We start from the raw sequence: 55,718 nt of genomic DNA on the forward strand, positions 1-55,718 counted from the left end.
CTCGACCAGCTCGTGCGTCACGCACATCATCAGCGGCGAGCGCGTGGCCATCACCTGCAGCGTCTTTTGCGCGAAGGCGCTGTCGTCCGTCTTCAGCGAGGCGACGATGGCCGGCACCGAGCCGGCGCCGAAGTGGCGGTCGATGGCGGCGCGTTCGGCGGCCAGCTTGCTGTCGCCCGCCGCGTCCTTGAACGGCGCCGCGAAGGCGGCGATGGCGGCCCGCAAGCCGGTGCCCGGCGTCGCGTCAAGCAGGGCCGACAGCGCCGCCATCTCACTGCCCGGTACGAAGTGGTCGGCCAAGCCGGCGTGCAGCGCGTCGGCCGCGCCGATGGTCACGCCGGTCACGCCCAGGTAGCAGCCCAGCTTGCCCGGCGCGCGCGACAGGAAGTAGCTGCCGCCCACGTCAGGGAACAGGCCGATGTTCACCTCCGGCATGGCCATCTTCGTGCGCTCGGTGACGATGCGCACGCGGCAGCCGGGACCGCCCTGCGCCACGCCCATGCCGCCGCCCATGACCACGCCGTCCATCAGCGCGATGTAGGGCTTGGGATAAAAATGGATCAGGTGGTTGAGCGCGTACTCCTCGGTGAAGAAGTCCTCCACCAGCGCGCTGCCGCCCTGCGGCGTGGCGCGGCCGGCGTCGTAAAAGAAGCGGATGTCGCCGCCGGCGCAGAAGGCCTTCTCGCTGCTGCTGCGGATGACGACTGCGGCGATGGCGCTGTCGTCGCGCCATGCCAGCAGCGCCTGCGTGATCGCGCGCACCATCGCCAGCGATAAAGAGTTCAAGGCCTTGGGCCGGTCCAGCGTGATGAAGCCGGTTCCGTTGCTGACGCTGGTGTGGACGTATTCGCTCATGAGGTCGCAGGATAGTGGTGAAAACCCTATTCTATGCGGGCGCAAAAAAGGGCGCCAGTGCGCCCTTAGTTTGATGGTGCCGAGGCCGTTGTTATAGGGCGGCGGCAGCGGGTTCGTAGCTATCCGGGAGATGCTTGATCGCATCGTGGCCGTGCTCTTGGACCTTGGCTTTGTACTTCATGACCTGCCGATCCAGCTTGTCGACCAAGGTGTCGATGGCGGCGTACAGGTCCTGCGACAGGCTTTCCACGTAGACGGTCTTGCCCGACATGCGCAGGTTGATTTCAGCCTTCTGGCGTTTCTCTTTCTCTTTAAGGTTATCTACGGTCAGGATGACAGCAATATCAATCACTTGATCAAAGTGGCGGGTGACGCGTTCCAGCTTGCTCTGCACGTATTCACGGATGGCAGAGGTCACTTCGAGATGATGTCCACTGATGGTGAGATTCATACACACTCCTAAAGATAATGTCGCTTCTTACGGTTAGTGCGGGGCCCATTGCCACCGGGCGCGCAGGAACCAAGTAACTACAAAGACTTGCGGAGACTGACTGGCGGGATCTTTAAAGCTTCGCGATATTTGGCAACAGTTCGTCGCGCAATCACCATGCCTTGTTCTCCCAGCATGTCCGCAATCTTACTGTCGGATAAAGGATTTTTCGGGTCTTCTGCTCCTGTCAATTGCACGATGAGTGCGCGTATCGCCGTCGAACTTGCTTCCCCCCCCGCTTCGGTGGCGACATGGCTACCAAAGAAATATTTCAACTCAAACATGCCATGCGGGGTCAGCATATATTTTTGAGTTGTTACACGAGAAATAGTGCTCTCGTGTAGACCCAGTGTATCAGCAATTTCGCGAAGCACAAGGGGGCGCATGGCAACCGCGCCATGGGAGAAAAAGTTCTTTTGTCGTTCTACTATCGCTTGTGCGACGCGCAAAATCGTGTCGAAACGCTGGCGCATATTCTTGATCAGCCACTTCGCTTCCTGCAGCTGCGCGCCCATCGCGCCCTCGCCTTTTCCCTGCTTGAGCAGGTTGGCGTACATGGCGTTCACGCGCAGGCGCGGCATGACGTCGTTGTTGAGGCTCACTTGCCAGCCGTTGCGCGCTTTTTTGACGATCACGTCCGGCACCACGTAGTCCGACACGTCCGACGCGAACGCCGAGCCCGGATGTGGATTGCACTGGCGGATGACGGTTTGTGCTTCGCGCAAATCCTCGTCGTCGCACACCAGCGCCTTCTTCAATTTGTTGAAGTCGCGCTGGGCGAACCAGGTCAGATGATTTTCCACGATGGCCAGCGCCATGCGCCGCGTCACCATCGGTATGCCCGGCAGGCGCTTGATCTGCAGCGCCAAACATTCGGACGCGTTGCGCGCGCCCACGCCCATCGGGTCGAAGCTTTGCAGCAGCGACAAGGCGGTGCGCAGCTCGTCGATGTCCACCTCCAGCTCCTCCGGCAGGCGGGCGTGGATCTCGTCCAGCGATTCCTCGAGGTAGCCGTTCTCGTCCAGCGCGTCGATGATCAGCTCGACCAGCGCGCGGTCGCGCATCTCCAGCACCGTCACGCGCATCTGCTCCATCAGGTGCTCGCGCAGCGTGCAGTGGCTGGCCTCGAGCTGCGGGCGCGAATCCTCGTCGTCGGGCGCCTTGCTGCGGCCGGCGTCGCTCCAGTCGACGTCGGCGTCGCTGCTGGTGCTCTCGGTGTCGGCGGCCGGGCCGTCGTAGTTGTCGGCGTCGGCGGCAGGCGCTTCCTGGGCGTTGGGCGGGCCTTCGGGCGGCGCGTCGCCGACCGGGGCTTGTTGGCTGATGGCGCCGTCCGACAGCAGCCGCAGCGAGCGGTCCAGCGGGTCGTCGAGGCGCTCCAGCAGCGGATTATCGGTCAGCAGCTGTTCCAGTTCCTGATGCAGCTCCAGCGTCGACAGTTGCAGCAGCCGGATCGACTGCTGCAGCTGAGGCGTCAGCGCGAGGTGCTGCGACGTGCGCAGTTGCAAAGACTGTTTCATGGGTTTTACATACGGAAGTGTTCACCCAGATACACGCGACGCACCGATTCGTTGGCGATGATGTCGTCTGGCCGGCCTGAAGCCAATACCGTGCCCTGGTTGATGATATATGCGCGGTCGCAGATGCCCAGCGTCTCGCGCACATTGTGATCGGTAATGAGGACGCCGATGCCGCGTTCCTTGAGGAAGCGCACGATGCGCTGGATCTCAATGACGGCGATCGGGTCGACCCCGGCGAATGGTTCGTCGAGCAGCACGAAGCGCGGGTTGGTCGCCAGTGCGCGCGCGATCTCCACGCGGCGGCGCTCGCCGCCCGAGAGCGACAGCGCCTGGTTCTCGCGCAGCTTTTCGATCTGCAAATCGGCCAGCAGGGTATTGAGCCGTTCATCAATGGCAGCCTTGGATAAAGGCTTGCCGTCCACTTTCTGAATTTCGAGGACGGCGCGGATATTTTCTTCCACCGTCAGCTTGCGGAACACCGACGCTTCCTGCGGCAGGTAGGACAAGCCGAGCGAGGCGCGGCGGTGGATGGGCAGCGAGGAGATGTCGGTGCCGCTGATGTCGATGCTGCCGGCGTCCGACGGCACCAGGCCGACGATCATGTAGAACGAGGTGGTCTTGCCGGCGCCGTTGGGGCCGAGCAGGCCCACCACTTCGCCGCATTCGACCTGCAGGGAGACGTCATGCACGACCTGGCGCTTGCCGTAGGTCTTTTGCAGGCCGCGTACGATCAGGGTGCTACCGCAGGATGGTTCCATGCTCACTTCTCCGTGGCCGGCGGCGTCGACGCGGCCGGCGTGGTTGCTGGCGCGGTGGCCGGCGCGGCCGGGCGGATGGTCGGCTGGATCACCATGGTGCCGCGGCCGGCGCCCGGCTTGCTCTCGCCGGTGACGGTGTTCTTCACGGCGAACTGTTCCTTGCGGCTGTCGTAGGAGATGAACTCGCCGTTGACCTCGTCGCTGAGGCGGCCCGCTTCGAGGCGACGCACCTTGGCCTTGGAGAACAGCTTGACCAGGTCGGTCTTGTTGCTGTATTCGATGCGCTCGGCCTCGCCCTCGACCCACTGGTCGCCGGCGCCGTCGCGCTTCTGGCGGAAGGTGGCCGGCGTGCCGGGCGTGCTGGTGAGCACGACGAAGTCGTAGCCTTCGGGGTCGGTGGTCATCACCGCCTTGGGCGACTTCAGCAGCAAGGTGCCGCGCGTCAGGATCACGTTGCCGATCAGCGTCTTGACCTGCTTGACGTCGTCGATCTGCAGGTCGTCGTACTGGATCGTGGTCGGCTTGGTGGAGTCGGCCTTTTCCGCGTGGGCGGCACAGGCCGCCATCAGCAGCACGGCGGCCGAAAACATCAGTTTTTTCATCGTCATTCCATTCTTCATCGTTGGTTCTTCAATGGCCGGGGCGCGGCGGCAGCACCAGCTGCCCGCGTCCGCCCAGCTGCACTTCGCGGGTGGCGTTGTTGGCCTTCATGCCGACGCCGTTGGCGGTGGCGTTGCCGATTTCCAGCGCCACCGGCGCCGTGGTTTCCATCCGTTCCTCGTCCGGGTACACCGTCAGGGTCGAGGTCGTCATGCGCAGCGCCTGCGCCTTCGGCGTGGCCGGGCGCACCACGTCCACATTACCACTGAGCTTGACGCGCGTATTGCCCTGGTCGACATGGGCGGTGTCGGCATGCATATTCATCGGCGGCTGGTCGCCGGACAGGCTGTGCACGTACGGCTTGTCGATGTCGGAGGCGTCGCCGACCGGCCGGTGGGTCAGCTTCTCGCCGGAGATGATGTAGGCCGGCTGGCCGGTCTTGTTCATGCGGACCATGCTGAAGCGGTCGATGATGTAGTCCGGCTCGTCGCGGTGCTGGTCGGCCTGCGCCTGCTGGCCGGCCTGGTTGACCACCTGCACCAGCCAGAAGCTACCGACGGCGACCAACACACCGACCACCATCACGATGGTCAGCTGCCAGCGGTGGGCTGTTCTCTTATGCATGCTCGGTCCTCGTCAAACCAGGAACTGCGCCATCACGCGCTCGTACGTGCCCTGCGCGTGCAGCAGCAGTTCGCACACTTCGCGCACGGCGCCGCGGCCGCCGGCGGCGACCGTGGTGTGGTGGGCGCGCTCCAGCACCTCGGCGCGGCCGTTCGGCACGGCCACCGCGAAGCCGACGCGCGTGAGGATGGGCAGGTCGACCACGTCGTCGCCGATGAAGCCGACCTGCTCGGCGGTGAGGCCGGTCTTTTCCAGCAGCGCCTTGAACGGCGTGAGCTTGTCGTGGCCGCCCTGGTGCAGGAAGCCGATGCCGAGGTCGGCCGCGCGCTTGATCACCTGCGGCGACGTGCGCGCGCTGATGATGGCGGTCTGCACGCCGGACTCCTGCAGCAGCTTGATGCCCAGGCCGTCATGCACATTAAAGGTCTTGAGCGCCTCTCCCTCGGCGCCGTAGTGCAGGCTGCCGTCGGTCAGCACGCCGTCGACGTCGAAGATCATCAGCTTGACGCGCGCGGCGCGTTCCACATAGGTCGGTTCGGTCATCAGATCACCTTGGCGCGGGTCAGGTCGTGGATGTGCAATGCGCCGACCAGCTTGCCGTCGGCGTCGGTCACCAGCATCTGGTTGATGCGGAACTGCTCCATCACGGCGACGGCGTCGACCGCCAGCTTTTCCGGCGAGATGCTGCGCGGGTTGGCGTGCATGACGTCGCGGATCACGACCTTGGTGAAGTCCTGGACCTTCTCGATCATGCGGCGCAGGTCGCCGTCGGTGAACACGCCGATCGGCTTGTTGTCGGCGTCGACCACGGCGGTCATGCCCATGCCCTTCTGCGTGATCTCCAGCAGCGCGTCGGTCAGCTTGACGTCGGCGGTGACCTTGGGCACGGCGTCGCCGCTGCGCATGACGTCGCGCACATGGGTCAGCAGGCGGCGGCCCAGCGCGCCGCCCGGATGCGAGCGGGCGAAGTCCTCCTCCTTGAAGCCGCGCAGGTCCAGCAGCGCGACGGCGATGGCGTCGCCCAGCGCCAGCGTGACGGTGGTGGAGGTGGTCGGCGCCAGGTTCATCGGGCAGGCTTCCTTGGCCACGGCCACGTTCAGGTGGACGTCGGCGATGCCGGCCAGGCTGGAGCCGGGCTTGCCGGTCATGGCGATGACCTTGCTGCCCATGCGCTTGACCACCGGCAGGATGGTCATCAGCTCGGCGCTCTCGCCGGAGTAGGAAATGGCGATGAAGGCGTCGTCGGCGGTGACCATGCCGAGGTCGCCGTGGGCGGCTTCGGCCGGATGCACGAACAGCGCCGGCGTGCCGGTCGAGGCCAGCGTGGCGGCGATCTTGCGGCCGATGTGGCCGGACTTGCCGATGCCGGACACGACCACGCGGCCCTTGCAGTTCAGCAACAGTTCGATGGCCTGCACCACGCTGTCGTCGGCGTCCAGGCGGGCGTTCAGGGCGGCGATGGCCTCGGCCTCGTTCTGCAGGGTGTCGCGGGCAAGGCGCAACGCATGCGCGGCCATATTTGCGTCAAAAGCTTTCAGCATTGTTTTTTCATGGGTTACACTCATGCCCAAGTATAGCCGAATTGAGAAAGCAAAAAACTTGCCAGTAACAACATAAGGGCCCCTACAGCCCACAAACAACGAAATAATATTTTCTGGCCAGGTTGATATGACGTTTACACCTTTGGAATTGACCTTGTTGTTGCTGGGCAGCGCGGTGCTGGGCGTGGTCGCCTTCCGCATGCTGCAACTGCCGCCGATGCTGGGCTACCTGGCGGTCGGCATCCTGATCGGCCCCCACGCGCTGGGCCTGGCCGAGTCGAGCGAGGCCTTCCACTCGCTGGCCGAGTTCGGCGTGGTGTTCCTGATGTTCTCCATCGGGCTGGAATTCTCCCTGCCCAAACTCATGGCCATGCGCCGCATCGTGTTCGGGCTGGGCATGGCGCAGGTGGTGCTGACCATCGCCGCCACCATGGTGTTCGGCTGGGCCATCGCCACCCAGCTGCCGCCGGCCATCCACATCGGCTGGCAGGCCTCGTTCGCGCTGGGCGGCGCGCTGGCCATGTCGTCCACCGCCATCGTCTCCAAGATGCTGACCGAGCGGCTGGAGCTGGAAAGCGCGCACGGCCGCAAGATCATCGGCATCCTGCTGTTCCAGGATCTGGCCGTGGTGCCGCTGCTGATCCTGATCCCGTCGCTGGGCCAGCGGCCGGACGCGCTGGCCGAGACGCTGGCCTGGGCCGGCGTCAAGGCCGTGATCGTGCTGGCGCTGTTGCTGTTCTTCGGCCAGAAGCTGGTGCGCGGCTGGTTCACGGTGGTGGTCAAGCGGCGCTCGCAGGAACTGTTCATGCTCAACCTGCTGCTGATCACGCTGGGCGCGGCCTGGATCACCGAGCGCGCCGGCCTGTCGCTCGCGCTGGGCGCCTTCGTGGCCGGCATGCTGATCTCCGAGACCGAGTACAAGCACCAGGTGGAGGAGGACATCAAGCCCTTCCGCGACGTGCTGCTGGGACTGTTCTTCATCACCATCGGCATGCTGCTCAACGTGCGGCTGGTGATGACGCACTGGTGGCTGGTGCTGGTGCTGCTGGCGGGGCCGGTGCTGCTCAAGTTCGCGCTGATCGCCGGGCTGGCCAAGTTGTTCGGCGCCTCGGACGGCGTGTCGATGCGTACCGGCCTGGCGCTGGCGCAGGCCGGCGAGTTCGGCTTCGTGCTGCTGAACCTGGCCGGCGGCAGCCATCTGATGGACCCGCTCATCATCCAGGTGGTGCTGGCGTCGATGGTGCTGTCGATGCTGGTGGCGCCGTTCATCATCGCCAAGTCGGACCAGATCGTGATGAAGGTCTCCAGCAACGAATGGATGATGCAATCGCTGGCGCTGACCAAGATCGCCAGCCGCACCATGTCCACCAACAAGCACGTGATCGTGTGCGGCTTCGGCCGCAGCGGGCAGAGCCTGGCGACCCTGCTGGCCGAGGAAAATATCGACTACCACGCGCTGGACCTGGATCCGGAGCGGGTGCAGGAGGCGCAGACGGCCGGGCGCAACGTGTCCTACGGCGACGCCGCGCGGCGCGAAAGCCTGGTGGCGGCCGGCATCTACCGCGCCAGCGCGGTGGTGATCACCTACGCCAGCACGCCGTCGGCGCTGAAGGTGCTGCACCTGGTGCACGAGCTGGCGCCGACCTTGCCGGTGATCGTGCGCTCGTACGACGATACCGACCTCGACCGCTTGAAGGCGGCCGGCGCTGCGGAGGTGGTGCCGGAGCTGATGGAGGGCAGCCTGATGCTGGCCTCGCACGCGCTGGTGATGCTGGGCGTGCCGCTGCGGCGGGTGGTGCATAGGGTGCAGACGGCGCGCGAGGAACGCTACGCCTCGCTGCGCGGCTACTTCCACGGCGCCAGCGACGCCGGCGAGGAGGCGGATATGGAACGCCTGCATTCGGTGACGCTGAGCGACAGCGCGGCCGGCGTGGGCAAGTCGCTGGGCGAGATCGACATGGCCGGCGCGGGCGCCGAGGTGAGCGGCATCCGGCGCGGCAAGGGCAGGCTGGACGTGACGCCGGAGTTGGTGCTGGAAGCGGGCGACGTGGTGGTCTTGCGCGGCACGGCCGAAGCCGTCAACCGCGCCGAGCAGCGCCTGCTGCGCTAAAACACAGTGGGGTCAAGTCTGACATTCGGACACGGACTCTGCCGTTGGCTGGGGGTCAAGTCTGACATTCGGACACGAGCTCAACCGTAGGCGCCTACGGTTGAGCTCGTATCCGAATGTCGACTTGCCCCCGTGTTGCGCAACAGGTTCGGCGCGGCTCACTACGCGGTTGCGGCCGGTTTCCTTGGCGACGTACAGCAGCGTGTCGGCCTGCGCCACCCAGGCGCGTGCGATGGCTGCCGGGTCGCCTTCGGCTTCGCCGGGATTGAGGCAGGCCACGCCGATCGATACCGTGACCGACAACTGCAATTCCTGCGACAGCGCGATCATGCTGCCGGCCACGCTGGCGCGGATGCGCTCGGCCACGAAGGCCGCGCTTTCCAGATTGGCGTCGATCAGCAACACGACGAATTCCTCGCCGCCGAAACGCGCCAGCGCGTCCGACGTGCGCAGCTCGTTCTTGATGCGGGTGGCCACTTCGCGCAGCACGTCGTCGCCGCCGCCGTGGCCGACCGTGTCGTTGACCCGCTTGAAGTGGTCGATGTCGATGTACATGAACGAGATCGGATATTTCTGGCGCCGCGCACGCGCGATCTCTTCCAGCAGGCGCCGGTCGATGTAGCGCCGGTTGTAGACCCCGGTCAGCGAATCGGTCAGCCCGATGTACTTCAACATCTCGTTGCTGATGACGTTTTCCAGGCAGATGGCGATGATCGACGCCATGTGCTCGATGAAGTCCGTGCCCAGGCTGGGCGTGAAGCGGGTCGGGTCGCAGCTGCCCAGGTTGAGGCTGCCGATGATGCGCTTGTTGCGCAGCAGCGGCACCAGCGCCACGCTCTGCAGCCCGGCCGGCGGCCGCGGGAACGGCGTCGCGTGGCGCTGCGCGTCGTACATCCCCAGCAGCGGCTTGGGCGTCGGCGTGTAGACGTTGCGCTGGCCCAGGTCGAAGCCCAGCCCGTCCAGCGATTCCACAAAGATCAGCTCGGGGAAATCCTCGAACACCACGTCCAGCTTGAGCATGACGGTGCGGATGTCGGCGTCCTCGTCGACCAGGGTCAGGGTCACGCTGTCGAGCTCGGAGATCACCGGCAGCACGCGGAAGATGGTGCCGATCAGTTCGGGGAAATTGGCGGCGCTGACGATGTCCAGGTCGAACGCCTGGTGGCGGGTCATGATGGAGTGGTTGCGCTCGGCCTGCTCCAGCAGGTAAGCCATGCGCGCCCGCAGGGCCTGGTTTTCGGCCGCCAGATCCACCGCGCGCGCGGCGTGGTCAGTCTGCGGCGATAACTTGCCTGTTGCAGTTTGCGTCATATTTGCCCTTACTCATCAGCTGGTTTCATTCCCCTTGCCACATTACGCCAACTTTTGCCGATTGGGAATGCCTGAGCGCGTTAAAACGCCAGCGTGACGACGATTTCCTGCCCCACCCGCACCTGCTGGCCCTCGCCGGCGACCAGGATGGCGTTCATGCCGAAGCACAGGGCGCCATCCAGCTCGGCCTTGGCGCGATAGCTTTGCATGATGTCCAGCGGGTCGGGGCCGAACTGGCCGGTGGCCTGGTCGACCGACGGCATGGGGCAGCGCGAGCATGGCTTGACCGGCTTGAGCAAGGCGTCGCCCAGCTGGAACGATTCGACGTAGTCCTCCTCGAACGCCTCGATGCCGGACACGACCAGGTTGGGACGGAAGCGGTTCATCGGGATGGCCTCGCGGCCGGCACGGCGCAGCTTGTCGTTCAGGTCGTCCAGCGAAGCGGCCCCGGCCACGAGCATCGGATAGCCGTCCGAGAACATGGTGGTGGCGGCCACGCCGTTGGTCCACTTCTCGCTGACGGCGCGCTCGGCGTTGGCGTGGAAGCGCGCCAGCCGGCACGGCACGCCGATCGCCTGGGTGAACCATGCGGCGGTCAGGTCGTCGCAGTCGTAGGCCAGCACGGTGTCGTCCCAGACCTGGGTGGTGAGGGTGGGCGCCAGATAGGGATCGGGCAGGTCGAGCGGAATTTCCAGCCGCAGCATGCCGGGCGCGCGCAGCTCCAAGGTGCTGCCCTTGAGGCTGGGCGTGATCAGCGCCATGCGCGGATGGTCGCGCTGGGTCAGGCAGACGCCGGCGCCGTCGACCACCATCCATTCGCGGTCGTAGATCTGTCCGGACATCAGGCCGGTGACGGTCAGCGTGGCTTCCTGCAGCGGGATGCCGCCGCAGGACTTGATCGGATACAGCGTGATTTCGGAGAGGATGGGCATGTTCGGCACCGTTGTTAGGCAGATGAAAACATTGCCATTATACGATCAGCCGAGTCGGCCCGCCCTCCCCGTCCGGGATTACTCCTCGGCTTTGGCGGCGGCGGCCTTGGGCGCACGCGGTGCGCGTGGCGCCGCCGGCTTGCGCGGCTTGGCGGCGGCCTTGGCCTTGGCCGGCTTGGCGGCCGGCGCGGCTTCGGCCTCGGCCTCGGCCGGCGCCGCCGGGGCCGGCGCTTCGACCGGCGCAGGCGCAGGCGTTGCAGCCGGCTGTTCGCCGCTCACCGCTGCCGCGCCCTTGCCGCCGCGCGCATTCTTCGCGCCCTTGCCGCCCTTGCCCGATGCGGCGTCCTCGGCCTTCGGCTTGGCGGCCTCTTTCAGTTTGCGTGCGGGCGGTTTCTGGCCGCTTTTCTTCTTGGCCGGCGCGTCGATGGCAAGCACCGGCTCGCTGGCCACCACCGGCAGCTCGACCGCCGCTTCGATGACCACCGGCGCCTCGGCCGCAGCCTCGGCCCGTTCCTGACGCTCACCCTGCTTGCGTCCGCCGCGATTGCCGCGACCACGGCCACGGCCACGATCGGACTCGGCCGCAGGTTCCGCCGCCGCTTCCGGCTGACCAGCAACTTGCTCGGGCTCGACATAGGCCGGCACGTCCTGCTCCGCCTCGTCCTCGGCAGGCTGGGCGACGCGCGCCTGCTGCGCCAGGCGCTCGGCCTGACGCTCGGCGAAACGCTCGGCGGCGGTGCGGCCGCGGCCGCGGCTGCGGCGCGACTCCTGCTTGCCGCCATCCTGCGCCTCGGCCTGCGCGCCGTCCAGCGGCGCCTCGCTCACCTGCAAGCCGGGCGTCGCCACGCCGGTGCCGCGATACACATACGCGCCGGACTTTTCATCGCGGCCGAATTCCAGCAGGCCGCGCGCCTTGCATTCCTCGATCAGGTTGCCGAAGGTGCGGAAGCCATAGTAGGACTCGCTGAAGTCCGGCTTGCGGCGCTTGATCGCCTCCTTCAGCACGGAGGCCCAGATCTTGCCGCTGTCGCCGCGCTCGGAGACCAATGCCTCGAAGGTGTTGGCGGCGATTTCCACCGCCTGGTTGCGGCGCTTGTCCATCTCCTCGCGGCGCATGCGCTCCTCTTCCGGCGAGCGCTTGACGGCCGGCTTGGTCTCGGTGCTGGACTCGCGCTTGGCGCGGCGGCTCTCGCGCACCAGGTCGTCGTAGAAGATGAATTCGTCGCAGTTGGCCACCAGCAGGTCCGAGGTCGACTGCTTGACGCCGACGCCGATCACCTTCTTGGCGTTCTCGCGCAGCTTGGACACCAGCGGCGAGAAATCGGAGTCGCCGGAGATGATGACGAAGGTGTCGACATGCGACTTGGTGTAGCACAGGTCGAGCGCGTCGACCACCATGCGGATGTCGGCCGAGTTCTTGCCGGACTGGCGCACGTGCGGGATTTCGATCAGCTCGAAGTTGGCCTCGTGCATGGGCGCCTTGAAGCCCTTGTAGCGGTCCCAGTCGCAATACGCCTTCTTGACCACGATGCTGCCCTTGAGCAGCAGACGTTCCAGCACCGGCTTGATGTCGAACTTGTCGTAATTGGCGTCGCGCACACCGAGCGCCACGTTTTCAAAATCGCAGAACAGCGCCATGCTGACGTTATCGTTGGAAGATGCCATGAAGAGTATTTTTCTAGTGAGGAGTGAGGCGGGTGCGAAAGGCAGACGCTTGCAATCCGACGATTATACCCAACAAAGCCGCGCGCGCGACTAACGGCACAGCCCGCGCCTATTTTCGCGTGAACATGGCCGCCATCGCGGTGACGTCGCGGCCGACGCCGCGGTAGCCGGCGAAGCGGCCCGTCTCGTCGAACATCGGTTCGCCGCTGACCTGCAGATACTGCAGCGCGCCGCCGATGGTGCGGCTGTAGACGAAGTCCAGGAAGGCCTTGCGCTCGGCGATGTTCGACTCCAGCAGCGCGTGCTCGGCGACGTCCCAGCCGCCGGCGTCGCCGCCGCCGATGCCCACCATGTCGGCCACCGGGCCGGCCCAGTGGGTGAGCACGCCGTCGGCGTCCTGCTCCCAGTACCAGTCGGTCGACAGCTCCGCCAGGCGCTGGAAGCGCGCCTCGCTGGCGCGCAGCTCGGCCGTGCGTTCGAGCACCGTGTATTCGAGCTGCTGGTTGTGGCGGTGCAGCCGGCGATGCAGCAGGCGCACCTCCAGCAGGTTGCGGATGCGCGTCTCCACCTCGACCAGCTCGAACGGCTTGCCGACGAAGTCCTTGGCGCCGGCCTGCAGCGCGCGCAGCTTGTGGCTCGGCTGCGCCGTCACCACCAGCACCGGCACGTAGCCGTCCGGCTCGATGTCCTTGAGCGCCTCCAGCACGGCGAAGCCGTCCATGCCGGGCATCTGCAGGTCCAGCACGATCAGGTCGTAGTGGTGCTGCCGGTGCAGCCCGCACACGGCGACCGGGTCCATGGTGCTGCTCACGCGGGTGTAGCCGGCGTTGGCCAGCATCTGCTCCAGCAGCATGACGTTGGCTTCCTGGTCGTCGACGATCAGGATCTCGGCGCCGAGTATTTCAGAGGGGTCTATCATGATGCGCTTCCGTTGGTGCTGAGGTGGAGGCCGCCGTGCTCGGCGGCGAATGCGAGCGCCAGGTCCAGCGCGCCCATGAACTCGACCACATTGATCGGCTTGGTCAGATAGCGGAAGAAGCCCGCCTCCACGCCTTTTTCTATGTCGCGCGGCATGGCGTTGGCCGACAGCGCCATCACCGGGATGTGCGCCGTCGCGGCGTCGTCCTGCAGGATTTTCAGGCAGCCGTAGCCGCTCACGCCGGGCAGGTTGATGTCCATCAGGATCACGTCCGGCTGGTAGGCGCGCGCCAGCTGGATGCCGCCGTGGCCGTCGATCGCGGTCAGCAGCTTGAGGTCGCTGCGGCGCTGGATCAGCTGCTCCACCAGGTTCAGGTTGGCCGGGTTGTCCTCGATGTAGAGCAGCGTCTTCTGCGTGGCGCGGTCGCGCTCGTCGAGCAGCACCGGCGCGCCGTAGGCGGCGGTCTCCAGCACCGGCTCGTCGCTGGCGGCCAGCTCGATCCAGAACGTGGTGCCGACGCCGACCTCGCTGTCGACACCGATGGCGCCGCCCATCAGCTCGGTCAACTGCCGGGTCACGACCAGGCCGATGCCGGTGCCCTCCTCGGCGCCGTCCTCCTGCCCCAGCCGGTTGAAGGGCTGGAACAGCTGCGCCATCTGTTCGGTGCTCAGGCCGGCGCCGGTGTCGGTGACGTTGATGCGCACCATGCCCTCGCTGCCGGCCGCGCACGCCACCGTCACCATGCCGCCGCGCCGGTTGTACTTGATCGCGTTCGACAGCAGGTTGATCATCACCTGCTTGACGCGCGTGCGGTCCGCGTGCACGAAGAACGGCTCGCTGAGCGCGGCGAAGAACAGGCGGATGCCGCGCTTTTCCGCCTGCGGCCCGATCAGCGCCTGGCAATCCTTGAGCACCTCGGACAGGCCCATCGATTCCTGCGACATGGTCACCTTGCCCGATTCGATCATCGCCAGGTCGAGGATTTCATTGATCAGTTGCAGCAGGTACCAGCCGCCCTTGAGGATCTGGTCCAGCGAGCGCTGCTGCGCGGCGCTGGGCGGCGGCTTGTCCGACGCCAGCAGCTGCGCGAAGCCCAGCACCGCGTTGAGCGGCGTGCGCAGCTCGTGGCTCATGGCCGACAGGAATTCCGACTTGGCGCGGTTGGCCGTCTCGGCCAGCGCGCGCGCCGCCTCCAGCTCCACATTGGTCTCCTGCAGCGCCAGCTGCTGTTCGCGCAGGCGCTGGTCCAGCAGCGCCTGTTCGCGCTCGACCTGCTTGCGGGCCGTGTTGTCGGTGCCCATCAGCAGATAGCCGATGACTTTCTCCTCGGCGTCGCGCAGCGGGCTGACCGAGACGATGGCCGGGAAGCGGCTGCCATCCTTGCGGATGTAGGTCAGCTCGTAGATGTCCTCGATGCCGCGCGAGGCCTTGAACACCAGCGCCTCGAAGCCCGGCCGGATGGTCACGCCGGCCTCGATGCTGAGCGCGGCGGCGCGCGCGATCACTTCCTGCGCGTCGGAGATGCCGGCCGGCGTGATCTGGTTGACCACCTCGGCCGCGCTGTAGCCCAGCATGCGCTCGGCGCCGACGTTGAAGATCTGGATCACGCCCTGGGCGTCGGTGGCGATGCTGGAGAAATTGGCGCTGTTGTGGATCGCCATCTGCAGCGCGTCGGCCTTGAGCAGCGGGCCCTCGGGGCGTTGGGGGGTGGTCATGGCGGATCCTGGCGTTGGCGCACGTCCGACATCAGGCGCGCGAATTCTTTTTTGACGACGTCGTAGCATTCGCAGACGTCGCCTTCGAGGCCGACGCGGTCCAGCACCGAGATATGGCCGCGCCGGTTGCTGATGTAGCCCTTGGCCTGCAGGCGGCCGGACGCCACCGTCACCCCTTCGCGCCGCACGCCCAGCATGGTGGCGATCAGTTCCTGGGTCATGGTCAGCTCGCTGGTGGGCAGGCGGTCCAGCGTCAGCAGCAGCCAGCGGCACAGTTGCTGGTCCAGGCTGTGGTGGCGGTTGCAGATCGCCGTCTGCGACATCTGCGTGATCAGCGCCTGGGTGTAGCGCAGCAGCAGGCGCATCACCGGGCCGGCGCGGTTGAACTCTTCCATCAGGATGTGCGACTTGAGGCGGTAGCCATGGCCGGCGGTCTGCACCACGGCGCGGCTGGGCGTGGTGTTGCCGCCCATGAACAGCGAGATGCCGAGGATGCCCTCGTTGCCGACGCCGGCGATCTCGGACGAGCTGCCGTTCTCCAGCACATAGTGCAGCGAGACGATGGCCGAGGTCGGGAAGTACACGTGGTCGAGCTTGCCGCCGGATTCGTACAGCACATCGCCCAGCCGCATCATGATCGGTTCAAGGTAGGGCGACAGGCGGGCGAACTCGGCATCCAGCAGCGCGGCCAGCAGGTGGTTCTGGTTGGGGTTGTTCAGACGCATGAAACATTCCTTGTTCCAGTCGTCAACTAGGCGGGGGGCGGGGACGGCAAACGAAGGCCGTCACACAGGGTAACACAGTTGGGTGGAAACCCCGGATGGGACGGCGATTCAATAGTGTCCGGCTATGCCGCGCGGCGGGGCCCCCCCCCCCCCCCAGAAACCGGCTGCGGGGCGCGGGCCGCAATCGTGCTAGTCTGGGGCAACCGACCCATCCGAAAAGGCTATATGTCAACTTATCGTCCCGAGGGACTGGAAGCATTCCGCGCCTACGCGGCCGCGGTGGCGGAAGAGCACGCGACGGCGCACGAGCTGGCGCAATGCGCGAAGATCGACGTGTACAACCTGCTGGCGGCCGACCTGTTCGACCGCGTGACGGCGGCGCGCGCTAAAAGCGCGGCCGCGTTCAAGATCGTCGAGGGATTCAAGAGCTGAGGCGCAGGCGCGCCGGCCGAGGGCGCGATGTCCTGTTTCGGCGGCGACGGAGAAAAAAGAAGCCCTGTCAACACAGGGCTTCTTCAAAGTACAGCGGAACGTTAGACGTTGAACAGGAAGTTCAACACGTCGCCATCCTTGACCACATACTCCTTGCCCTCGGCCCGCATCTTGCCCGCTTCCTTGGCGCCGCTCTCGCCCTTGTACTGGATGAAGTCGTCGTAGGCGATGGTTTGCGCGCGGATGAAACCGCGTTCGAAGTCGGTGTGGATCACGCCGGCCGCCTGCGGCGCGGTGTCGCCCACGTGGATGGTCCAGGCGCGCACTTCCTTCACGCCGGCGGTGAAGTAGGTTTGCAGGCCCAGCAGCTTGTAGGCGGCGCGGATCAGGCGGTCCAGGCCCGGCTCTTCCATGCCCATGTCGGCCAGGAAGGCGGTCTTGTCGGCGTCGTCCAGGTCGGCGATCTCCGCTTCGATCGAGGCGCAGATGGCGACGATGGGCGCGTTCTGCGTGGCGGCGTAGGCGGTCAGCTGGTCCAGCAGCGGGTTGTCCTTGAAGCCGGTGTCCGACACGTTGGCCACGTACATGGCCGGCTTGGCGGTGATCAGGCACAGCGGCTTGATCAGGGCCATTTCGTCGGCGTCCAGGCCCATGGCGCGCACCGGCTTGGCTTCGTTCAGGTGCGGCACGATGCGCTCCATGATGGCCAGCAGCTTGGCGGCGTCCTTGTCGCCGGAACGGGCTTTCTTGTTTTCGCGATGGATGGCTTTTTCCACGGTGCCCAGGTCGGCCAGCGCCAGCTCGGTCTGGATCACTTCGATGTCGTCCAGCGGGCTGACCTTGCCGGCCACGTGGATCACGTTGTCGTCCTCGAAGCAGCGCACCACGTTGACGATGGCGTCAGTTTCGCGGATGTGCGACAGGAACTGGTTGCCCAGGCCCTCGCCCTGCGACGCGCCCGCCACCAGGCCGGCGATGTCGACGAACTCGACGATGGCGTTGACCATGCGTTCCGGCTTGACGATCTCGGCCAGGCCAGCCATGCGCGGATCCGGCACTTCGACCACGCCGACGTTAGGCTCGATGGTGCAGAACGGATAGTTCTCGGCCGGGATGCCGGCCTTGGTCAGGGCGTTGAAGAGGGTGGACTTGCCGACGTTGGGCAGGCCGACGATGCCGCATTGGAGACTCATGAAAAACCTTTAATTATCAATTTCGCCGGCAAGCGGCTGGTGAAAAACGGCCAGCAAGGGGCGTTTTCTGGATATTCGTGCTTTTTAAAGCGTTCAAGGGTCAATTGTACCTCCCTCGCACCGACTCCTCCAAAAAACACTGCACAAAGGAATAGTGGACTTATTGCCGCGTAGCACTATCATACAGACAGTGCCACCCGCCGGAGTCCACGCCATGCCCGCTATTGCCGAGACAGCACCGATCTACATGCGCAGCCGGCGATTCGATCGCCTGTTCGTGCTGGGCATTCCCCTGCTCGCGCTGGCCACGGGCGCTGCTGCCCTTGCCCGTGGCGGTATTCGATGATGAGCGCGCGTCCCGGCTCCACCTTCCCGTCGATCGAGGTGTGGAAGCTGCCGGTGCCGTCGTGGCTGGCCCTGGCGACGCTGGCCGCTCTACCCGCCGGCCTGCCTGGCGCTGACCGGCGTGGTGTACCGCGCCATCGACCTGTCCAATGCCTACTTCGTCAACTACACGCTGGTGCCGCTGGTGGTCATAGTCTACCAGGGCATTAATTTTCACCATTACATCGTGGACTCGATCATCTGGAAGCTGCGCAAGCGCGACGTGCAGAGCGCGCTGAAGATCGGCTGACCGATGACCGCCACCGCGCGCATGGCGCCGCGCTGTCCGGTGCTGGACGCGCTGCGCGCCGTGGCGATCCTGCTGGTGCTGGCGCGGCATTGGGCGCTGGCCTCGCAGGCCGCGTTCGGCGTCGTGCCAGGCGGGCCGCTGGCGGTGCTGGCCGCCAATGGCTGGATCGGCGTCGACCTGTTCTTCGTGCTGAACGGCTTCCTGATCGCCGGTCATTTCACCGGGCTGCGCGCGGCGCCGTCCAACCTCGCCGCCGTGCTGGACTTCTACCGCCGTCGCGCTTTCCGCACGCCCGCCGCGTGGCTGCTGCATGTAGCGCTGGAGCGGCCGTTCCTGCTGCTGCGCGACCGCATGGCCACCGCCTGAATCAGACGCCGCCGGACGGCTCCTTGACGAACAAGGAAGTCACCATGCCGATGCCGCACACCGCGATGACGTAATAGGCCGGCGCCAGCGGATTATTCTTCAGCATCAGCGCCACCACCACCGGCGTCAGGCCGCCGAAGATGGCGTACGCCAGGTTGTACGAGAACGACAGCCCCGAGAAGCGCACCTGCGCCGGGAAGGCCTTGACCAGCACGCAAGGCACGGCGCCGACCACGCCGACGTTGAAGCCGACCAGCGCATACAGCGGCAGCAGCAGGTCCGGGCGCGCGTGCAGCGTGGTGTAGAACACGTAGGTGCTGATCGCCAGCAGCAGCGAGCCGCCGAACAACGTGACGCGCGAGCCGATGCGGTCGGCCAGCACGCCGGCCACGATGCAGCCGATCGCCAGGCACAGCGTCGCCAGGGTGTTGGCCACCAGCGAGGTGTGCGGATCGAAGCCGTAGATTTTCTGCAGCAGCGTCGGCGTCATCAGGATGACCACGACGATGCCGGCCGACAGCATCCACGTCAACAGCATCGACACCACGACCGCGCCGCGATGGCTGCGCAGCACGGACTTGAGCGGCATCTCGGCGGCCAGCGCCTTGCGCTGCTGAAGCTCGGCGAACACCGGCGTCTCATGCAGCCAGCGGCGCAGGTACATCGCGCCCAGGCCGAAGATGCCGCCCAACAGGAACGGCAGGCGCCAGGCGCCGTCGGCCACCTGCTCCGGTGTGAAGGCGGTGTTGATGCCGGTCGCGACCACCGAACCGAGCAGGATGCCGAAGGTCAGGCCGGCCGTCAGCGTGCCGCAGGCATAGCCGATGTAGCGCGCCGGCACGTGCTCGGACACGAACACCCACGCGCCCGGCACCTCGCCGCCCACCGCCGCGCCCTGCATCACGCGCAGCAGCAACAGCAGCAAGGGCGCGGCCAGGCCGATGCTGGCGTAGGTCGGCAGCGCGCCCATCAGCAGGGTCGGCACCGCCATCAGCAGGATGGACATGGTGAACATGCGCTTGCGGCCCAGCAGGTCGCCGAAGTGGGCCATGATGATGCCGCCCAGCGGACGCACCACGTAGCCGGCGGCGAAGATGCCGAAGGTTTGCAGCATGCTCAGCCAGCCCGGCATCGAGGGCGGGAAGAACAGCTTGCCGATCACGGCGGTGAAGAACACGAAAATAACGAAGTCATAGAACTCCAGCGCGCCGCCCAGCGCGGCCAGCGACAGGGTCTTGTAGTCCTGCCGGGTGAGCGGGCGGGCCGGTGAGGCGCGGTGATCCATGCCGGGGCTGGGGGCGATGGCTGCTGCATGATCGTTTATCTGCATGTGTGGTCTCGCTTTTGTTGGCGTTTTTATGGGCTGCCGGTTCACGGCATCCATAGAATACGCAATTTTTCCGGCGCTGAGTAAACCGCATCGACAAGTGCTAGACTGCGGGGCGAAATTCCAACTCAACCTTGAGGACACCCATGCCATCTGCCCGCCCGCTCGCCGCGCTGACCACCACCACCCTGATCGCCGCATTGTTGATGGGAGCGCCGCCGGTGCTGGCGGCCGCCAAGCCGGCGTCCACGCAGCAGGCCGGCCAGGCGCAGAAGCAGCTGGCCAGGCTGGCGGCGGCCTTCCACACGGCGCGCTGCAAATACGATCCGCTGCTGTTCGCCACCGCCAACGGCGACGGCCGCTACGACGACCAGCTCGGCATGAGCATCTCGCCCAAGGTGCGCGCGGCGCAGTTCGCGCTGTACCGCCAGATGCAGAAGCAGCTGATGACGGTGCACCGCGACCAGCTCGGCCAGCAGGACCAGCTGACCTACGACCTGCTGTCCTATGAACTGAACAACGCGCTGCAGCTGGAGTCCTTCCCTGAACACCTGCTGCCGCTGAACCAGTTCGACAACGTGCCAAGCACGCTGGCCAACTACGCCGACGGCACCGGCTCGCAGCCGCTGGGCACGGTCAAGCAATACCAGGCCTACCTGAGCCGCCTGAACCAGCTGCCGGCATGGATAGACCAGGCCATCGCCAACATGAAGCAAGGCATGCGCAGCGGCGTGGTGCAGCCGAAGGCGATCACCGTGGCGATGCTGCCGCAGTTCCAGAACCTGCGCGCCGAGACGCCGGAAACCAGCATCTACTACTCGCCGGTGACGCGCTTCCCGGCCGGCTTCTCCGAGGCCGACCAGCGGAAGTTGAAGGCCGCCTACCTGCACGCCGTGGAGGGCGGGATCGCGCCGGCGCTGAACCGCCTGGTCAGCTTCCTGCAGAACGAATACCTGCCGGCCAGCCGCGCCAGCAGCGGCTGGAGCGCGCTGCCGAACGGCGCCGCCTGGTACGCCGCGCGCATCAAGGACAGCACCAACCTGCCGCTGACGCCGGACGCGGTGCACGCGCTGGGCCTGAAGGAAGTGGCGCGCATCCAGCAGCAGCTGGCCGCGCTCGGTCCCAAGCTGGGCTACGACGGTCCCGAAAAACAATTGCCGCAATGGGTGGCGGCGCAGGACAAGTTCAAGATCTTCACCACCGACGAGCAGGTGCTGGACGCCTACCGCGCCATCTACGCCACGGTGCAAACCAAGCTGCCGACCTACTTCAGCCTGGTCCCGAAAGCCAAGCTGGAGCTGCATCTGGAGCCCGAGCTGACGCGCGCCACCGCGTCCGACCACTACACGCCGTCGGCGGCGGACGGCTCGCATCCGGGCGTGTTCTGGCCGGTGGTGAACGATCCGAAGAAATACAGCCGGGTCGACATGGTCAGCCTGTTCCTGCACGAAGGCGTGCCCGGCCACCACCTGCACGCGGCGCTGCTGAAGGAACTGGACTTGCCGGACTTCCGCAAATTCAGCACCGAGAATCCGAACAGCGCGGCCTACACCGAAGGCTGGGCACTGTACTCGGAAACGCTGGGCCGCGAGATGGGCCTGTATGAAGACCCGGTGGCCTACTACGGCCACCTGAACGCGGAGATGCTGCGCGCGGCGCGGCTGGTGGTCGACACCGGCCTGCACGCGAAGGGCTGGAGCCGCGAGCAAGCGATCGCCTACCTGGCCGACACGCTGGGCTGGAGCGAAGCGCGCGCCAGGAACCAGATCGAGCGCTACATGGTGTGGCCGGCACAAGCGCTGAGCTACAAGATCGGTTCGTTGAAGATCCTGGAACTGCGGGCGCGGGCGCAGGCGGCGCTGGGCGACAAGTTCAGCTACCAGAAATTCCACGAAGTGGTCATCGGCGACGGCACACTGCCGCTGCCCATCCTGGAAGCCCGCGTCGACCGCTGGATCGCCAAATAAAATTGAGGCCGTGTCCGAATGTCAGACTTGACCCCAAGTTGCCGTTTCGATTGAGACAATGTTGTGGATGTGATATTTTGCAATATTGTTATCAGCGGGGCGCGCAATGGGATTCCTTTCGTTCATCTTCAGCATTTTTACGCTGAGTATCGCCTGGCGCGCGCGCACCGAGGCGCGGCAGGCGCGCAAGATCGCCACGGAATTACAACGCGAAGTCGATGCGCTGCGCGAGGCGCAAACCACGATGCAGCGCGTCGCCGTATCGCCGCAGGCCGCACCGCAGGCGGCGCAGCCTGCGCGCCCTCCCGCGCCTGCGTCCACCGATGTGCCGACGCCGACCACCATCCTGGCCCCGCCACCGCCTCCGCTGCCGCCACAGGTACTCGTCGCCGCCAAGGCTCCGGCGCCGGTCGCCGCGCCGAAGCCGGAAGCGGCCCCCACGCCCGCCGAGCCACTCGCCGTTCCGCCCGAGCCAGTCCAACCGCCGCCGCCTGCCCCAGCGCCTCAACCTGCGCCGGCGCCCCGGCACGAGCCGACGCCACCGCCGCGCTGGCTGCTGGCCGCCAAGGCCTGGCTGTTCGGCGGCAACCTGGTCGCCAAGCTGGGCCTGCTGATCCTGTTCATCGGCGTCAGCTTCCTGCTCAAGTACGCGGCCGCGCGCGTGACCGTGCCGATCGAGTTCCGCCTGGCCGGCATCGTGCTGGCCGACATCGCACTGCTGGCCTGGGGCTGGCGCATCCGCCTGAGCCGTCCCGCCATCGCCCTGCCGGTGCAGGGCGCCGCGCTGGCCGTGCTGATGCTGGTGACCTTCGGCGCCTTCCGCCTGTACCAGCTGATCCCCGGCTCGCTGGCCTTCGCGCTGCTGTTCGTGCTGACCGTGTTCACCTGCCTGCTGGCCGTGCTGCAGGATGCCATGTGGCTGGCCATCTTCGGCATCGTCGGCGGCTTCGCCGCGCCCATCCTCGCCTCCACCGGCGGCGGCAGCCACATCGGACTGTTCTCGTACTACGCGCTGCTCAACGCCGGCGTGTTCGCGCTGGCCCTGCTGCGCTCGTGGCGCCCGCTGAACCTGCTGGGCTTCGCCTTCACCTTCGCCATCGGCACCGCCTGGGGCGTGCTGCGCTACGCACCGGAGAACTATCTGTCGGTGCAGCTGTTCCTGCTGCTGTTCTTCGCCTTCTACGTGTCGATCCCGCTGGCCTACGCGCGCCGGCAATCGGTCAAGCTGAAGAACTACGTCGACGGCACGCTGGTGTTCGGCACGCCGATGCTGGGCTTCGGCCTCCAGTTCAGCCTGGTGCACGGCTACCCGTTCGGCGTGGCCTACTCGGCGCTGGCCTTGGGATTGTTCTACATCGGCCTGGCCACCGTGCTGCGCCGGCGCGACCAGGTCGCCCTGCTGGCCGACGCCTTCCTCGCGCTGGGCGTCGTGTTCGGCACGCTGGCGATCCCGTTCGCGCTCGACGGCCGCTGGACCTCCGCCGCCTGGGCGCTGGAGGGCGCGGGCATCGTCTGGATCGGGCTGCGCCAGAAACAGAAGCTGGCCTGGATGTTCGGCCTGCTGGTGCAGGCCGGCGCGTGGCTGTCGTTCTTCGGCACCGTCAGCGGCCTGTCGCCGGAGCGGGCGATGGAATCGAACCTGTGGCTGGGCTTCATCCTGCTGTCGCTCACCGCCTTCCTGATGGCGACCCGCTTCCGCGCACAGCAGGACGCGGAATCGAAACTGTTCACCGCGCTGGCCGCGCTATTCCTCACGTTCGCGTCGGTCTGGCTGATCGCCGGCGCCTGGACCGAGATCTTCCTGCGCACCGACGGCGCCAGCCAGGCCAACCTGCTGGTGCTCAGCGCGCTGGTGGCGGCGGCGACGCTGTACTTCATCGCCCGCAAGATGGCGTGGCGGCTGGCCAGCGGCCTGGCCCTGATCGCCCAGGCCGTCGCCGGCGTGATGGTGGCCGTCCTGGCGCTGGGCCAGTGGAACTGGACCAACGCCACCCCCGACCTGTTCGACCGCCCGATACTGGGCGCGGCCATGATCTGCGCCGGCGCGCTGTTCAGCGCCTGGGCGTTGATGCGGCACGACGGCCGCGACCCCGGCACCAACAGCTACGGCCTGTCGCGCCTGGCGATGCTGTGGGCCGGCGGCTGGTGGTTCGCGCTGATCCTGCCCAGCCTGGCCGGCTGGCTGTCGATCCGCTACCAGCTGCTGACCACCGGCGAATGGCGCAGCGACGACATCCTCGGCCCGGGCATCTACGGCATGCTGGTCGCCGCCGGCACGGTCGGCATCGTCGCGCTGGCGCGCCGCCTGCAATGGCGCAGCCTGCGCGCGCTGACCGCGCCGGCCTGGGTGGCGCTGGCCGCCGCCAGCGCGCTCATGCTGGGCAGCCTGTACCTCGGCAACCGCCTGCCCGCCGCGTCCACCTGGCTGGCCTACGCCGCGCTGTGGCTGGCCGGCGAATGGCTGCTGCGCGTCTGGCCCGCCAGCGGCTGGACGCTGCGCACGCTGCCGCTGCAACTGCTGCACATCGTGCGCACCGGCGGCCCGTGGCTGATGATCTGGCCGGTCGCGGCGATATGGATCACGCGCTGGCTGCACGGCGCCGACAGCGCCGAAGCCCAGCTGCTGGCCGACTCGGGCTGGGAGGCCAGCGCCAGCTGGGCGCGCTTCATCCCGGCCTGGCTGATGATGGCCGCCGTCGGCTGGATGATGCAGCGCGGCCGCAGCGGCGGCTGGCCGGTCGCGCCGCTGGCCGCGTGGTACCGGCACCGCCTGATCCCGCTGGCCTGCGGCTGGGCGCTGCTGCTGGTGGCGGTCTGGAACCTGACGCAGAATGGCGCCATGGCGCCGCTGCCCTACGTCCCGCTGCTCAACCCGCTGGACCTGACCACCTGCTTCGCCATGCTGATGGCCTACGGCTGCTACCGCCTGCTGCGCGACATGGACGCAGGCGGCGCGCTGCGCAAGAACCTGCTCACCGCATGGCCGCCGAACTGGGTGGCGCCGCTGCCGCTGCTGGCCGCGCTGGGCGGCTATGGCTGGCTCAACCTGGCGCTGCTGCGCACCGTCTCCAACTACATGCACGTGCCGTATGAATTCGACGCCATGTTCGCCTCGCAGTTCGTGCAAGCCATGCTGTCGCTGGTGTGGAGCGTGACGGCGCTGCTGATGATGCGCTACGCCGCCAGGCGCGTGCTGCGCGCCGTGTGGATAGGCGGCGCGGTGCTGCTGGCGATGGTGGTGGCCAAGCTGTTCCTGGTCGACCTGTCGAACGTGGGCGGCGTCGAACGTATCGTATCCTTCGTCGGCGTGGGCGCGCTGATGGTCGGCATCGGCTACCTGGCGCCCTACCCTTCAGAAACGGAAAGCACATGAAACAACTCCTGATCGCGGCGGCTGCCGCGTCGGCCATCGCCACGGCGGCCGCCAGCGACGCGCCGCAAGACTACACCCACCTGATTCCGCTGACCACCAGCGCCAAACAGGGCGTGCTGCAACTGCGCCTGCCCAAGGACGTCTACCTGCACGCGCGCTCGCCACTGCTGGACGACATACGCGTGTTCGACGCCGGCGGCGCCCCGCAACCGTTCGCGCTGCGCACGCCGGCGCCGTCGACCCGCACCAGCCGGCACGACCTGCCGCTGGCGGTCTTCCCGCTGATGGGCACGGCCACCTCGGCCTCGCAACTGGACCTGGACGTGAGCACCGCCGCCGATGGCCGCCTGCTGTCGGTCAAGGTGCGTCCCGACGGCAGCGGCGAGAAGTCCGTGCAACCGCCGCGCCTGACGGGGCTGGTGCTCGACCTCGGCCAGGATGGCGCGAGCAAGCCGGTCGGCGCGCTGCGCTTCACGCTGCCGTCCGGCCAGCGCGAGTACAGCGCGCAAGTCTGGCTGGAGACCAGCGCCGACATGAAGCACTGGGACACCGTCGGCGCCGCCGAGCTGAACTGGCTGGTCAACCAGGACGCGCAAACGCTGGCCAACGACCGGCTCGAATTCGACGCCCGCAGCTTCCGCTACGCGCGCCTGAGCTGGCGCAGCGGCACGCCGCTCCAGTTCGCCGCCATCACGGCCGAGCAGCTGGTGCGGACGGACGTCCCGCCGCCGGGCGAACAGTTGCTGGTGCAAGCGGTGGCGGGGCGGCAGGCGCAGGACCTGGTCTACGCCGTGCCGCCGGCCGTCGCGCCGGACCAGGCCGGACTGCAATTCGGCGAACCGAATATCGTGTTGTCCGGCACGCTGGGCAGCTATCGCGAACTGCCGGCAAGGCAGGCCACGCAAGGCCCCGCCTGGCGCTTCGATCCGCTGGTCAGCTCGACGTTCTACCGCATCACGCAGGGCGGCCAGGTGCGCAGCTCGGGCGACATCGACGTGCCGCCCGTGCATGCGACGCAATGGGTGCTGCGGACCATGGCGCCAACCACGGCAAGGCCCGCCTTGAGACTGGACTGGCAGCCGGCCACGCTGGTGTTCCTCGCCAGCGGCAACGGTCCCTACACGCTGGCGGTCGGCCGCGAGCACGCGCTGCCGGCCGTGCGCGAGCTGAACCAGGTGGCGCCCGGCTTCTCCGACGCCGAACTGCAGAAACTGGAACAGGTCGGCGCCGGCCCGGCGACGCAGCAGCAAGGCAGCGGCGCCAGCGAAGCGAGCGCCGCCGTGGAAGCGGCCAACGCCGCCCGGCAACGCCTGATCGTGCTGTGGGGCGTGCTGCTGCTGGGCGTGGGCGTGCTGGCGTTTATGGTTTGGCGCCTGCTGCGCCCATCACGTTCATGACGGCCAGCGTCATCGCCTCGGCGGCGGTCTTGATCGACGGCTCCGGCACCGGCGCGTAGTACGGCGAGTGGTTGAAGGCGATCGGCTTGCCGCCCGGCCTGGCCGCCTCGGCCACCGCTTTCGGATCGTACACGCCGGTGAAGAAGAACATGCCCGGCACGCCCTCGTTGACGTAGGCCGAGAAATCCTCGCTGGCCGTCATCGCCGGCATGCGCGCGACGTTGGCGTCGCCGAAGGCTTTTTTCAGCACGCCCTCGGTGCGCTTGACCAGCGCGTCGCTGTTGTCGATGGCGGCGCCGCCGGCGATCAGCGCGACATCGGGCGCCGGCGCGTCGGCCATCGCGGCCGAGGCGTTGGCGACGCGGCGCACGCCGGCCAGCAGTTTCGCCCGTACTTCCGGGCTATATGAGCGTATCGTGCCGCGCACGCGCACCGTGTCGGGAATGATGTTGCCGACCGTGCCGCCGTTGATCGCGCCGATAGTGACCACGCCGAACTCCTTGGGATCCTTCTCGCGGCTGATGACGGTCTGCACATCGACCACGAAGCGGGCGGCGATCGCGATCGGGTCGAGCGCCTTGTCCGGCGCCGAGCCGTGGCCGCCTCGGCCCTTGAAGGTGATCTCGATGGCGTCCGAGTTCGACGACACCGGCCCGCTGTTGTAGCCGATGGTGCCGTAGGCCAGCGGCCAGCTGTGCAGCGCGAACGCGTAGTCCGGCTTGGGGAAGCGCTTGAACAGGCCGTCGTCCAGCATGGCCTTGGCGCCGCTGACGGTCTCCTCGGCCGGCTGGCCGATGAACATCAGCGCGCCCTTCCACTGCGACTTGAGCGCCACCAGCGCGCGCGCCGCGCCCAGCCAGGCGGTCATGTGGACGTCATGGCCGCAGCTGTGGGCCACCATCGTATCCTTGCCGTCCAACAGCGCGTGGGCCTTGCTGGCGTAGGCGTAGCCCGATTTCTCCTCCATCGGCAGGCCGTCCAGCTCGGTGCGCACCAGCACGGTCGGGCCGGCGCCGTTCTTGTAGATCGCCACCACGCCGGTCTTGCCGACCTTCTCCGTCACCTCGAAGCCGATCGCGCGCATCTCGGCGGCCAGCTTGGCGGCCGTGCGTTCTTCCTGGAAGGCGATCTCCGGATGCGCGTGCAGATCCTTGTAGATCGCGTCGAGCTTGGGATACATGCCGTTGATCTGGCTGGAGACGGCGGAGGCATCCTGCGCCTGGGCGGCGTGGACGAGCAACAATGCGGCAAGCGGGAGCAGCTTCATCGGCGGTTTCCTTGGTGGTTGGACTGGGGTCAAGTCTGACATTCGGACACGAGCTCAGCTGCGCCACACGGGGGTCAAGTCTGACATTCGGACACGAACTCAACCGTAGGCGGGACCTAGGGTTGAGTTCGTGTCCGAATGTCAGACTTGACCCCCAGCCCACGGCAGAGGCCGTGTCCGAATGTCAGACTTGACCCCAGAGTCTACACCGGCTCAGGCTGTATGCAACTTCATCGTGGCCGCTTCGAACTTGCCTTCGACGATTTGCGGCATGACCAGCAGCGACTTGTCGATCGCTTGCTCGATCAGCTCCTGGTCTTCGCGCCGTGGACGGTGCAGCACGAAGTCCGCCACCTGCTGCTGCAGGCTCAGCGTGCGCGGGTGGCCGATGCCCAGCCGCAGCCGCCAGTAATCCTGCGTGCCGAGCGCGGCGGTGATGTCCTTCAGGCCGTTGTGCCCGCCCGAGGAGCCGCCTTTCTTCAGGCGCGCCGCGCCGGGCATCAGGTCCAGCTCGTCGTGCACGACCAGTACTTCGTCCGCCTGGATCTTGAAGAAGCGGCACAGCCCGCCCACCGACTGGCCGGAACGGTTCATATACGTCTGCGGTTCCAGCAGATAGACTTCCTGGCCGGCGACCACGCCTTTGGCCATCAGCGCGTTGTACTTGGTCTCGCGCTGCAGGCGCGCGCCGATGTCGTTGGCGAGGTTGTCCACCAGCCAGAAGCCGGCGTTGTGGCGGGTTTGTTCGTATTCGGGGCCCGGATTGCCGAGGCCGACGATGAGACGTATAGGCATGACGTGTGGTCTGAAAAAGGGAAACGTGATTATCGCCGAAAAACAAAAACCCCCGCCGGCATCGAGCACTGGCGGGGGTTTTCTCCTGCTGCCGCCCGAAGGCGGCGTCAGTGATTACTTCTTGGCCTTGGCGGCTGGCTTGGCTTCAGCAGCTGGAGCTTCAGCGGTAGCAGCGGCTTCAGCAGCAACGTGGCCGGCCGGTACCGAAGCGGTAGCGATGGTCAGGTTGGCGCCGTGGGTCACAGCGGTCACGCCGGCTGGCAGAACCAGTTCGTTGATGTGCAGCGAGTGGCCGACGTCGATGTTCGACAGGTCGACGGTGATGAACTCTGGCAGGTCTTTCGGCAGGCACGAAACTTCGATTTCATTGGCGACGTGGCTGATGGTGGCGCCGTGCAGTTTGACTGCCGGGGACACGTCAGCGTTGGCGAAGTGCAGAGCGACTTTCATGTGCACTTTCTTCGAAGCGTCAACGCGCTGGAAGTCAGCGTGCAGAACCAGTTGCTTGTATGCGTGGACTTGGAAGTCGCGCAGCAGCACTTGCTGGGTCTTGCCGTCGATTTCCAGATCCAGGATCGACGAGTGGAAGGCTTCTTTTTTCAGCGCGTGGTACAGCGCGTTGTGGTCCAGCGAGATGGTCACTGGCGCTTCGGTACCGCCGTAGATGATGCCAGGGGTTTGGCCCGAATTGCGCAGGCGGCGGCTCGCTCCGGAACCTTGCAATTCGCGTTTGAATGCAACAACTTTCATGTGTAACTCCAAAAATAACAGGGCTCGCGCCCCGTGTTATGAAGCCCCCGCGACCAGGGTGCTTCGAAAATGAGCTGACTGCGCTCATGAAACCGGGAAGTACAACGGCGCGACAAGCATTTTTCGCTTGTCGCGCCGTTAAAAACTAGCTAAATCGTTTATCTCAGTCGATAAACAGGGAGATCACGGAATCGCCCTTGATGATGCGTTTGAACGTTTCTGCCAGCAGCGGTGCGCAGGTCAGCTGGCGGATCTTGCCGCAAGCCTTGGCCGCGTCGGACAGCGGGATCGTGTCGGTCACGACCAGCTCGTCCAGCGACGAACTGGTGATGCGCTCGATCGCCGGGCCGGACAGCACAGGGTGCGTGCAGTACGCGATGACTTTCTTCGCGCCGCGCTCTTTCAGCACTTCGGCGGCCTTGACCAGCGTGCCCGCGGTGTCGACCATGTCATCCATGATCACGCAGTTGCGGCCTTCGACTTCACCGATGATGTTCATCACTTCCGACACATTGGCCTTCGGACGGCGCTTGTCGATGATGGCCAGGTCGCAGCCCAGGCGTTTAGCCAGGGCGCGTGCGCGCACCACACCGCCGACGTCCGGCGACACCACCAGCAGGTCCTGGTAGTTCTTCTTCTGCAGGTCGCCCAGCAGAATCGGCGAAGCGTAGATATTGTCAACCGGGATATCGAAGAAGCCCTGGATCTGGTCCGCGTGCAGATCCATGATCAGGACGCGCTCGACGCCCGCTTCTTCCAGCATGTTGGCGACCACTTTGGCCGAGATCGCGACGCGCGCCGAACGCGGACGGCGGTCTTGACGGGCATAGCCGAAGTAAGGAATAGCTGCGGTGATACGGCCAGCGGACGCGCGTTTCAGGGCGTCGACCATCAGGATCAACTCCATCAGGCTGTCGTTGGTTGGAGCACAAGTCGATTGCAGAACGAAGACGTCTTTACCGCGGACGTTTTCGTTAATCTCAACCATCACTTCGCCGTCCGAGAATTTCGAAACGTTTGCCTTGCCGAGAGGGATGCCGAGATTTTTAGCGACCCCTTCTGCCAATGCAGGATTAGCGTTGCCGGTAAAAACCATCAGGTTTTCGAAAGCCATTGGGAGTCCCAGAGATAGTCGATGAAAATTTTTGAAAAGTCGCCAGCGGAAGCCGCGCGGCGCTGTACTTGAAACTTAGTTGAATGGCTCGCTCTGGGGCGATGCCATCTTTGCCTTATCCGGCCGGAGACTAACTTCGCCTCGACGGGTCCAGATACAAACGAATGGCAGGGGAACAAGGATTCGAACCTTGGTATGCTGGAATCAAAATCCAGTGCCTTAACCAGCTTGGCGATTCCCCTACGCAACTGACTGCTTGTCGTTACATGGCCGGTATTTTACAGCCATTTTCACGCTAAGCCAAATTTTTTTACTGCCTCACAACTTTGCGATGATCGGGTGGCGATCCAGCGCTTTGGCCTTCCAGGCTTTCCACTTTGTCGGTACTTTCGCAAGCACCGCATCCGCTTCTTCCTCGGTTGCCACCGCACAGAACACGCAAGCACCGGAGCCAGTCATCCTGGCATCGCCGTAAGCACCGAGCCATCCTATCGCCTCTGCCACCGGCGGGAATAACTTCGTTGCTACCTGCTGCAAGTCATTCTTTCCAAACCCTTTAAAACCGTTTTGTTTTTCAAGGTGGCTGGAAAAGTCCGTTATTATGACGACCGGAGTGTCCCTTGTCAAATGTTCCGAGCAAAAAATTGCAGCCGTCGGTACGGCGACGCCCGGTTCGATGACGACATACCAACAATCCGGCGCCCGCACCGGACGCATGGCCTCGCCCACACCCTCGGCAAACGCGGTCTCGCCGAAGATGAAGAACGGGATGTCCGCGCCCAGCGGCAGGCCCAGCGCCATCAACTCTTCCTTACTTAGACCGGCCTGCCACAAATAGTTCAACGCCATCAGCGTGGTGGCCGCGTCGGACGAGCCGCCACCCAGGCCGCCGCCCATCGGCAGCACCTTGTCGATGGCGATGTCGACGCCGCGCGGCAGCGCGCCCTGGCGGCGCAGCACCTCGGCCTGCAGCAGGCGCGCGGCGCGGATGATCAGGTCGCTCTCTTCCGGCACGCCGGGCAGGTCCGTCACGCGGCGGATCCGGTCGTCGTCGCGCAGGTCGAAGTGCAGCGTGTCGCCGTGGTCGATCAGCTGGAACACGGTTTGCAGCAGATGGTAGCCGTCGGCGCGGCGGCCGTTCACGTGCAGGAAAAGGTTGAGCTTGGCCGGAGCCGGGCAATTCTTCAGTGAGTTCATGGTGCGGTTTATTCGGTGCCTGGACGGATGGCGATGCGTATCGTCAAGTCATCCACCTGCCCCGCGCCCAGGCGCGTGAGGTCGATGCGTTTCGGTTGCGGCACGGCGGCGGTGTCGTCTTGCCACGTGGCGTATTCGACCTTCCAGCCGTCGCGCGTGACCACCGTGTCGTTGGCCGGCGAGGCGACGAAGCGCTTGCCGCCGGCGTCGGTGGCGTAGCCTTGCAGCCACTCGCGCAGGCCGGAGACCGGCAGCGTCCAACCCAGCATTTGCGTGGTCAGGCTGTCGAGGTCGGGCGCGGAGCGCGGCTCCTTGCCGCTTTGCTTCAACGTGGCCAGGCCCGGCGTGACGCTGATGACAGCGAGGATCTGGCGGGTCGGCGAGATCAGCGTGACATCGGTGGCGGTCCTGGTCTGGTGCCAGGTGAAGCCGAGGGTCGCCGATTCGCGCTTGCCGTCCTTGACGTAGTTGATGGCGATGCCGCCGCCAAGATCGACGTTGTCCTGGTAGGGCGCGACCGCGGCGGCCGAGCGCGGCGCGGACGTGGTGGCGCAGCCGGCCAGCACGGAAGCCGTCAGCGCGGCGGCCAGCATGGCGGCCGGGGCGCGGCGGCGCAGGTTGAATAAGGTCATCAAGTATCGCTTACAGGCTTTGGTTCAAACGGGCGAGCGTGCTTTTCAGCGCGTCGTTCTTCGGGTCTTTGGTCTGGGCTTCCTGCCACATCTGCCGGGCGCCGGCCTGGTCGCCCTTGGCGAACAGCACCTCGCCCAGGTGCACGGCGATTTCCGGATCGCTGCGCAGCGCGTAGGCGCGGCGCAGCATCGCCTCGGCCTCGCTCAGGTTGCCCATCCGGTACTGCACCCAGCCCATGCTGTCCATGATGAAGGGATCGCCCGGCGCCATCTTCATGGCCTTGTCGATCAGCGAGTACGCCTCGGGCAGGCGCTCGTTGCGCTCGGCCAGCGAGTAGCCCAGCGCGTTGTAGGCGTGCTGGTTGTCGGGCGCGGCGATCATCACCTGGCGCAGCGCCTTTTCCATCAGCTCCAGCTGGCCCATCTTCTCGGCCACCAGCGCGAAGTCGTACAGCAGGTCGGGATTGTCCGGGTAGCGCTTGACCGCGTTTTCCAGCACCGTGTAGGCGGCGCGGTGGTCGCCGGCGTCGCGCAGGATCTGCGCGTCGGCCTGGAAGATCTGCGCCTGGTCGACGGCCTCGGTCGGCTTGAGCTCGGCCAGCTGCTTGCGCGCCTCGTCGACGTTGCCCTTGCGGGCCGTCAGCTGCGCCATCTTCATGCGCGCGGCCAGGTAGATTTTCTCGTCGGCGCCGTCGACCTTGTCCAGCCAGTTGTAGGCCGTGTCCAGGTCGTTGCGCTGCTCGGCGATCTGCGACAAGATCATCAGCACCTTGGACGGGTCGCGCTCGTCGTTCGGATGGTCGGCCAGCACCTTGACGAAGTCGGTGAAGTACTTCTCCGCGTTCGGGATGTCGTTGGCCTGCATCGCCATCACGCCCAGCGCGTACAGCGTGGCCATGTTGTCCGGCTGGTCCTTCAGCAGGATCAGGAACTGCTGGCGGGCGGGCTCGGTCTGCTTGGCGTCGGCCAGGATGCGGGCGTAGGCGGCGCGCACTTCGCGCGACTTGGGGTACTTGTCCAGGAAGGTCGACAGCACCTTGAGCGCGGTGTCGATATCGCCGGACACCTGCGCCGTGGTCAGGATGGCCAGCTCGGAATCGGGCTTGATGCGCAGCGCCTGCTCGGCCTCGGTGCGGGAGCGCTCGTTGTCGCCCAGCGTGAAGGCGCCCTGCGCCAGGATCAGATGGCTTTCCAGCGTGTCGCTGTAGGGCGCCAGCACGCGGTCCTCCAGCGCGAAGGCGGCGGCCTTGTCCTTGGCGCGCAGCAGGAACTGCTGCATCTGGAACATGGCCAGCGGACGCGCCTGCGGCGGCGCGGCCTTCAGCCGTTCGGCGAAGATCTGCTCCGCCTCGCTCAAATCGTCGTTGACGACGGCGAAGCCGAGGAAGTACTGGGTGGCCTCGTCCGAGTTCGGCGCCAGGCCGCGCCACAGGCGGATGGCCGACAGCGCCTCCGGCCCCTGCTTGGCGGTCAGCGCCATCTCGGCGGCGCGGCGCGCCAGGCGCGGATCGCGCGTCTGCTGGGCCAGCGCCAGCATGGTGATGTACGGCCCCTGCCAATTGCCCTGCTTGAATTCCAGCTCGGCCTTGGTGATGCGGAACAGCATGTCGCCGGTGAGGTCGACATTGGGCAGCGCTTCCTCGGCCGGGGCCGGCGCGGCGGCGACCGGCGCGGCGCTCTCCGCTGCCGCATCGGCGGGCGCGGCGGCGGCTGGTTCCGCCTGTTTTTGCGGCGCCACGGCGCACGCGGACAGCAAGGCAGAGAGGGTTACAATGGCGAAAGCGTTTTTCAAGGGAAGATCCTGGCAAGTCGGCAAAAGGTACTGAGGCAATCGGATTTTACGCTCAACGCCCCGATCGCGTGTTTTGACTAGTGTAACCAAATATTCCGCCGCAGCCAGAGTGTACCCGCTCATTATTTCGACTCATAACCGTCCAGATGCCAGAATTACCAGAAGTTGAAGTCACCCGGCGCGGGGTCGCGCCGCATATCGAGGGACGCACCGTGCATCAGGTGGTGCTGCGCCGCGAGGGCCTGCGCTGGCCGTTTCCCGCGCAGCTGCCGCAGCTGCTGGCCGGCCACCAGGTGCTGCGCACCGGCCGCCGCGGCAAATACCTGCTGCTGCATTTCGACCATGGCACGCTGATCATCCACCTCGGCATGTCGGGCCACCTGCGCATCATGCCGGGCGGGATCGTCCCGGAAAAACATGATCATTTCGACCTCGTGGTCGAGACCCCGGACGGCCTGCGGGTGCTGCGCATGAAGGACCCGCGCCGCTTCGGCGCCGTGCTGTGGCACGACCACGCGGACGGCCTGCTGGAGCACCACGTGCTGCTGCGCGAGCTGGGCGTGGAGCCCTTGGAGGCGGGCTTCACCGGCAAATTGCTGTACGATCAAACCCGGCAGCGCAGTGCGCCCGTCAAGCAGGTGCTGCTGGCCGGGGACATCGTGGTCGGCGTCGGCAATATTTATGCTTCGGAAAGCTTGTTCCGCGCCGGCATCAACCCGAAGACGCCGGCCAAGCGCATCAGCCTGGCCCGCTACGAGAAGCTGGCCCAGGCCGTGCGCGAAATCCTGGCCGAAGCCATCGTCCAGGGCGGCAGCACGCTGCGCGATTTTATTAGCGTCAACGGACAGTCCGGGTATTTCCAGCAGACTTATTTCGTCTATGATCGTGCGGGTGTCCCCTGCAAGGTGTGCGCGGCGCCGATACGGCAGATCAAGCAAGGCCAACGGTCCACGTTCTACTGTGTGAATTGCCAAAAATAAGGGTGGAACATGATGGTCAGGGATTTCGAACAGTACAGCGCCTGGAGGCAGGGCGTCGTCACCGCGTTGAAAAATTATCAAGCGTGGGTGGCCGGCGCGTCCCTGACCGACGCCGCCACCGACCAGCGCATCGCGCGCGCGCTGGCGCGGCTGGCCGACGATAAACTGTCGGTGGCCTTCGTCGCCGAATTCTCGCGCGGCAAATCGGAATTGATCAACGCGATTTTCTTCGCCGACTACGGCCAGCGCATCCTGCCGTCCGCCGCCGGCCGCACCACCATGTGTCCGACCGAGCTGATGTATGACGCCAGCTTCGCGCCGTCGATCCGCCTGTTGCCGATCGAGACGCGGGCCGAGAACCTGTCCACCAGCGACTACCGCGACCAGCCGGCCGCCTGGACCGTGCTGCCGCTGAACCTGGACGCGGGCGCCGACATGCACGAGGTGTTCAAGCAGGTCAGCATGACGCGCCATGTGCCGGTCGAGGAAGCCAAGCGCTACGGCCTGTACGACGAGGACGATCCCGACATGCCGGTCACGCTGGACGAGGCCGGCATGGTCGAGATTTCGCTGTGGCGCCATGCGATCATCAACTTCCCGCATCCGCTGTTGAAGCAGGGCCTGGTGATCCTCGACACGCCGGGCCTGAACGCCATCGGCACCGAGCCCGAGCTGACGCTGAACCTGATCCCGAACGCGCATGCGGTGCTGTTCATCCTGGCCGCCGACACCGGCGTGACCAAGAGCGACATCGAGGTCTGGCGCAACCACATCGGCGCCGGCGCCGGCCGGCTGGTGGTGCTCAACAAGATCGACAGCATGTGGGACGAGCTGCGCAGCGAGGCCGAGGTCAACGTCGAGATCGAGCGCCAGCAGGCCAACGTGGCGCACGTGCTGGCGCTGGAGCCGCGCCAGGTGTTTCCGGTGTCGGCGCAGAAGGCGCTGGTGGCCAAGATCACGCAGGACGCGGCGCTGCTGGAGCGCAGCCGCCTGCAAACGCTGGAGGACGCGCTGTTCAACGAGCTGATCCCGGCCAAGAAGGACATCGTGCGCAAGCAGCTGGGCGAGGACTTGCAGGCGCTGAGCGCGGCGCAGCTGGCGATGGTGAACGCGCGCAGCCGCGGCATCGTCGAGCAGCTGCACGAGCTCAAGAGCCTGCGCGGCAAGAACCAGAGCGTGATCGCCCACATGATGCGCCGCATCGACGTCGAGAAAAAAGAGTTCGACGCCAGCCTGTTCAAGCTGCAGGCCACGCGCGCCGTGTTCACGCGGCTGTCGACCGAGCTGTACACCTGCATGGGCATGGACATCGTGCGCGACGACATCGAGCAGGTGCGCGAGGAGATGCAGCGCAGCCGCTTCTTCACCGGCGTGCGCGAGGCGGTGCGCAACTACTTCGAGCGCATCCGCGCCAGCCTCGACGCGGCCGAACACAAGACGCTGGAGATCAGCGAGATGATGGGCGTGATGTACCGCCGCTTCTCCAATGAGCACGGGCTGACGCTGGCGCTGCCGATGCCGTTTTCGCTGGACCACTACCGCGACGAGATCGCGTCCATCGAGGCGATCTACTACAAGCAGTTCGGCACGGCGACCTTGCTGACCACCAGCCGCGTGGTGCTGATGGAGAAGTTCTTCGACACCATCGCCTCGCGCGTGCGCGGCTGCTTCCGCGCCGCCAACAACGACGCGGAGGCGTGGCTGAAGGTGATCATGACGCCGCTGGAGGCGCAAATCCGCCAGCACAAGGATCAGTTGAAACACCGGCTGGCGTCGATCCAGCGCATCCATGATGCGACCGACAGCCTGGAGCAGAAAATCGACGCGTTTGAGGGCAGCCAGCAGGAGCTGGAGGAGCAGAAGGCGCGGCTCAATGAATTGGCGGGGCAGATCAGCATCGCCATCAACGCGGAATTCGTGGCGCTGGACGCCGCCGCTTAAGTTAGGAACAGAATGAAGGTTGTGGAAGTAGAGAATTTTGCGGATCCCAGTTTCTCGGCCGATCTGATCGGCTGGCAAAAAGTGCATGGACGCCATGTGCTGCCATGGCAGAACACGCGCGACGCGTATCTGATCTGGCTGTCGGAAATCATGTTGCAGCAGACGCAGGTGTCGGCGGTGCTGGGCTATTACGCGCGCTTCCTGGAGCGCTTCCCCACCCTGCGCGATTTGGCGGCGGCGCCGGTCGAGGATGTGATGGCGCAGTGGAGCGGCCTGGGCTACTACACGCGGGCGCGCAACCTGCACAAGTGCGCGCAGCGCGTGGTGGCCGAGTATGACGGCGTGTTTCCGTCCGATCCGCTGTTGCTGGCGGAGTTGCCGGGCATAGGCCGTTCGACGGCGGCGGCGATCTCGGCGTTCTCCAGCGGCACGCGGGCGGCCATCATGGACGGCAACGTCAAGCGGGTGTTCGCGCGCGTGTTCGGCATCGACAGCTATCCCGGCGAGCGCAAGACCGAGGAGGCGATGTGGCGCCGCGCCGAGGCACTGTTGCCGGAGCAAGGCATCGAATCGTACACACAGGGCTTGATGGACATGGGCGCGACGCTGTGCACGCGCAGCAGTCCGTCTTGCGAGCGCTGTCCGATGCAGGCGCGCTGCGTGGCCTACGCCACCAACCGCACCAAGGATCTGCCGGTGCGCAAGCCGAAGAAGGCCAGTCCGGAAAAGCATGCGGTGATGCTGGCGATTATCGATGGCGGCCAGGTGTTGCTGGAACAGCGTCCGCCAAGCGGGATATGGGGCGGTTTGTTGTCGCTGCCGGAGTTGGACGGCCATCTGCCGGCCGAGGATGACGAGGTGGAAGCGGTCGATGACGATGCATTGATGCTGGCGGTGGGCAAGTTCGGCGAGATGGAATCGCACGAGCGCCTGTCGACGGTGACGCATGTGTTCACGCATTACAAGCTGCACATCGCGCCCTACCGCGTGACCTTGGCGCGCCGGCAGGCGATGGCCGCCGAGTCCGGCCACGTCTGGTACGACGCCGCCAAAATCCCCGACGCCCCGCTGCCGGCGCCGATCAAGAAACTGCTATTGGAATTGGTAGGCGACAGCAAGGCCGCGCAGCAAAGGATGTTCTAGGGCCAAAGTTTAACGGCCGCCACCACCACGCTGGAAATGGAAATGAACGCAGCGACGGCCCATACCGTCATGCGCGTTTCCAACTTAGCCAAATACAACTTCAAATCGGCGATATCCCCCTTGGTCGCGTAATTGGCCTGAATGGCGGAGACCTTGGCCTCGAGTCTGATGAGGTCTTCCTTGGTGGCGTAATTGGACTGGATGATGGCGAGTCTGGCCTCAACCTTGGCAAGGTCTTCCTTGGTGGCGTAGCGCGGCAGCATGGAGGCCGTGTCCGCAGCAAGGACGGCGACCTCTCTTTCCACCGAGGTCAGCCGCCGATCCAATTGTGTGATTTGCTCGTCCATCTATCCATCATGCGCCGGACACCGTTGATGCTCAAGAGCGCACGATTGAGCCCACTCAAAGCTCTTCGAGCGAGAACAGCCGGCGGTGTTCGCGGATGGCGTAGCGGTCGGTCATGCCGGCGATGTAGTCGGCGATTTTGCGCGCCTGCTTGCCGACGTCGCCCGACTTTTCCTGGTAATCCGGCGGCAGCAGCACCGGCTCGGCCATGAAGGCGTGGTACAGCTCGCGCACAATGCGGCTGGCCTTCACCCGCATCCGGTTGACCTTGTAGTGGCGGTAGAGATTCTCGCGCAGGAAGCGCTTGAGCTCGGTCGCGTCCTTGCGCATCGGATCGGAAAAACGGATCAGCGGCGGCGATGCCCGCACCTCGTCCAGGCTCTTCGGCGCGGCATCGGCCAACAGCCCGCTGGAGGTGACGATCAGATCGTCGGCAAGCGCCGTGATCAGCCGGCGCAAGGTCTCGTAGATCGCGCGCCGTCCCGACAGGCCCGGGAAAGTCTGCTGCACATCGCGCCACAGTCGCGCGAAGAAGTCCACCTGCTCCAGCTGCTCGATGCTGATCAGCCCGGAACGCAGGCCGTCGTCGATATCGTGGCTGTTGTAGGCGATCTCGTCGGCGAGATTGGTCAGCTGCGCCTCCAGCGACGGCTGCGTGCGGTCGATGAAGCGCTGCGCCACCGGCCCCAGCAAGCGCGCATTGTTCAGCGAGCAGTGCTTGAGGATGCCCTCGCGGGTCTCGAACATCAGGTTCAGTCCGTTGTAGGCGCCGTAGTGCTCCTCCAGCTCGTCCACCACGCGCAGGCTCTGCAGGTTGTGCTCGAAGCCGCCGTGGTCCTGCATGCATTCGTTGAGCACGTCCTGGCCGACGTGGCCGAACGGCGTGTGGCCCAGGTCGTGCGCCAGCGAGATGGCCTCCACCAGATCCTCGTTCAGGCGCAGGTTGCGCGCCAGCGAGCGGCCGATCTGCGCCACCTCCAGGCTGTGCGTCAGCCGGGTGCGGAACAGGTCGCCCTCGTGGTTGAGGAACACCTGGGTCTTGTATTCCAGCCGGCGGAAGGCCGAGGAATGGATGATGCGGTCGCGGTCGCGCTGGAACTGGCTGCGCGAGGCGTGCGCGGTTTCTTCAAAGCGGCGCCCCACGCCGCCCGCCGAATGGGCCGCGTACGGGGCGAGGAATTCGTCGGGCAGCATGGCGGCCTCCGCTTAGACGCAGGCGGCCAGCGTGGCCAGCAGCAGCTCTTGCGGCGCGTTGGTGATGCTCGGCGCGCCCAGCGGCTTGATCAGGATGAACTTGATGGCGCCGCCCTCGTTCTTCTTGTCGACCTCCATCAGCTCCAGCCAGCGCGCCACGCCCAGGTCGGGCGCCTTGACCGGCAGGCCGGCCGCCGCCACCAGTGCGCGCATGCGCGCCACGGTGGCTTCGTCGACCAGGCCCATGCGGTGCGACAGGTCGGCCGCCATGACCATGCCGCAGCCGACCGCCTCGCCGTGCAGCCATTCGCCGTAGCCCAGGCCGTTCTCGATGGCGTGGCCGAAGGTGTGGCCGAAGTTCAGGATGGCGCGCAGGCCGCCCTCGCGTTCGTCCTGGCGCACCACGTCGGCCTTGATCTCGCACGAGCGGGCGATGGCGTAGGCCAGCGCGCCCTTGTCGCGCGCCATCAGCTTGCCGATGTTGGCCTCGATCCAGTCGAAGAAGGCGGCGTCGATGATGGCGCCGTGCTTGATCACCTCGGCCAGGCCGGCCGACAGCTCGCGCGCCGGCAGGGTCTCCAGCGTGGCCGTGTCGGCGATCACCGCGCGCGGCTGGTGGAAGGCGCCGATCATGTTCTTGCCCATCGGGTGGTTGATGCCGGTCTTGCCGCCCACCGAGGAATCGACCTGCGACAGCAGGGTGGTCGGCACCTGGATGAAGTCGATGCCGCGCATGTAGCTGGCGGCCGCGTAGCCGGTCAGGTCGCCGATGACGCCGCCGCCCAGCGCGATCAGCGTGGTCTTGCGGTCGGCCTTGGCGGCCAGCAGCGCGTCGAAGATCTGCATCAGGCTGGCCCAGTTCTTGTATTCCTCGCCGTCCGGCAGCACGATGGACGTGACTTGCTTGCCGGCCTGGCGCAGGCCGGCCTCGACGCGCTCCAGGTACAGCGGCGCGATGGTGGTGTTGGTGACGATGGCGACCTTGTCGCCGTGGACGTGACGCGCCAGCAGCGCGCCGTCTTGCAGCAGCGCCGGGCCGATCGAGATGGGATAGCTGCGCTCGCCCAGCTCGACGTTTAACAGGATGGTGGATTGTTCGTTCATCGTTGGTTCGGCTTGTGTGACGCAGTTGGGCGAGGCCTCGCAGGCGCGCGTCTCCAGCTGGGTCAGGATGGATTGAACCATCGATTGTACGTTAGGTCGCCCGGTATCGATGACGATATCGGCGATTTCCATGTACAGGGGATCGCGCACCGCCATCAATTCCTCGAGTTTTTTGCGCGGATCGGCGGTTTGCAGCAGCGGCCGGTTCTTGTCGTGCGCGGTGCGCTGCAGGATGCTGTTGACGGTGGCGCGCAGGTAGATCACGGTGCCGCGCGACTGCAGGTAGGCGCGGTTGTCCGGATTGAGGATGGCGCCGCCACCGGTGGCCAGCACCAGTTCCTGCTGGGCGGTCAGCTCGCGGATGACGTCCGCCTCCCGCCGGCGGAAGCTCTGCTCGCCTTCGATTTCGAAGATCCACGGGATCGAGGCGCCGGTGCGGGCCTCGATCTCGTGGTCGGAGTCTATGAAACGCAAACCCAGCTTGCGGGCCAGGATGCGGCCGATGGTGGTTTTTCCCGCCCCCATCAGGCCGACTAGAAACACATTAGGCATGAACAGTCCGAGTTAATTCGGGTTACTACATAAGGTTGATATCCCGTAAGGGCTGGATACGCCCGGAGGCTGGATTGCCTGGGTCGCATAATCGATGCCCAAACCCGGCAAGTGTACCAGACCTGTGTAGCTCGACTCACTACCATTTGCCTGGCCGCGCACGGTCAGGTTCACATCGAGCCAGTTGGCGCGGTCGCGCGGGTACACCAGCGAGACGATGGCCTGGCCCTTGGCGTCGGTGGTGATGTTGGTGGTGACCGTCACCGGAATGCCCGGATCGAGCACGCCGTTGCCGTTCAAGTCTTCCCCGGGATTGAGGATGCCGTCGCGGTTGATGTCCTCGTTGGCGCAGCCGACGTGCTGCACCGGCTCCCATGGTCCCAGCGGCAGCGTGTACTTCATGAAGCCCTTGAAGTAGGTGACCGGCAACACCGAGGCGGTCAGCTTGACGCCCGAGACGGCGTTGCCGGCCGCATCGGTCACCAGCACCACGTAGTCCAGCTGATAGGCCGCCGTGCCGCTCTGCCCCACCGTGCTGCCGGTGCCGGCGCTGATGAACAGCGACTTCTGCGCCACCGTCAGGCTGGCGACAGCGCTGGCGCCGGAGCCGCCGATGATCTTGGCCTGGATCTTCACGGCGTCCAGCCCCGATTGATTCGGGCCGGCGATGAAGCTGACCGTGGCCGCGCCATCGACGCCGGTGACCACCACGGCGGGCTGGGTCAGCGTGCCGGCGGTCGCATCGGACTGGATGGAGAAGGCCACGGTGGCGTTCTTGACCACGTTGTTCTGCACCGTGCCGTCGCGCACCACGGCGCGCAGGGTCGCCTGCTGGCTGGTGCTGCCGGGGCTGTTGACGCCGATGACGGCGGGGTCCGCCTGTATCGTGACGGTGGCGGTGTTGGTCAGCGGCGCCACGAACTCCAGGTCGGTCTGGGTGGTCAGGCCGCCGGTGGCGGCGGCGGTGATGGTGGCCACGCCGGGGCCGGTCGCGTTGACGTAGGCGGTGGCGGCGCCGCCGGCCAGCGGCAACGTGGTGCTCAGCGGCGAGGTGCAGCCCGGGTCGCTGTACACGACGCCGCGCGAGCTGCTGATGGTGACGCTGGCGGTATCGGGCGGGGTCGGGACCGGGCCGCCGGTGACGGCGATCCGCTGGCAGCCGCCGATGAAGGCCGAGCTTTCCGCGTTGCCGCCCGCGTCCAGCACCTTGACCGCGAAGCTCGACGAGTTGATCGCGATGGAGACCGAGTTGGTCTCGCCCGCCGCCTTGACGGTGATCAGGTCGCTGCTGCCGCTGCTGGCGGTGTAGCTCAGCACCAGCTGGCCAGCCGAATTGGTCACGGCCGCGCCGCCGCCCTTGACGGCCAGGCCGTTGGAATTGGAGCTGTAGGTCACGGTCTTGCCGCTCAGGCCGTTGCCGGCCGAGTCGACCAGCTTGACCGTGACGTCGGCGCTGGCGCCGACGTTGATGGTCGGCTGGGCGTTGATGGTCAGCTTGTTGCCGGCCACGTTGACGATCGCCGTCACCGGCGCCGCGCCCGGCGCCGAGGCCGTGATCTTGATCGCGCGCGAGGTCGGGTCGCCGCCGGTGCCCAGCTTCTCGGTCACGATGCCCTGGGCGTTGGAGACGCGGTTGGTCAGCGACAGGCTGCCCGAGTCGGCCTTGAGGTCGACCGTCACGCCGGCCATCACGGTGTTGTTGGAGTCGCGCACCAGGGCCACGACGTTGACCTCGTTGCCGGCGGTGCCGACCGAGGCCAGCGTGCCGGAATCGGTGGTCAGCGTCAGGCTCGGCACGGCGGTGATCACCGCCACCGACAGCTCGCTCGACTTGACCGCGCCGTTGGCGGCGCTGGCGCTGATGGTGATGGTGCGCGGCGTGGAGTCGCCCTTCACGCTGAGTTTCTCGACCACCTGGCCGGAGGCGTTGGTCACGCGGTTGGTGCTGCTGACGGTGCCGGAGCTGGCCGAGAAGTTGACCGTCTCATTGGGCAGCGCGTTGCCGCCGGCGTCGCGCACGATGGCCGTCAGGGTCACCTCGGTGCCGTCCAGGCCGGACGAGGCGATGGTGGTCGCACTGGCCGTCAGCACCACGCTGGCCGCCTTGGACGGCGCCACGCCATTGCTGTTGGCGCCGGCCGAGCCGCCGCCACCGCCACAAGCGGACAAGACACTGGCGCACGCCAGCATGGCCAGCCATCCGGTGATTTTTTTCATGATGCGAGTTCCCATAGTGTTCGTGAAATGAGCCTGCGATGCGGTGCTGCGGCCTAGCGCGTCGACAGCCGCTCGGCGACGATCTTCGGCGTGATAAAGACCAGCAATTCCGTCTTGTCGTTGGTGCGGCTGTTGCTGCGGAACAGATAGCCGAGCACCGGCACGTCGCCCAGCAGCGGCACCTTGTCGGTGGTGTTGCGCTCGGTCTGCTGGTAGATCCCGCCCAGCACCACGGTGCCGCCGTTCTCGACCATGACCTGGGTCTTGACGTGCTTGGTGTCGATGGCGAAGCCGGCGCGGGTTTCCTGCCCCACGCTGTCCTTGTTGACGTCGACGTCGATGACCACGTTGCCGTCCGGCGTGATCTGCGGCGTCACCTCCAGCCGCAGGTTGGCCTTGCGGAACATGATCGAGGTGGCGCCGCTGCTGGTGGCCACCTGGTAGGGCAGCTCGATGCCCTGCTCGATCAGCGCGATGGCCTTGTCGGCGGTGATCACGCGCGGGCTGGAGATGATCTTGCCGGTGCCGTCGGCCTCCAGCGCGGACAGCTCCAGGTTGAGGAAGCGGTTGGCGGCCGACGAGAACAGGCTGACCGCCAGGTTGCCGGCCTGGGCGCCGTTGATGGCGGCCGGCAGCTGAGCGAACCTGGTTGTTGCCGAAGCTGGCGTCGGTGGCCTTGATCTGCCGGTCACCTCGCCCACGCCGGTGATGTTGCCGCCGATCGCCACGCGGGTGTTGCTGGTGCCGAGCTGGTAGCCGGAATCGCCGCCGCGCTGGGTGCGCAGGTCGGCGAAGCCCAGCTTGGCGCCGAGGTTGCGGGTGAAGGTGTCGCTGGCCTCGACGATGCGGGCCTCGATCAGCACCTGCTTGGAGGCGATGTCGGTCTTGGCGATCAGCTTGCGCACGTCCTCCAGCTTGGAGGCGATGTCGGTGATGAACAGCTGGTTGGTGCGCGGCTCGATGATGGCGCTGCCGCGCTTGGACAGGATGCGGTTCTTGCTGTCGCCGCCGCCCTCCAGCCCGAACACGGTCTTGAAGGCGTCGGCCTTCTGGTAGTTCAGCTGGAAGATCTCGGATTTCAATGGCTCAAGGTCGGCGATCTGGGCGCGCTGCTCCAGCTCCAGCTTTTCCTTGGTCAGCAGCTCCTCCTTGGGCGCGATCCACAGCACCGAGCCGTTCTTGCGCATGTCCAGGCCCTTGGCCTGCAACACCACGTCCAGCGCCTGGTCCCACGGCACCTCCTTCAGGCGCAGCGTCAGGTTGCCGGCGACGCTGTCGCTGGTGATGATGTTCAGGCCGGAGATGTCGGCGATCGCCTGCAGCGCCGCCCGCACCTCGACGTTCTGGAAGTTGAACGACAGCTTCTCGCCGCGGTAGCCCTGGGTGCCCTGGGTCAGCTTGTTCGGGTCCTCCTTGATCGGCTTGACGTCGATCACCAGCTGGGTGTCGCTCTGGTAGACGGTCTGTTCCCACAGGCCGCGCGCCTCGATGGTCATGCGCGTGTTGTCGCCCTGCGGCACGGTGGTGACCAGCGCCACCGGGGTGCCGAAGTCGCTCACGTCGAGCCGGCGGCGCAGGCTTTCCGGCACGCCGGTCTTGAGGAAGTCCACCACCACGCCGGTCGGGGTCTGGCGCACGTCCACCGCGACCTGGCTGTTGGGCAGGTCGACCACCACCCGGCCCTCGCCGTTGGCGCCACGGCGGAAGTCCATGTCGCGCAGCAGTTGACGGGCGGCCGGCGCGGGCGGCGCGGCGGCGACAGGCAGGCCCTTGGCGTCGACCGCCTGGGCCAGGCCGCCGGAACCGTCGATGGTCAGGATGACGGCGTTGCCGTCGATGGCGGTGGCGTAGTTCAGGCTGCGCTTGAGGTTGAACACCAGGCGCGAGCGCTCGCCGGCCTGCACCACGTTCACGCCGCGCAGCTCGCCCAGGTTGAGGTCCTGCACGGTCTTGCCGGTGGCGTTGGCGGTGGCGCCGAAGTCCAGCGCGATGCGCGGCGGATTGGTGATGGCGAAGCCGATCGGCAGCTTGGCCGGCGGGTTCCTCAGCGCGATCTTGACGATCACGTTCGAGCCCTGCTGGTTGGCGGTGATGCCCTCGATGGCGTTGGCGGCGGGTGCGGGCGCGGCCGCTTCCGGCGCGTTCTGGGCGCGGACGGCGGCGGGCAGCTGCATGGCGAGGGCGAAAGCGAGCACCGGCATCCAGCTGGCGACGGCCAGGGCGCGCCGGGGCGTGATGTGAGCGGTCATTTGGTGTTCTCCTTGCTTTCCTGCAGTTCCAACTTGGATATGCGTTCGACCCAGTCGCCGCCCGCATCCTGTACGATTTCCTTGACGCTGACGCTGTTGTCGGTGATGGCGGTGATCAGGCCGAAGTTCTGGCCCACGTGCTGGCCCGCCACCACGTGGTACAGGCCGCGGTCCACCTGCAGCAGCGCGTACAGCACGCCCTTCTGCTGCACCGTGCCGACCATCTTGACGGTGTCGAGCGGGAAGCCCTCCAGCAATTCCTTGCGCCGGTCCATGTCCGGCTTGATGCCGTTGGCGCCCCTGGCCGAGGCCTTGGCCAGCTCGGCGAGCAGCTTGTTGGGATTGAAGGGATCGATGGCGTCGGCCTGGGCGTAGGCGAAGGGGATGAAGGTCTTGGGCTCGGCCAGCGGCGGCACCGCCACCTTGGCCTGGGCGTCGACCTGCTTCATCCACGCGCGCACCTCCTGCACGTCGCTGTCGCCGCAGCCGGACAGCAGCAGCAACGGGGCCAGCAGAATGGCCGGGGTCAGGGTTCTCATGATTTTTTCGCCGCCTTTTTCTTGTCGGCGGCGGCCTTGCGCTGGGCGCTGACCTCCTCCGGATCCAGGTAGCGGAAGGTCTTGACCACCGCCTCCAGGGTCAGCACGCCGTCCTTGCCGGCGTTCAGGCTCATGTTGTTGAGCGTGACGATGCGCGACAGGTTGGCCATGTTGCCGGCGAAGGCGCCGATGTCGTGGTAGCTGCCGGTGACCTTGATGTTGATCGGCAGTTCGGCGTAGTAATCCTTGACCACCACCTGCGCCGGCGTGAACGACTCGAACTGCAGGCCGCTGCCGGTGCCGGCGCGGCCGATGTCCTTGAGCAGCGCGTCCATCTCGGCCTTGCTCGGCAGCTGTTTCTGCAGCCGGTCCACGTACTGGTCCACCTGCGCCTTCTGCGCCCGCAGCGCCTCCAGGTTGATCGCCTGCGCGGTCTTGAACTTGTACTCGTCGCGCAGCTTGAGTTCGGCCTGGGCGCCGGCGTCCTGCTCCTCGAACTGCGAGCTCCAGTAGAGGAAATAGCCGGCCGCCACCACGGCCGCCATCACGCCCACGCTGCACAGCACGCGCGGCGCCAGCGGCCACTGGCCCGGATGGCGTCCGCCGAGATTGCGGAACTGGTCGGCGAATTGCGCGCCGAGCGCGTTCAGATCGAGCTTGGCCATGTTATCCGCGCTCCTGGTTCTTGGCCGGCTGGCCGGCGGCCGGGGCGCCGCCCTTGCCCTTGGCGCCGGTGGCGGCCGCATCCTTGTCGCGCGGACGCTTGATGGTGACCGACAGGTTGAACTCCACCACCTTCTTGGCGGTCTTGCCCTGGCCCAGGCCGGTGGACTTCACCTCGATCAGCTCGGGCCGCTCCAGCCACGGCGACACGCCGGCCAGGTTGCCCAGCAGCTCGGACACCCGCTCCTGCGACTGCGCATAGCCGCCGATGGCCACCTTCTGGCCCTCCTGCTTGAAGCCCTTCAGGTAGACGCCGGCCGGGATCTGCTTGACCAGTTCGTCCAGCAGGTAGACCGGCTGGTTGCGGTCGCCCTGCAAGTCCTCCACCGCCTGCTGGCGCGCCTTGAGCGCCTCGATCTCCTGCTTCAGCGTGGCGATCTCGGCGATCTTCTTGTCGAGGCCGGAGATGGCGGTCTTGATCACCTGGTTGCGTTCGTTCTGGATGGAGATCGCGCGGGCGTTGTAGCCGCCCACGACCAGCACCACGCCGACGCCGACGATGGCGCCCAGCGCCAGCAGCGCGAAGAAGGCGGCCTTCTTTTGCTTGCGCTTTTCCTCGCGGTGCGGCAGCAGGTTAATTTTGATCATCAGCCGAACCTCCGCAGGGCCAGGCCGCAGGCGACCAGGTAGGCCGGGGCGTCGCTGCGCAGCTGCGACTCGCGCACCGAGCCGCCCAGCTGCATGCCCTTGAACGGCGAGATCACGGCGCTGGATATCCGGGTGCGGCTGGCCACCATTTCCAGCAGGCCCGGCAGCAGCGCGCAGCCGCCGGCCAGGAACAGCTGGTCGACCCGCGTGTACGGCGTCGAGGTGTAGAAGAACTGGATGGCGCGCGTGACCTCCAGCGCCGCGCTTTCCAGGAAGGGCGTCAGCAGCTCGGCCTGGTAGGTGTCGGGCAGGTCGCCGGATTTCTTGCGGGCCTCGGCCTCGTCGTAGCTCAGGCCGAAGGTACGCACGATGTCCTGGGTCAGCGCGTTGCCGCCGAAGGGCTGCTCGCGCTCGTAGACGGTGACGCCGTCCAGCATCACCGAGATGTGCGTGACCTGGGCGCCGATCTGGAACAGCGCCACCACCTGGCCGGCGCCGGCCTCGGGCAGCTGGGCGGTCACGCGGTCCAGCGCGGCGCGGGCGGCGTAGGATTCGATGTCCATCACGGTCGCCTTCAGGCCGGAGGCCTCGGCGATGGCGACGCGGTCCTCGACCTTCTCGCGGCGCGAGGCGGCCAGCATGACCTCGATGTCCTCGGCCGAGTTGGCGGCCGGGCCGATGACGTCGAAGTCCAGGCTGACCTCGTCGAGCGCGAAGGGGATGTACTGGCTGGCCTCGGATTCGACCTGCACTTCCAGCTGGTCTTCCGACATGCCGGCCGGCAGGATGATTTTCTTGGTGATGACGGAGGCGGGCGGCATGCCCAGCGCCACCAGCCTGGTGCGGGTGCCGCTCTTCTTCCAGACCCGGCGCACGGCGTCGACCACCTGGTCCATGTTCTCGATGTTGCCGTCGACCACCGCGCCGCGCGGCAGCGGCTCGGCGGCGTAGCGCTCGAGCCGGTACTCGCCCTTGCCGCCCTGCGCCAGCTCGACCAGGCGCACGCTGGAGGTGCTGATGTCGATGCCCACCAGCGGCGGATTGCCCTGCCCCAGCAGCGTCTTGATATCGATCATACGAGCCTCCCGGCGCCACGGCTGGCGCCCGGATTTCTTTGCCGCCGAATCAACATTCGAACAGTGTGCATTTAGGAACTCGTTTGAAAACCAGCGTTTAGCCTGCTTATCTATGACCACACATTAAATCCTGCCTATATAAGTGTAAAGGTATTTCTATTGTGCACAATTGGCATGGTGTGAGGGTTTCGCCACACTTTTCCGGCGCTCCGTGGCCGCAAAAACAACTGAGTTGCTTTGTTGCTTACAGGTAAAGATTCCTGTCCACAGGCAGTGCGCGCCGCGACCCTTGCCTCGCTTATAATGGCCCGCAAACATAACTGAGAGATCGCACTGCATGGCTTCTTCTTCCAATTCGGCCCCGCCACCTTCGAATCCGCCCGGCAAACCGGCGGGCAAACCCGCCACCCGCTTCTTTCTGCTGGCCGGCCTGTCCGTGGTCGGCCTCGGGCTGGTGGGCCTGCTGCTGGTGGTGTTCGGGCTGGCGATGGCCTACCCCAACCTGCCCGAGCTCGACACGCTGACCGACTACCGTCCGAAGATGCCGCTGCGTATCTTCTCGGCCGACAACGTGCTGATCGGCGAGTTCGGCGAGGAGCGCCGCAACCTGGTACGCATCAAGGACATCCCCGACGTGATGAAGAAGGCCGTGCTGGCGATCGAGGACGACCGTTTCTACGAGCACGGCGGCGTCGACTACACCGGCATCCTGCGCGCGACCATCCACAACGCCACCGGCGGCGCCAAGCAGGGCGCGTCCACCATCACCCAGCAGGTGGCGCGCAACTTCTTCCTGTCGAGCGAGCAGACGCTCAAGCGCAAGGCCTACGAGGTGCTGCTGGCCTGGAAGATCGAGAAGAACCTCAGCAAGGACCAGATCCTCGAGGTCTACATGAACCAGATCTACCTGGGCCAGCGCGCCTATGGTTTCTCGTCGGCCGCGCAAATCTATTTCGGCAAGAACCTGAAAGACATTAGCGTGGCCGAGGCGGCCATGCTGGCCGGCCTGCCGAAGGCGCCGTCGGCCTACAACCCGGTGGTCAACCCCAAGCGCGCGCGCACCCGCCAGCAGTACATCCTGCAGCGCATGCACGAGCTCGGCTACATCACCGACAAGCAGTTCGAGGAGGCCAAGGCCGAGCAGCTGAAGGTCAAGACCGACAGCAGCGAGTTCGGCGTGCACGCCGAGTACGTGGCCGAGATGGCGCGCCAGCTGGTCTACGAGCAGTTCAAGGAGGACACCTACACGCGCGGCCTGAACGTGTTCACCACCATCACCAAGGCCGACCAGGACGCCGCCTACCTGGCGCTGCGCAAGGGCGTGATGGACTACGAGAAGCGCCACGCGTATCGCGGCCCGGAAGCCTACATCGACATCCCGCAGAACAAGGAGGAGGCGGACGACGCCATCGAGACCGAGCTGGCCGACCATCCGGACAGCGACGACATCGTGGCCGCCATGGTGCTGGCCGCCACGCCGCAGCTGATCACCGCCGTCACCGCCACCGGCGAGGAAATCAAGATCAGCGGACCGGGGCTGGAGATGGGCCGCTCGTGGCTGTCGGACAAGGCCGCGCCGAACAAGCGCATCCGCCGCGGCGCGGTGATCCGCGTCATGCAGGAGGGTAAGGACTGGCAAGTGACGCAGCTGCCGGAAATCGAATCGGCGTTCGTCGCGGCCGACACCCACGACGGCGCGATCAAGGCCATGGTGGGCGGCTTCGACTACAACCGCAGCAAGTTCAACCACGTGACGCAGGCGTGGCGCCAGCCGGGCTCGTCGTTCAAGCCGTTCATCTACTCGGCCTCGCTCGAGCGCGGGCTGTCGCCGGCCACCATCATCAACGACGCGCCGATCTCGTTCGACGCCGGCCAGACCGGCGGCCAGGCCTGGGAGCCGAAGAACTACGACGGCAAGTACGAGGGCCCGATGACGATGCGGCGCGGCCTGACCAAGTCCAAGAACATGATCTCGATCCGCATCCTGCACAAGATCGGCGCCAAGTACGGCCAGGAGTACACCACCCGCTTCGGCTTCGACGCCGACAAGAACCCGCCCTACCTGACCTTGGCGCTGGGCGCGGGCAACGTCACGCCGCTGCAGATGGCCGGCGCCTACTCGGTGTTCGCCAACGGCGGCTACAAGGTCAGCCCCTACCTGATCTCCAAGGTGACCGACGCCGACGGCAAGATCCTGTCGCAGGCCAATCCCGACAAGGCCGGCGACGAGAAGAACCGCGTCATCGACGAGCGCAACGCCTTCCTGATGGACAGCATGTTGAAGGACGTGGTGCGCTACGGCACAGCGACCAAGGCGCTGGTGCTCAAGCGTCCCGACCTGTCGGGCAAGACCGGCACCACCAACGATTCGATCGACGCCTGGTTCGCCGGCTACCAGCCGCATCTGGTGGGCATCGCCTGGATCGGCTACGACCAGCCGAAGAACCTGGGCAACCGCGAAACCGGCGGCGGCCTGGCGCTGCCGATCTGGATCGGCTACATGCAGAAGGCGCTGAAGAACATCCCGATCGAGGAGCGGGCGGTGCCGGAAGGCGTGATGCTGGTGGGCGACGAGTACTACTACACGGAAAATCCACCGGGCACCGGCGTGCACAACATCGACGGCGCCTCGCACGGCACGCCGGCCGAGGAAAAAGCCAAGGACGCCGTGAAGAACGAGTTGTTCTAAAAAAGCCGGAACACAACCAAGGGGCCGCAAGGCCCCTTGGTCATTGAGAGTCCACGTTGAGGAGCTGTATGAAGTTGTTGTTTTCTTTGATTGCCTTGTGCTCGGCGCTGTCGGCCGTCGCGGCGGAGCCGAGCAAGTTCGCCACCGGGACGGCGGCGTTCCTGGATGCCGAGCTCCCGCAAATGGACGAAGCCGTGGCGCACAAGGACCGCGCCTACTTCGGTCCGGCACTGGCCCGCACGCAGGCGTTTCTCAAAGGCTGGAGCGGCGAGCAGCTGGAACGCGATCCGGCCTGTTCCCGGGCGCTGAGCGAGTTCCTGATTGTCGGCCTGTGCAAGATTTCACCTCCGGGCACGCTGTGCGAGCCCGAAACGTTTATCCCCAAGGTGGACAACAACATCGCGCAGTGCCGCGCCGCGGCCAAGCCGGACGAGACGGCGGCGAAGCAGTGACGCCGCCCCTTGCGGGCCTTATTCGCCCAGCACCACCGGGCTGCCGCCCTGCGCGCTGACCATCTCCGACAGCGAGTAGAACAGCTCGGAGCCGTCGCGGGTGTTGAGCCACTTGCCGTCCTTCTGCTTGTAGTGGTAGCCGCCCGAGCGCGACGCCACCCACAGCTCCTGCATCGCGGCCTGGCTGTTGACGATGATCTTGGAACCATTGTCGATAAACTCGATTTCCAGCACGTTGCCGCTGCGGCTGCACTCGACGTCGACCATGTCCTCGTCGTTCAGACGGTCCAGCGACGCCTCGATGGCGGTAAGGGTGGCCTCGGCCTGCGCCAGGAATTCTGATTCGCCCATGCTACACTCCAGTATCTATAGTCAATCCGTGATTTTATCGTGAAGTCCACATTCCGTTTATTTATCGGCACCGTTTGCGGCACAACCGCGCTGTGCCTGACCGTCTTGTTGAGCGGCTGCGGCCAACCCGGCCCGCTGTACCTGCCCAAGGCTCCACCGGCCAAGCCCGCCAAGAGCACCGAAGCTGCCCCGGTTCCATCCACTCCAGCACCCCAACAATAATCCTTATGTCGCAATTTTCCTATGTAAATGGCGTGCTGCACGCCGAGGGCGCCTCGCTGGCCGCCATCGCCGCGCAGTTCGGCACCCCGACCTATGTGTACTCGAAGGCGCAGCTGCTGGCCAACTACGCCTCCTACGCCGACGCCTGCGCCGGCCGCGACGCGCTGGTCTGCTACGCCATGAAGGCCAACTCCAACCTGGCCATCCTCGACCTGCTGGCGCGCCAGGGCGCCGGCTTCGACATCGTCTCCGGCGGCGAGCTGCTGCGCGTGCTGGCGGCCGGCGGCGATCCGCGCAAGGTGATCTTCTCCGGCGTCGGCAAGAGCGTCGACGAAATGCGCCTGGCGCTGTCGCACGACATCCTGTGCTTCAACGTCGAATCGATCCCCGAGCTGCACCGTCTCAACGAGGTGGCCGGCTCCATGGGTAAGACCGCGCGCGTATCGCTGCGCGTCAACCCCAACGTGGACGCAAAGACCCATCCCTACATCGCGACCGGCCTGAAGGCCAACAAGTTCGGCGTGGCCTTCGACGACGCGCTCGACACCTACCGCGCGGCCGCCAAGCTGCCGCACCTGGAAGTGGCCGGCATCGATTGCCACATCGGCTCGCAGCTGCTGGACGACGCGCCGCTGCTGGAGGCGCTGGACCGCCTGATCGAGCTGATCGACAAGCTGGGCGACGAAGGCATCGTGCTGCACCACCTGGACATCGGCGGCGGCATCGGCATCAACTACGGCGAAGCGGGCGAGGCGCCGCCGGTGCCGGTGGGCGACTATCTGGCCCGCCTGTTCGCGCGCGTGGACGCCTGGCGCGCGGAGCGCCACGGCGGCAAGCCGATCAAGGTGATCTTCGAGCCGGGCCGTTCGATCGTCGGCGACACCGGCGTGCTGCTAACGAAGGTGGAGTTCATCAAGCACGGCGAGGAAAAGAATTTCTGCGTGGTCGATGCAGCGATGAACGACATGGCGCGTCCGGCGTTGTACCAGGCGTGGATGGACATGCAGCCTGTGGTGCAGGGCAAGGCGGGCGCGCTGGCGTACGACGTGGTGGGTCCGATCTGCGAATCGGGCGACTGGCTGGCGCGCGACCGCGAGCTGGCGGTGGAAGCCGGCGACCTGCTTGTGATGCACAGCGCGGGCGCCTACGGCATGACGATGGCGTCCAACTACAACACGCGCGGCCGCGCGGCGGAGATCATCGTCGACGGCGAGGTGTGCCACGTGGTGCGCAAGCGCGAGAACCCGGCCGATTTGTACGCGCTGGAATCGCTGATCAAGTAAGCCGGTCATCCGGCAAGCAAAAGCCGCCCGCCTCGCCGCCGGCGGCTTTTTTCATGCGGGCTGGTCTTCGGCAAAAATTTCCTGGATGTTGTGAGCCTCAAATAGTCGATCGAACCAGAGGTCCAACTGGTCCATTTCCGCAGATTCAACCCGCCGACTCAACTTATTGGGCAGCGAACCAAAGCGCTTGATAAGCAGTTTCTTCAGGCGTTGCCGGTCACCATACAGTTCAGCTTCGTAACGAAGCGCATCATCAAGACTATCGAAAAATGGAACCGTCATCGCTTTAGCCTCCGAAACGATACGTAAATTGATCATACGCTCACGCGCCAACCGCTGCAAACGAACCGCAACCCATCGCGTCAGCGCCTGCTGCGCGCTGACGCGATGGGCTATTCCCGGTTGTTGGCGCCATGTTTCAAGTTCGCCAGCAATGTCCTGTTCGGTTGCCAAGCGCTCGATGCGAAATGCCGTAGCGACAAGATTCTGAAACACTGCCAGCGCCGCAATCGGAAGGCGCTGCTGGTCTATGAGTAAATAGCTCTGTGCCGGCTGCAAATGCCGGATTTCTGGCGGCACAGCAGCGATAAGGCTGGCAAGGCTTAGACTGGCTTTCCATCGCCGTTTGCCGTTATAGAGAACCAGCGGAAATACCGGCGGCAGGCGGCCAGTCTCTGGCAACTCGTGGCGCTTGATCAGGTCTTGATAAAGCAAGCCGATATAGACCTGCATGCGCAGCGCCATCCAGTGGTCGGAACGGGATTGGAATTCGAGCAGCAGGTAGATGTAGATCCACTCGCCGGCCAGGCGCACACGCCAGACCATGTCGCTGTGGCGATGGTGGCCGCCGTCGCTGACGTAGCTGCCGTTGATGCGCTCGAAACTGTCGAGGTCCAGCTGCCGCACCCACTCGCCCGGCACGAAGCCCAGCAACAGGTCGCGCACCATCTCTGGATACGCGAACAGTTGCTTGTATGCGGTGTCGTCCTCGCTGGCCATCGGCCCAGTGTAGCGAGGCGGAGCGCGCCGCTGTTGGGCGCGCTCAAAGGAGCGCTAGCGCGCCGCCGCGGCCGACAGCGCCTTGCCGCGCGCCCAGTACACCCGCATCAGCAACAGCGCGCCGAGGATCAGGCCGAAGATGATAGGCTGCGTGAAGTTGTGCTTGCCCGCCTTCATCCACCAGAAGTGCAGGATGGCCAGCGGCGCGATCACATAGATCAGCCGGTGCAACCACTGCCAGCGCTTGCCGCCCAGCCGCTTGATCATGCCGTTGGTGCTGGTCGCGGCAAGCGGTATCAGCAGCACGAAGGCGATGAAGCCCACCGTGATGAACGGCCGCTTCAGCACGTCCTTCCACATCTCCTGCACGTCGAAGAAATGGTCGAACCACAGGAAGGTCATGAAGTGCAGCACGCCGTAGAAGAACATGTACAGTCCCATCATGCGGCGCAGCTTGATCAGCCAGTTCCATTTGCTCAGCTTGCGCAGCGGCGTCACCGCCAGCGTGAAGCACAGGAAGTACAAGGTCCAGTCGCCGGTGCCGCGCGTGATGAATTCCAGCGGCTCGACCAGTTGCCCGGTCAAGGTCAGGTACACCATGCGCGCCAGCGGCACCAGCGCCAGCACGAACAGCGCAGCCTTGATCAGCCCGGTCTGCCGGGCGGTGGGATTGAACGCCATACGCTTAGAAGAACTTCTTCAGGTCCATGCCGGCGTACAGCGGCGCGACGTCGGCATAGCCGTTGAACATCAGCGTCTTGCGCTTGCGGGCCAGGAAGCCGTCCTCGCCGATGCGGCGCTCGGACGCCTGCGACCAGCGCGGGTGGTCCACGTCCGGATTGACGTTCGAATAGAAACCGTACTCGCTCGGCGCCGACAGATTCCACGACGTGCGCGGCTGCTCTTTGACGAAGCGGATCTTGACGATGGATTTGGCCGACTTGAAACCGTACTTCCACGGCAGCGCCATGCGCACCGGCGCGCCGTTCTGGTTGGCCAGCGTTTCGCCGTACATGCCCAGCGTCAGCAAGGCCAGCGGATGGTTGGCCTCGTCGATGCGCAAGCCCTCGGTG

The 55,718-nt window shown here is 65.9% G+C and carries 51 protein-coding genes and 1 tRNA gene (1 of these 52 running past the window's edge); 15 read left to right on the forward strand and 37 right to left on the reverse strand.

The window, feature by feature from the left end; all coding sequences use genetic code 11:
- The 8 genes from HUX88_RS15385 to HUX88_RS15420 form a co-directional block, all read right to left on the reverse strand.
- A partial coding sequence (locus tag HUX88_RS15385; protein ID WP_176362356.1) for a 3-hydroxyisobutyryl-CoA hydrolase occupies window positions 1-855 on the reverse strand: 855 nt, incomplete at its 3' end.
- A 91-nt stretch (window positions 856-946) separates the two neighbouring features.
- A complete protein-coding gene (gene hpf / locus HUX88_RS15390; RefSeq protein WP_117014394.1) occupies window positions 947-1,306 on the reverse strand; it encodes a ribosome hibernation-promoting factor, HPF/YfiA family in 360 nt (119 codons plus the stop codon).
- A 77-nt stretch (window positions 1,307-1,383) separates the two neighbouring features.
- Window positions 1,384-2,862, reverse strand: a complete 1,479-nt coding sequence (locus tag HUX88_RS15395) for an RNA polymerase factor sigma-54 (RefSeq protein ID WP_117014395.1) — start codon at window positions 2,860-2,862, stop codon at window positions 1,384-1,386.
- A gap of 5 nt (window positions 2,863-2,867) precedes the next feature.
- Window positions 2,868-3,620, reverse strand: a complete 753-nt coding sequence (gene lptB / locus HUX88_RS15400; protein WP_020704452.1) for an LPS export ABC transporter ATP-binding protein — start codon at window positions 3,618-3,620, stop codon at window positions 2,868-2,870.
- A gap of 2 nt (window positions 3,621-3,622) precedes the next feature.
- Window positions 3,623-4,222, reverse strand: coding sequence for a lipopolysaccharide transport periplasmic protein LptA (lptA, locus tag HUX88_RS15405; RefSeq protein WP_117014496.1), 600 nt, complete (start codon window positions 4,220-4,222; stop codon window positions 3,623-3,625).
- A gap of 28 nt (window positions 4,223-4,250) precedes the next feature.
- A complete protein-coding gene (lptC, locus tag HUX88_RS15410) occupies window positions 4,251-4,844 on the reverse strand; it encodes an LPS export ABC transporter periplasmic protein LptC (RefSeq protein ID WP_117014396.1) in 594 nt (197 codons plus the stop codon).
- A gap of 12 nt (window positions 4,845-4,856) precedes the next feature.
- Window positions 4,857-5,387 (reverse strand): HAD family hydrolase, encoded by a 531-nt coding sequence (locus HUX88_RS15415; RefSeq protein ID WP_117014397.1) that lies wholly within the window; start codon window positions 5,385-5,387, stop codon window positions 4,857-4,859.
- Window positions 5,387-6,385, reverse strand: a complete 999-nt coding sequence (locus HUX88_RS15420; RefSeq protein WP_176362357.1) for an SIS domain-containing protein — start codon at window positions 6,383-6,385, stop codon at window positions 5,387-5,389. The genes HUX88_RS15415 and HUX88_RS15420 overlap by 1 nt, the downstream gene beginning before the upstream one ends.
- Before the next feature lie 127 nt (window positions 6,386-6,512).
- Between HUX88_RS15420 and HUX88_RS15425 the strand changes: the two genes are divergently transcribed.
- The gene (locus HUX88_RS15425; protein WP_176362358.1) at window positions 6,513-8,495 is read left to right on the forward strand and encodes a monovalent cation:proton antiporter family protein; all 1,983 of its coding nucleotides are present in this window, start codon (window positions 6,513-6,515) and stop codon (window positions 8,493-8,495) included.
- A gap of 12 nt (window positions 8,496-8,507) precedes the next feature.
- On the opposite strand, the gene HUX88_RS15430 is transcribed toward HUX88_RS15425, so the two are convergent.
- The 6 genes from HUX88_RS15430 to HUX88_RS15455 form a co-directional block, all read right to left on the reverse strand.
- Window positions 8,508-9,806, reverse strand: coding sequence for a diguanylate cyclase (locus tag HUX88_RS15430; RefSeq protein ID WP_229219370.1), 1,299 nt, complete (start codon window positions 9,804-9,806; stop codon window positions 8,508-8,510).
- A gap of 80 nt (window positions 9,807-9,886) precedes the next feature.
- On the reverse strand, window positions 9,887-10,738 hold the full coding sequence (locus tag HUX88_RS15435) for an MOSC domain-containing protein (protein WP_117014401.1): 852 nt from the start codon (window positions 10,736-10,738) through the stop codon (window positions 9,887-9,889).
- 78 nt (window positions 10,739-10,816) lie between these two features.
- Window positions 10,817-12,403: an NYN domain-containing protein gene (locus HUX88_RS15440; RefSeq protein WP_176362359.1), complete on the reverse strand. Its 1,587-nt coding sequence runs from the start codon at window positions 12,401-12,403 to the stop codon at window positions 10,817-10,819.
- A 109-nt stretch (window positions 12,404-12,512) separates the two neighbouring features.
- A complete protein-coding gene (locus tag HUX88_RS15445; RefSeq protein ID WP_176362360.1) occupies window positions 12,513-13,322 on the reverse strand; it encodes a response regulator in 810 nt (269 codons plus the stop codon).
- On the reverse strand, window positions 13,319-15,037 hold the full coding sequence (locus HUX88_RS15450; protein WP_176362361.1) for a hybrid sensor histidine kinase/response regulator: 1,719 nt from the start codon (window positions 15,035-15,037) through the stop codon (window positions 13,319-13,321). Before HUX88_RS15450 ends, HUX88_RS15445 begins: the two co-directional genes overlap by 4 nt.
- Entirely contained in the window at window positions 15,034-15,762 is a 729-nt protein-coding gene (locus tag HUX88_RS15455) for a Crp/Fnr family transcriptional regulator (RefSeq protein WP_117014405.1), read from the reverse strand. The genes HUX88_RS15450 and HUX88_RS15455 overlap by 4 nt, the downstream gene beginning before the upstream one ends.
- A gap of 225 nt (window positions 15,763-15,987) precedes the next feature.
- Between HUX88_RS15455 and HUX88_RS15460 the strand changes: the two genes are divergently transcribed.
- The gene (locus HUX88_RS15460) at window positions 15,988-16,194 is read left to right on the forward strand and encodes a hypothetical protein (RefSeq protein ID WP_176362362.1); all 207 of its coding nucleotides are present in this window, start codon (window positions 15,988-15,990) and stop codon (window positions 16,192-16,194) included.
- A 101-nt stretch (window positions 16,195-16,295) separates the two neighbouring features.
- Here HUX88_RS15460 and ychF read toward each other — a convergent pair whose 3' ends face one another.
- Entirely contained in the window at window positions 16,296-17,387 is a 1,092-nt protein-coding gene (ychF, locus tag HUX88_RS15465; protein WP_176362363.1) for a redox-regulated ATPase YchF, read from the reverse strand.
- 214 nt (window positions 17,388-17,601) lie between these two features.
- Between ychF and HUX88_RS32980 the strand changes: the two genes are divergently transcribed.
- The 3 genes from HUX88_RS32980 to HUX88_RS15475 all read left to right on the forward strand — a co-directional run bounded on the left by HUX88_RS32980 (window position 17,602) and on the right by HUX88_RS15475 (window position 18,387).
- Complete coding sequence (locus HUX88_RS32980) at window positions 17,602-17,733, forward strand: hypothetical protein (protein ID WP_301549480.1); 132 nt, start codon at window positions 17,602-17,604, stop codon at window positions 17,731-17,733.
- Between the two features lie 120 nt (window positions 17,734-17,853).
- Window positions 17,854-18,021 carry a hypothetical protein gene (locus HUX88_RS15470; RefSeq protein ID WP_176362364.1) on the forward strand — a complete coding sequence of 56 codons (168 nt, stop codon included), beginning with the start codon at window positions 17,854-17,856 and terminating at the stop codon, window positions 18,019-18,021.
- A 3-nt stretch (window positions 18,022-18,024) separates the two neighbouring features.
- Window positions 18,025-18,387 (forward strand): acyltransferase, encoded by a 363-nt coding sequence (locus HUX88_RS15475; RefSeq protein WP_229219371.1) that lies wholly within the window; start codon window positions 18,025-18,027, stop codon window positions 18,385-18,387.
- Window position 18,388: 1 nt separating this feature from the next.
- On the opposite strand, the gene HUX88_RS15480 is transcribed toward HUX88_RS15475, so the two are convergent.
- Window positions 18,389-19,672 (reverse strand): MFS transporter, encoded by a 1,284-nt coding sequence (locus HUX88_RS15480; protein WP_117014410.1) that lies wholly within the window; start codon window positions 19,670-19,672, stop codon window positions 18,389-18,391.
- Window positions 19,673-19,860: 188 nt separating this feature from the next.
- Between HUX88_RS15480 and HUX88_RS15485 the strand changes: the two genes are divergently transcribed.
- The 3 genes from HUX88_RS15485 (at window position 19,861) to HUX88_RS15495 (ending at window position 26,451) form a co-directional block, all read left to right on the forward strand.
- Window positions 19,861-21,681 carry a DUF885 family protein gene (locus HUX88_RS15485; protein WP_176362365.1) on the forward strand — a complete coding sequence of 607 codons (1,821 nt, stop codon included), beginning with the start codon at window positions 19,861-19,863 and terminating at the stop codon, window positions 21,679-21,681.
- 106 nt (window positions 21,682-21,787) lie between these two features.
- Entirely contained in the window at window positions 21,788-25,054 is a 3,267-nt protein-coding gene (locus tag HUX88_RS15490; protein ID WP_176362366.1) for a DUF2339 domain-containing protein, read from the forward strand.
- On the forward strand, window positions 25,051-26,451 hold the full coding sequence (locus HUX88_RS15495) for a DUF3999 family protein (RefSeq protein WP_176362367.1): 1,401 nt from the start codon (window positions 25,051-25,053) through the stop codon (window positions 26,449-26,451). Before HUX88_RS15490 ends, HUX88_RS15495 begins: the two co-directional genes overlap by 4 nt.
- Here the strand turns inward: HUX88_RS15495 and HUX88_RS15500 are convergent.
- The 8 genes from HUX88_RS15500 to HUX88_RS15535 all read right to left on the reverse strand — a co-directional run bounded on the left by HUX88_RS15500 (window position 26,414) and on the right by HUX88_RS15535 (window position 33,998).
- Complete coding sequence (locus tag HUX88_RS15500; protein ID WP_176362368.1) at window positions 26,414-27,718, reverse strand: amidohydrolase; 1,305 nt, start codon at window positions 27,716-27,718, stop codon at window positions 26,414-26,416. The two genes, HUX88_RS15495 and HUX88_RS15500, sit on opposite strands and share 38 nt — an antisense overlap.
- A gap of 213 nt (window positions 27,719-27,931) precedes the next feature.
- Complete coding sequence (pth, locus tag HUX88_RS15505) at window positions 27,932-28,513, reverse strand: aminoacyl-tRNA hydrolase (protein WP_117014415.1); 582 nt, start codon at window positions 28,511-28,513, stop codon at window positions 27,932-27,934.
- A 114-nt stretch (window positions 28,514-28,627) separates the two neighbouring features.
- Window positions 28,628-29,263: a 50S ribosomal protein L25/general stress protein Ctc gene (locus tag HUX88_RS15510; protein WP_161090906.1), complete on the reverse strand. Its 636-nt coding sequence runs from the start codon at window positions 29,261-29,263 to the stop codon at window positions 28,628-28,630.
- Between the two features lie 163 nt (window positions 29,264-29,426).
- The gene (locus HUX88_RS15515) at window positions 29,427-30,377 is read right to left on the reverse strand and encodes a ribose-phosphate pyrophosphokinase (protein WP_117014417.1); all 951 of its coding nucleotides are present in this window, start codon (window positions 30,375-30,377) and stop codon (window positions 29,427-29,429) included.
- Between the two features lie 165 nt (window positions 30,378-30,542).
- Window positions 30,543-30,619, reverse strand: a tRNA-Gln gene (locus HUX88_RS15520).
- A 76-nt stretch (window positions 30,620-30,695) separates the two neighbouring features.
- Window positions 30,696-31,574, reverse strand: a complete 879-nt coding sequence (ispE, locus tag HUX88_RS15525) for a 4-(cytidine 5'-diphospho)-2-C-methyl-D-erythritol kinase (RefSeq protein WP_176362369.1) — start codon at window positions 31,572-31,574, stop codon at window positions 30,696-30,698.
- 8 nt (window positions 31,575-31,582) lie between these two features.
- Window positions 31,583-32,206, reverse strand: coding sequence for an outer membrane lipoprotein LolB (locus HUX88_RS15530; RefSeq protein ID WP_176362370.1), 624 nt, complete (start codon window positions 32,204-32,206; stop codon window positions 31,583-31,585).
- A 10-nt stretch (window positions 32,207-32,216) separates the two neighbouring features.
- Window positions 32,217-33,998 (reverse strand): tetratricopeptide repeat protein, encoded by a 1,782-nt coding sequence (locus tag HUX88_RS15535; RefSeq protein WP_176362371.1) that lies wholly within the window; start codon window positions 33,996-33,998, stop codon window positions 32,217-32,219.
- 146 nt (window positions 33,999-34,144) lie between these two features.
- Between HUX88_RS15535 and mutM the strand changes: the two genes are divergently transcribed.
- Genes mutM through mutY form a run of 3 tightly spaced genes read left to right on the forward strand, consistent with a single transcriptional unit; the run spans window position 34,145 to window position 38,062 of the window.
- Window positions 34,145-34,978, forward strand: coding sequence for a bifunctional DNA-formamidopyrimidine glycosylase/DNA-(apurinic or apyrimidinic site) lyase (gene mutM / locus HUX88_RS15540; RefSeq protein ID WP_176362372.1), 834 nt, complete (start codon window positions 34,145-34,147; stop codon window positions 34,976-34,978).
- 12 nt (window positions 34,979-34,990) lie between these two features.
- The gene (locus tag HUX88_RS15545) at window positions 34,991-36,919 is read left to right on the forward strand and encodes a dynamin family protein (RefSeq protein ID WP_176362466.1); all 1,929 of its coding nucleotides are present in this window, start codon (window positions 34,991-34,993) and stop codon (window positions 36,917-36,919) included.
- A 12-nt stretch (window positions 36,920-36,931) separates the two neighbouring features.
- On the forward strand, window positions 36,932-38,062 hold the full coding sequence (mutY, locus tag HUX88_RS15550; RefSeq protein ID WP_176362373.1) for an A/G-specific adenine glycosylase: 1,131 nt from the start codon (window positions 36,932-36,934) through the stop codon (window positions 38,060-38,062).
- Here mutY and HUX88_RS15555 read toward each other — a convergent pair.
- Genes HUX88_RS15555 through HUX88_RS15595 form a run of 9 tightly spaced genes read right to left on the reverse strand, consistent with a single transcriptional unit; the run spans window position 38,059 to window position 48,649 of the window.
- On the reverse strand, window positions 38,059-38,409 hold the full coding sequence (locus tag HUX88_RS15555) for a hypothetical protein (RefSeq protein ID WP_176362374.1): 351 nt from the start codon (window positions 38,407-38,409) through the stop codon (window positions 38,059-38,061). The two genes, mutY and HUX88_RS15555, sit on opposite strands and share 4 nt — an antisense overlap.
- 55 nt (window positions 38,410-38,464) lie before the next feature.
- Window positions 38,465-39,601, reverse strand: coding sequence for a deoxyguanosinetriphosphate triphosphohydrolase (locus HUX88_RS15560; protein WP_176362375.1), 1,137 nt, complete (start codon window positions 39,599-39,601; stop codon window positions 38,465-38,467).
- 12 nt (window positions 39,602-39,613) lie between these two features.
- A complete protein-coding gene (gene aroKB, locus HUX88_RS15565; RefSeq protein WP_176362376.1) occupies window positions 39,614-41,257 on the reverse strand; it encodes a bifunctional shikimate kinase/3-dehydroquinate synthase AroKB in 1,644 nt (547 codons plus the stop codon).
- A 12-nt stretch (window positions 41,258-41,269) separates the two neighbouring features.
- Window positions 41,270-43,474, reverse strand: coding sequence for an Ig-like domain-containing protein (locus HUX88_RS15570; RefSeq protein WP_176362377.1), 2,205 nt, complete (start codon window positions 43,472-43,474; stop codon window positions 41,270-41,272).
- 53 nt (window positions 43,475-43,527) lie between these two features.
- Window positions 43,528-45,723, reverse strand: coding sequence for a type IV pilus secretin PilQ (pilQ, locus tag HUX88_RS15575; protein WP_176362378.1), 2,196 nt, complete (start codon window positions 45,721-45,723; stop codon window positions 43,528-43,530).
- Window positions 45,720-46,262, reverse strand: coding sequence for a pilus assembly protein PilP (locus tag HUX88_RS15580; RefSeq protein WP_117014430.1), 543 nt, complete (start codon window positions 46,260-46,262; stop codon window positions 45,720-45,722). The genes pilQ and HUX88_RS15580 overlap by 4 nt, the downstream gene beginning before the upstream one ends.
- Window positions 46,259-46,927, reverse strand: a complete 669-nt coding sequence (locus HUX88_RS15585; protein WP_117014431.1) for a type 4a pilus biogenesis protein PilO — start codon at window positions 46,925-46,927, stop codon at window positions 46,259-46,261. Before HUX88_RS15585 ends, HUX88_RS15580 begins: the two co-directional genes overlap by 4 nt.
- Before the next feature lies 1 nt (window position 46,928).
- Complete coding sequence (locus tag HUX88_RS15590) at window positions 46,929-47,573, reverse strand: PilN domain-containing protein (protein WP_176362379.1); 645 nt, start codon at window positions 47,571-47,573, stop codon at window positions 46,929-46,931.
- Window positions 47,573-48,649: a pilus assembly protein PilM gene (locus HUX88_RS15595; RefSeq protein WP_161090892.1), complete on the reverse strand. Its 1,077-nt coding sequence runs from the start codon at window positions 48,647-48,649 to the stop codon at window positions 47,573-47,575. Before HUX88_RS15595 ends, HUX88_RS15590 begins: the two co-directional genes overlap by 1 nt.
- A 337-nt stretch (window positions 48,650-48,986) precedes the next feature.
- Between HUX88_RS15595 and HUX88_RS15600 the strand changes: the two genes are divergently transcribed.
- Window positions 48,987-51,338: a penicillin-binding protein 1A gene (locus tag HUX88_RS15600; RefSeq protein WP_117014434.1), complete on the forward strand. Its 2,352-nt coding sequence runs from the start codon at window positions 48,987-48,989 to the stop codon at window positions 51,336-51,338.
- A gap of 68 nt (window positions 51,339-51,406) precedes the next feature.
- A complete protein-coding gene (locus tag HUX88_RS15605; RefSeq protein ID WP_117017723.1) occupies window positions 51,407-51,790 on the forward strand; it encodes a hypothetical protein in 384 nt (127 codons plus the stop codon).
- 18 nt (window positions 51,791-51,808) lie between these two features.
- Here HUX88_RS15605 and cyaY read toward each other — a convergent pair whose 3' ends face one another.
- Window positions 51,809-52,141 (reverse strand): iron donor protein CyaY, encoded by a 333-nt coding sequence (gene cyaY / locus HUX88_RS15610; protein ID WP_117014436.1) that lies wholly within the window; start codon window positions 52,139-52,141, stop codon window positions 51,809-51,811.
- Window positions 52,142-52,180: 39 nt separating this feature from the next.
- Here cyaY and HUX88_RS32395 point away from each other — a divergent pair, with 39 nt between their 5' ends.
- Both HUX88_RS32395 and lysA read left to right on the forward strand, forming a co-directional pair.
- Window positions 52,181-52,363 (forward strand): lipoprotein, encoded by a 183-nt coding sequence (locus tag HUX88_RS32395; protein WP_229213344.1) that lies wholly within the window; start codon window positions 52,181-52,183, stop codon window positions 52,361-52,363.
- A gap of 5 nt (window positions 52,364-52,368) precedes the next feature.
- Window positions 52,369-53,646, forward strand: coding sequence for a diaminopimelate decarboxylase (lysA, locus tag HUX88_RS15615; RefSeq protein ID WP_161090889.1), 1,278 nt, complete (start codon window positions 52,369-52,371; stop codon window positions 53,644-53,646).
- 51 nt (window positions 53,647-53,697) lie between these two features.
- Here lysA and HUX88_RS15620 read toward each other — a convergent pair whose 3' ends face one another.
- The 3 genes in view from HUX88_RS15620 to msrP are tightly spaced (at most 54 nt apart) and all read right to left on the reverse strand, a layout consistent with a single transcriptional unit that may run on beyond the window.
- A complete protein-coding gene (locus HUX88_RS15620) occupies window positions 53,698-54,645 on the reverse strand; it encodes an Rpn family recombination-promoting nuclease/putative transposase (RefSeq protein WP_176362380.1) in 948 nt (315 codons plus the stop codon).
- A 54-nt stretch (window positions 54,646-54,699) separates the two neighbouring features.
- Window positions 54,700-55,326, reverse strand: a complete 627-nt coding sequence (locus HUX88_RS15625) for a sulfite oxidase heme-binding subunit YedZ (RefSeq protein WP_117014439.1) — start codon at window positions 55,324-55,326, stop codon at window positions 54,700-54,702.
- Between the two features lie 4 nt (window positions 55,327-55,330).
- Window positions 55,331-55,718: the end of a protein-methionine-sulfoxide reductase catalytic subunit MsrP gene (msrP, locus tag HUX88_RS15630; RefSeq protein ID WP_176362381.1), read on the reverse strand. 590 nt of this gene lie beyond the right edge of the window; the window shows 388 of its 978 coding nt (coding positions 591-978); its start codon lies beyond the right edge, outside the window — the gene reads right to left on this strand; its stop codon occupies window positions 55,331-55,333.

Origin of the sequence: Duganella sp. BJB1802, assembly GCF_013369445.1 — a bacterium.
Classification (GTDB): domain Bacteria; phylum Pseudomonadota; class Gammaproteobacteria; order Burkholderiales; family Burkholderiaceae_D; genus Rugamonas; species Rugamonas vulcania_A.

Excerpts from the sequence above, each read along its gene's own strand:
- HUX88_RS15500 (WP_176362368.1), bottom strand. The coding sequence starts at position 27,718 with ATGAAGCTGCTCCCGCTTGCCGCATTGTTGCTCGTCCACGCCGCCCAG.
- HUX88_RS15495 (WP_176362367.1), top strand. The coding sequence starts at position 25,051 with ATGAAACAACTCCTGATCGCGGCGGCTGCCGCGTCGGCCATCGCCACG.
- HUX88_RS15625 (WP_117014439.1), bottom strand. The coding sequence starts at position 55,326 with ATGGCGTTCAATCCCACCGCCCGGCAGACCGGGCTGATCAAGGCTGCG.
- lptC (WP_117014396.1), bottom strand. The coding sequence starts at position 4,844 with ATGCATAAGAGAACAGCCCACCGCTGGCAGCTGACCATCGTGATGGTG.
- lptB (WP_020704452.1), bottom strand. The coding sequence starts at position 3,620 with ATGGAACCATCCTGCGGTAGCACCCTGATCGTACGCGGCCTGCAAAAG.
- HUX88_RS15585 (WP_117014431.1), bottom strand. The coding sequence starts at position 46,927 with ATGGCCAAGCTCGATCTGAACGCGCTCGGCGCGCAATTCGCCGACCAG.
- HUX88_RS15415 (WP_117014397.1), bottom strand. The coding sequence starts at position 5,387 with ATGACCGAACCGACCTATGTGGAACGCGCCGCGCGCGTCAAGCTGATG.
- HUX88_RS15515 (WP_117014417.1), bottom strand. The coding sequence starts at position 30,377 with ATGGCTTTCGAAAACCTGATGGTTTTTACCGGCAACGCTAATCCTGCA.
- mutY (WP_176362373.1), top strand. The coding sequence starts at position 36,932 with ATGAAGGTTGTGGAAGTAGAGAATTTTGCGGATCCCAGTTTCTCGGCC.
- HUX88_RS15480 (WP_117014410.1), bottom strand. The coding sequence starts at position 19,672 with ATGGATCACCGCGCCTCACCGGCCCGCCCGCTCACCCGGCAGGACTAC.
- pth (WP_117014415.1), bottom strand. The coding sequence starts at position 28,513 with ATGCCTATACGTCTCATCGTCGGCCTCGGCAATCCGGGCCCCGAATAC.
- ispE (WP_176362369.1), bottom strand. The coding sequence starts at position 31,574 with ATGAACTCACTGAAGAATTGCCCGGCTCCGGCCAAGCTCAACCTTTTC.
- HUX88_RS15485 (WP_176362365.1), top strand. The coding sequence starts at position 19,861 with ATGCCATCTGCCCGCCCGCTCGCCGCGCTGACCACCACCACCCTGATC.
- HUX88_RS15595 (WP_161090892.1), bottom strand. The coding sequence starts at position 48,649 with ATGATCGATATCAAGACGCTGCTGGGGCAGGGCAATCCGCCGCTGGTG.
- HUX88_RS15395 (WP_117014395.1), bottom strand. The coding sequence starts at position 2,862 with ATGAAACAGTCTTTGCAACTGCGCACGTCGCAGCACCTCGCGCTGACG.
- ychF (WP_176362363.1), bottom strand. The coding sequence starts at position 17,387 with ATGAGTCTCCAATGCGGCATCGTCGGCCTGCCCAACGTCGGCAAGTCC.
- HUX88_RS15440 (WP_176362359.1), bottom strand. The coding sequence starts at position 12,403 with ATGGCATCTTCCAACGATAACGTCAGCATGGCGCTGTTCTGCGATTTT.
- HUX88_RS15570 (WP_176362377.1), bottom strand. The coding sequence starts at position 43,474 with ATGAAAAAAATCACCGGATGGCTGGCCATGCTGGCGTGCGCCAGTGTC.
- aroKB (WP_176362376.1), bottom strand. The coding sequence starts at position 41,257 with ATGCCTAATGTGTTTCTAGTCGGCCTGATGGGGGCGGGAAAAACCACC.
- HUX88_RS32980 (WP_301549480.1), top strand. The coding sequence starts at position 17,602 with ATGCCCGCTATTGCCGAGACAGCACCGATCTACATGCGCAGCCGGCGA.
- HUX88_RS15510 (WP_161090906.1), bottom strand. The coding sequence starts at position 29,263 with ATGAAAGTTGTTGCATTCAAACGCGAATTGCAAGGTTCCGGAGCGAGC.
- pilQ (WP_176362378.1), bottom strand. The coding sequence starts at position 45,723 with ATGACCGCTCACATCACGCCCCGGCGCGCCCTGGCCGTCGCCAGCTGG.
- HUX88_RS15425 (WP_176362358.1), top strand. The coding sequence starts at position 6,513 with ATGACGTTTACACCTTTGGAATTGACCTTGTTGTTGCTGGGCAGCGCG.
- cyaY (WP_117014436.1), bottom strand. The coding sequence starts at position 52,141 with ATGGGCGAATCAGAATTCCTGGCGCAGGCCGAGGCCACCCTTACCGCC.
- HUX88_RS15620 (WP_176362380.1), bottom strand. The coding sequence starts at position 54,645 with ATGGCCAGCGAGGACGACACCGCATACAAGCAACTGTTCGCGTATCCA.
- HUX88_RS15545 (WP_176362466.1), top strand. The coding sequence starts at position 34,991 with ATGGTCAGGGATTTCGAACAGTACAGCGCCTGGAGGCAGGGCGTCGTC.
- HUX88_RS15455 (WP_117014405.1), bottom strand. The coding sequence starts at position 15,762 with ATGCGTCTGAACAACCCCAACCAGAACCACCTGCTGGCCGCGCTGCTG.
- HUX88_RS15580 (WP_117014430.1), bottom strand. The coding sequence starts at position 46,262 with ATGAGAACCCTGACCCCGGCCATTCTGCTGGCCCCGTTGCTGCTGCTG.
- mutM (WP_176362372.1), top strand. The coding sequence starts at position 34,145 with ATGCCAGAATTACCAGAAGTTGAAGTCACCCGGCGCGGGGTCGCGCCG.
- HUX88_RS15590 (WP_176362379.1), bottom strand. The coding sequence starts at position 47,573 with ATGATCAAAATTAACCTGCTGCCGCACCGCGAGGAAAAGCGCAAGCAA.
- lptA (WP_117014496.1), bottom strand. The coding sequence starts at position 4,222 with ATGAAAAAACTGATGTTTTCGGCCGCCGTGCTGCTGATGGCGGCCTGT.
- HUX88_RS15460 (WP_176362362.1), top strand. The coding sequence starts at position 15,988 with ATGTCAACTTATCGTCCCGAGGGACTGGAAGCATTCCGCGCCTACGCG.
- HUX88_RS15555 (WP_176362374.1), bottom strand. The coding sequence starts at position 38,409 with ATGGACGAGCAAATCACACAATTGGATCGGCGGCTGACCTCGGTGGAA.
- HUX88_RS15560 (WP_176362375.1), bottom strand. The coding sequence starts at position 39,601 with ATGCTGCCCGACGAATTCCTCGCCCCGTACGCGGCCCATTCGGCGGGC.
- HUX88_RS15605 (WP_117017723.1), top strand. The coding sequence starts at position 51,407 with ATGAAGTTGTTGTTTTCTTTGATTGCCTTGTGCTCGGCGCTGTCGGCC.
- HUX88_RS15420 (WP_176362357.1), bottom strand. The coding sequence starts at position 6,385 with ATGCTGAAAGCTTTTGACGCAAATATGGCCGCGCATGCGTTGCGCCTT.
- HUX88_RS15430 (WP_229219370.1), bottom strand. The coding sequence starts at position 9,806 with ATGACGCAAACTGCAACAGGCAAGTTATCGCCGCAGACTGACCACGCC.
- HUX88_RS15450 (WP_176362361.1), bottom strand. The coding sequence starts at position 15,037 with ATGACCACCCCCCAACGCCCCGAGGGCCCGCTGCTCAAGGCCGACGCG.
- lysA (WP_161090889.1), top strand. The coding sequence starts at position 52,369 with ATGTCGCAATTTTCCTATGTAAATGGCGTGCTGCACGCCGAGGGCGCC.
- HUX88_RS15530 (WP_176362370.1), bottom strand. The coding sequence starts at position 32,206 with ATGACCTTATTCAACCTGCGCCGCCGCGCCCCGGCCGCCATGCTGGCC.
- HUX88_RS15445 (WP_176362360.1), bottom strand. The coding sequence starts at position 13,322 with ATGATAGACCCCTCTGAAATACTCGGCGCCGAGATCCTGATCGTCGAC.
- HUX88_RS15490 (WP_176362366.1), top strand. The coding sequence starts at position 21,788 with ATGGGATTCCTTTCGTTCATCTTCAGCATTTTTACGCTGAGTATCGCC.
- HUX88_RS15475 (WP_229219371.1), top strand. The coding sequence starts at position 18,025 with ATGACCGCCACCGCGCGCATGGCGCCGCGCTGTCCGGTGCTGGACGCG.
- hpf (WP_117014394.1), bottom strand. The coding sequence starts at position 1,306 with ATGAATCTCACCATCAGTGGACATCATCTCGAAGTGACCTCTGCCATC.
- HUX88_RS15600 (WP_117014434.1), top strand. The coding sequence starts at position 48,987 with ATGGCTTCTTCTTCCAATTCGGCCCCGCCACCTTCGAATCCGCCCGGC.
- HUX88_RS15435 (WP_117014401.1), bottom strand. The coding sequence starts at position 10,738 with ATGCCCATCCTCTCCGAAATCACGCTGTATCCGATCAAGTCCTGCGGC.